Source organism: Luteimonas rhizosphaerae (assembly GCF_002849595.1).
GTDB classification, from domain to species: domain Bacteria; phylum Pseudomonadota; class Gammaproteobacteria; order Xanthomonadales; family Xanthomonadaceae; genus Luteimonas; species Luteimonas cellulosilyticus.
Map to the genome: position 1 here is coordinate 57,672 of NZ_NRQR01000005.1, position 56,679 is coordinate 114,350.

A 56,679-nucleotide genomic window follows, 5' to 3' on the forward strand; every position below is an offset into this window, starting at 1 on the left:
CGCCGGCGAGGCGATCATCTCCAACGCCTCGTGCACCACCAACTGCCTGGCGCCGATCGCGAAGGTCATGCACGACAAGTGGGGCATCAAGCGCGGCCTGATGACCACCGTGCATGCGGCGACCGCGACGCAGAAGACCGTCGACGGCCCGAGCAACAAGGACTGGCGCGGCGGCCGCGGCATCCTCGAGAACATCATTCCGTCGTCGACCGGTGCGGCCAAGGCGGTCGGCGTGGTGATTCCGGAACTCAACAAGAAGCTCACCGGCATGAGCTTCCGCGTGCCGACGTCCGACGTGTCGGTGGTCGCGAGACCTGCACCTCGGTATTCGACGCCGAAGCCGGCATCGCGCTGGACCCGACCTTCGTCAAGCTGGTCAGCTGGTACGACAACGAGTGGGGCTACTCCAACAAGTGTCTGGAGATGGTCCGCGTGGTCGCGGCGAAGTAAGCGGTCCGCTGCCGCCGAGTGAGACCGGAGCCCCGCGCAAGCGGGGCTTCTTTTTTGGCCCGGGCGACACCGGCGCCGGGGTTGCTGGCATCGCGTTGTCGGAGCGCGCGCCTGCAGACGTTTGCCTGCCTGCGGGCGCAGCGCGGACAATGGGCGACGGACGCACACGCGTTCTCCTTCCGACTCCAGCGAGCCCAGTGCCCATGACCATCGTCCGCATGACCGACCTCGACCTCTCCGGCAAGCGCGTGCTGATCCGGCAGGGCGAGCCGGTCTGAGCGGACTGCCGTCAGGCAGACCGCGCGGCGAGCGCCCGGCCATGGATGGCCGGGCAGGTGTCTGCGACTGCAGTCATGTCACGCCAGGGATGGCATGGCGCACATCATTCCGATCATTCAAGAGAGTCCAGAGCCCATGACTATTGTCCGCATGACCGATCTCGACCTGGCCGGCAAACGTGTGTTGATCCGGCAGGACCTCAACGTTCCCGTCGACGGCGGCAAGGTCACCTCCGACCAGCGCATCACCGCATCGCTGCCGACGTTGAAATACGCGCTGGAGAAGGGTGCGGCGGTCATGGTGACCTCGCACCTCGGCCGGCCGAAGGAAGGCAGCTGGAGCGAGGCCGATTCGCTCGCCCCCGTAGCCGCGCGGCTGTCCGAACTGCTCGGCATCGACGTGCCGCTGGTGCGCGACTGGGTCGACGGCGTCGAGGTCGCGCCGGGACAGCTGGTGCTGCTCGAGAACTGCCGCATGAACATCGGCGAGAAGGACGACGACGAGGCGTTGTCGAAGAAATACGCCGCCTTGTGCGACGTGTTCGTCATGGATGCCTTCGGCACCGCGCACCGCGCGCAGGCGTCGACGCATGGCGTGATCCGCCATGCTGCGACCGCCGCGGGCGGCCCGCTGCTGATGGCCGAACTCGATGCGCTGGCCAAGGCGCTCGACGCGCCGGCGCGGCCGTTGCTGGCGATCGTCGCGGGCAGCAAGGTGTCGACCAAGCTCGAACTGCTGTCGTCGCTGGTCGGCAAGGTCGACCAGCTGATCGTCGGCGGCGGCATCGCCAACACCTTCATCGCCGCGCTGGGCCACGGCGTCGGCAAGTCGCTGGTCGAGACCGACCTGCTCGATACCGCGACGCAGATCATGGCCGACGCCAGGGCACGCGGCGCCGAGATTCCGGTGCCGACCGACGTCGTCGTCGCATCTGCGTTCGCCGCCGATGCGCCGGCCACCGTCAAGGCAGTGGATGCGGTCGACGCCGACGACATGATCCTCGACATCGGCCCGGACACCGCCAGGCGCTACGCCGCGATGATCAAGGAGGCCGGCACCGTGGTCTGGAACGGTCCGGTCGGCGTGTTCGAGTTCGACGCGTTCGGCAAGGGCACGGAGGCGCTGGCGCGCGCGATCGCGTCGTCGAAGGCGTTCTCGATCGCCGGTGGCGGCGACACGCTGGCGGCCGTCGACAAGTACGGCATCGCCGATGACGTGTCCTACATCTCCACCGGCGGCGGCGCGTTCCTCGAATTCCTCGAAGGCAAGACGCTGCCGGCGGTCGCGGCGCTCGACGCCCGCGGCGCGTGACCCAGGCGCTGTTCTTCGATCTCGACGGCACGCTGATCGATTCGGAGCCGGGCATCCTCGGCGGTATCGCGTATACGCTCGAGGCGCTGGGGCATCCGCCGTTGCCCCGCGAGACGTTGCTGCCGTGGATCGGCCCGCCACTGCGCGACAGCTTCGATGCGCTGTTCGATGGCGATCGTGCCCGCGCCGAACGGGCGGTCGCGCTGTATCGCGAACGTTACGACGCGCGTGGCTGGCGCGAGCATTCGGTCTACACCGGCATGCCCGAGGCGATCGCCACGCTGCAGGCCGCCGGCCACCGGTTGGCGGTCGTCACGTCGAAGAACGAGGGCGCCGCGCGGCGCATCGTCGAGGCGCTGCCGTTCGGCGCGGCCTTCGAGACCGTGGTCGGCGCCAGCGACGACGGCACGCGCCGCTACAAGCGCGAACTGATCGCCGAGGCGCTGTCGCGGCTCGCGCTCGACGCGACGGGCGCGGTGATGATCGGCGACCGGCGTTACGACATGGAAGGCGCGCGCCAGCACGGCATGCGCGCCGTGGGCGTGCTTTGGGGCTTCGGCGCCGAAGCGGAGTTGCGCGAGGCGGGCGCCGCGGAAACCGTCGCGTCGCCAGCGGCGCTGGCGGCGGCGCTCGCCTGAACGCGGCAGGACGCTGTGCGCGCCTGAACGTCGCAGGCGTCGGGGTCGGCGGGCGCGCGTGTCGGTGCGATCGCTGACATGGAGCGCAATGCCGATGCCGCAAACCGGCGCGGCCTCTGCTTCCCGCACGCGGCATTGCTGCCGCGAATGCGCGTGCCGGCATCGACTCCTGGCCTCTGGTCGTGAGGGATGGCCGGCGATGCACTGCCGCCCGAGTCGCCCGGAGCATCGCTTCGCGTGCCTCGACCGCGCGTGGCCCGCGGCATTGCGCCGCGCGCGGAATTTCGCAGTAAGCTTCGGACACGGCGCGCCGGGGGATCGGGGCGCCGTTTCCATGTTGCCCTGCAACGTGCGCATGACTACCGGTGGACAATAAGATCTGGGGATGACCATGAACGAACTCACGACCGTTGCGCCGCATCGTCGCCGCACCCGCATTCTCGCCACGCTGGGCCCCGCGACCGACGCGCCCGGCGTGCTCGACGCCCTGATCGCCGCCGGCGTCAACGCGGTCCGCCTGAACTTTTCCCACGGCGACCCGGAATCGCAGCGCGTGCGCGCCGAGGCGGTCCGCGATGCCGCGCAGCGCGCGGGCGTCGAGGTCGGCATCCTCGCCGACCTGCCGGGCCCGAAGATCCGCATCGAGAAGTTCGCCGACGGCAAGGTCCAGCTGGCAGCCGGCGCGCGTTTCGACCTGCTGGCCGATCCAGCGGCGCCTCCGGGCACCGTGGACCAGGTCGGCGTCAGCTATCTCGGCCTGCCGCACGACGTGGCGCCCGGCGACGTGCTGCTGCTCGACGACGGCCTGGTGCAGCTGCAGGTGGCGGCGGTCGACGGCGCGCGCATCGTCACGACGGTGCTCAACGACGGAGTGCTGTCCAACCGCAAGGGCCTGAACAAACAGGGTGGCGGCCTGTCGCTGGGCGCGCTGACCGATCACGATCGCGACCTGATCAAGGTCGCGGCCGACATCGGCGTGGATTTCATCGCCGTGTCGTTCTGCCGCAACGCGGCCGACATGGAGGAGGCCCGCTCGATCGCCCGCGCGCACGGCTGCGACGCCGCGCTGGTGTCGAAGATCGAGCGCACCGAGGCGATTGACAACCTGGCCGAGATCATCGACGCCAGCGACGTGGTGATGGTCGCGCGTGGCGACCTGGGCGTGGAGATCGGCGATGCCGAGCTGCCGGGCCTGCAGAAGAAGATCATCCGCGAGTCGCTGGCGCGCAACAAAGTGGTCATCACCGCGACGCAGATGCTGCAGTCGATGGTCGAAAGCCCGATGCCGACGCGCGCCGAGGTGCTCGACGTCGCCAACTCGGTCATCGACGGCACCGACGCGGTGATGCTGTCGGCCGAGACCGCGGCCGGCGCCTACCCGGTGCGCGCCGTCGAGGCGATGGCGCGGATCTGCGTCGGCGCCGAGCGCCAGTTCGCCCACGACACCGATTTCAGCAAGGCCCAGCGCAACCTCGAGCGCGCCGACCAGGCGATCGCGATGGCGGCGATGTTCCTGTCCGAGCACATCGGCGTCGGCGCGATCGTGGCGATGACCGAATCCGGCGGTACCGCGCGCTATCTGTCGCGCTTCCGCGGCGGTGCGCTGATCTATGCGTTCTCGCGCCACGACGGCGCCCGCCGGCGCATGACGCTGATGCGCGACGTGTTCCCGTTCGACTACGACAGCCGCGGCCAGACCCCGCGCGAAGCGGCGCGCGGCAGCGTGCGTCTGCTGGTCGAGGGCGGCTTCCTCGGCTCCGGCGAGCGCGTGGTGTTCACCAGCGGCGAGCACATGGAAACCCACGGCGCGACCAATACCCTGCGCCTGCTGCAGGTCGGCGAAGACGGGCGCGCCGAAGGCCTCGGCGAGCTGTAAGCGGTTTCCCGCGGACGGGTCGTCCGCGCCGGGGCAGGGTGGGAGCGCGGGCTATAATCGCGCTCCTTTCCCGCAGCCGAATCCCCCGACATGAGCATCGAACAGCTTGCCGAAACCGCCCAGGCCCTGGTCGCCGCGGGCAAGGGCATCATCGCGATCGACGAATCGACGGGCACGCTCGCCAAGCGTTTCGAAGGCGTGGGAATCCCGAATAACGAAGAAAACCGTCGCGCCTATCGCGAGCTGCTGCTGACCACGCCGAACCTCTCGGACTACGTCAGCGGCGCGATCCTGTTCGACGAGACCATCCGCCAGTCGACGAAGGCCGGCAAGCCGTTCGCCAAGTACATGGCCGAGCAGGGCATCCTGCCGGGCATCAAGGTCGACAAGGGCGCGCAGGCGCTGGCCGGCTTCCCGGGCGAGACCGTGACCGAAGGCCTCGACGGCCTGCGCGCGCGCCTCGAGGAGTACTACAAGCTGGGCGCGCGTTTCGCCAAGTGGCGCGCGGTCATCCGCATCGGCGAGGACACCCCGTCGGGCACCTGCATCGAGACCAACGCGCACGCGCTCGCACGCTATGCCGCGCTGTGCCAGGAGCAGGGCCTGGTGCCGATCGTCGAGCCGGAAGTGCTGATGGACGGCAGCCACGACATCGAGACCTGCTACGAGGTCACCGAGGTCACGCTGCGGGCCGTGTTCGATGCGCTGTACAACCAGAACGTCGCGCTGGAAGGCACGATACTCAAGGCCTCGATGGTGCTGCCGGGCCAGGACAGCGGCGAATCGGCGGACATCGACGAGGTCGCCGAAGCCACGCTGATGTGCCTGAAGTCGGCCGTGCCGGCGATCCTGCCGGGCATCGTGTTCCTGTCGGGCGGCCAGAGCGATGAAGCCTCGACCGCGCATCTCGATGCGATGAACCGCATGGGGCCGAACCCCTGGCCGCTGTCGTTCTCCTACGGACGTGCGATGCAGTCGGCGGCGCTGAAGCTGTGGTCGCAGGACCTGGCCAACAACGTCGGCAAGGCGCAGGCGACGGTGTTCGCCCGCGCCCGCGACAACGGCCTCGCCGCGCAGGGCAAGTGGCAGAAGGGCGGCTGAGGTCCAGGCCCGCTGCGTGATCGGAACGCCGGCCCCGTGCCGGCGTTCTGCCGCGTGGAGCCGCGATCCGGCGCGTCCGGCCGTGCGTCAGTCGGTGGACAGCGCCTCGCGATAGCGCGCGAGCATCGCCGCGTCGTGGCAGCAGAACAGCACCGACGCCGGCGCATGCGGGAAGGCGCGGACTTCCGCGACCGCGATCGCCACGGCCTGGTCCGGCGGAAAGCCGTAGACGCCGCAGCTGATCGCCGGAAACGCGATCGACGCGATCCCGTGCGCGGCCGCCAGCGCCAGGCTGTGGCGATAGCACGCCGCCAGCAAGGCCGTTTCGCCTGCCTCGCCGCCCCGCCAGACGGGGCCGACGGTGTGGATCACGTGACGCGCGGGCAGGGCGAAGCCCGGCGTGATACGGGCCTCGCCGGTCGGGCAACGCACGCCGGCACGCACCGGCGGCAGCGCGCGGCAGGCGGCCAGCAGGGCCGGCCCGGCAGCGCGCTGGATCGCCCCGTCCACGCCCCCACCACCGGCCAGGGCCTCGTTCGCGGCATTGACGATGGCGTCGACGTCGCAACGGGTGATGTCCTGGAGGCGTGCGTCGATCAGCGTCATCGGCGCAGTCTGGCAGTGCATGCGTGAGCGGTGGATGCCGGGCGCGCTGACCGGTGCCTCACTCCGCGTCGCCTAGGCTGGTGGCCGTGTCCACGTCGAGGAACGCCGATGTCCACGCCGCCCGACCAACGCCTGCACGTGCCTTTACCGGTCCATGACGCCCTGCGCCGGGGGCAGCCGGTCGAGGCGATGCAGGCCCTGCGCGACGCCAATCCCGGGCTCGACGCACGTGCCGCGCGCGACGCGCTCGGCCACCTCGCGCGCCACTCCGCCGCCACGTTCGGTGACGACGACCGCTACGCGCGGTCCGACGCGGCGGCGCCGGTCGGCGACGCGACCCTGCCCAGCGCGGTCGCGGCAAAGATCGCGACCGGCAACACCGTCGATGCGGCAAGGCGTCTGCGCGAGACCCGGCCGGGGTTGAGCGAGGCGGAAGCCGAGGACGCGGTGCGGCGGCATGCCTCGCCGCTGCTGCAACAGGCGCGCACCGAAACCGTCGTCCATGGCGACAGTGGCCGCTACGGCTGGGTCGGCTGGGTGGCCGCGCTGCTCGTCGTGGCCGTCGGGTTCGGGCTCTGGCGGCTGGCCTGACGCCAGGCCTCCGCGTCGTCAGGCGCGGCAGAGGCCTGCGAAGGACGGGGCGCGATATTGCGCCGCGCCCACGCGGGCAGGCCGCCAGAACATGTGGATGCGAAGCGAGCAGATCCGCGCGGAACCGCTGCACGCCAGCGACGCTTCCGTGACGGGATCATGTGTCGAACGACGCGGGGAAAGAACGGACGCCCCACGCATCGCGCGGGGCGTCAGGCGGTTCACGGCAGGCCTGCGAGCCAGTCGTCGTCGGACCCTTCGTTGACGCCTTCGAACAGCGGCGTCGACAGATAGCGTTCGCCGGTATCGGGCAGCATCGTCAGGATCACCGCGCCGTCGGCGGCGGTCTTCGCGACCTCGAGTGCGGCGGCGAGGGTGCCACCGGCCGAGATGCCGACGAAGATGCCCTCTTCGCGTGCCAGCCGGCGCGCGGTCTCGATGGAATCCGCATCGTCGATCGACAGCACCCGGTGGGCGACGTCGCGGTTGAGCACGCCCGGCACGAAGTCCGGCGTCCAGCCCTGGACCTTGTGCGGCGCCCATTCCTTGCCCTGCAGCAGCGCGGCGCCGGAAGGTTCGCAGGTCACGATCTCGACCTCGGGCCGCGCGACCCGCAGCACTTCGCCGACGCCGGTCAGCGTGCCGCCGGTGCCCCAGCCGGTGACGAAATGGTCGAGCCGGCGCCCGGCGAAATCGCGCAGGATCTCGGCCGCGGTCGTCTGCCGGTGGTAGGCAGGATTGGCCGGATTCTCGAACTGGCTGGCCCAGAACCAGCCGTGCTGCTCGGCGAGTGCCTTCGCCTTGCGCACCATGCCGCTGCCGCGCTCGGCGGCCGGCGTCAGGATCACCTTGGCGCCGTAGGCGCGCATCAGCTTGCGGCGTTCGATCGAGAAGGTCTCGACCATCGTCGCGACGAACTTGTAGCCGCGCGCGGCGCAGACCATTGCCAGCGCCACGCCGGTGTTGCCGGAGGTCGCCTCGACCACGGTGTCGCCCGGCTTGAGCACGCCGCGCTGTTCGGCGTCGAGGATGATCGCCAGCGCCAGCCTGTCCTTGACCGAGCCACCGGGGTTGAAGGATTCGACCTTGGCGTACAGGGTGACGTTGGCCGGGGCGAGCCGGTGCAGGCGGACGACGGGCGTGCCGCCGATCGTGTCGAGAATGCTGTCGTACAGGGCCATGGGGGAACCCTTGCGAAGGCGCGGAGCGCGGGCCTCCACATTGGGGCAAAACGCGCGAGCGTGCCAGCGGTTGACACGCCGCGCGACGGATTGCGGCCAGCTGATGGCATGGGTCGGCGTCACAGGCCAACGGGTACTATCGGGCGGTTTTCCGACCCTGCCAGGCGCTCCTCGTTCATGCATTCGCTCCCCCGCGTTCCATCGTGTCTCCGTTTCGCCGTCCCCGTCCTGTCCTGTGTCCTGCTGCTCGCGGGCTGCGGCGGCGCCGCGCAACCCACGCCTGCGCCTGGCGCCGGTAGCACCGCCGTGCCGGTGACAACGGCCACGGTCCAGACGCGCGAGTGGAACGATTCGATCGCCGCGCTCGGCACCGTGAATGCGCGCGAGTCGGTGACCGTGACCGCGAAGGTCAGCGAGACCGTCGAGCGCGTGCATTTCGACAGCGGCGATCGCGTCGCGGCCGGCGACGTGCTGGTCACGCTGTCGGGCAACCAGCAGCAGGCCGCGCTGCGCGCGGCCGAAGCGGCCCTGACCGAGGCGGACCAGCAGTACGAGCGCGGCAACGAACTGGTCGGCCAGCAGCTGATCGCGCGCGCGTCGATCGACACGCTGCGCGCGACCCGCGACAGCGCTCGCGCCAACGTCGCCGAGATGCGCGCCGACATCGGCGACCGCACCATTCGCGCGCCGTTCGCCGGCGTGCTCGGCCTGCGCCAGGTCAGCCCGGGCGCGCTGGTGACGCCGGGCACGGCCATCGCCACGCTCGACGACCTCTCGACCGTCTACGTCGACTTTCCGGTGCCGGAAGTGCGCCTGGCGGCGATCGCCGCGGGCCAGCGGGTGTTCGGCAGCAGCGCGGCCTATCCGGGCGAGGACGTCGAAGGCGTCGTGCAGATCGTCGACTCGCGCGTCGATCCCGATACGCGCGCGGTCGCGGTGCGCGCCGCGTTCGAGAATCCGGACGCCCGCCTGCGCCCCGGCATGCTGATCCAGGTGCGTCTCGAGCAGCGCCAGCGCCAGGCGCTGATGGTGCCGGAGATCGCGGTGATCCAGGTCGGTCGCGACACCTTCGTCTACCGCGTGCTCGAGGACGAGACCGTCGAGCAGGCGCCGGTCACGCTCGGCGTCCGCGGCCAGGGCCTGGCCGAGATCGTCGAGGGCATCGAGCCGGGCACCCGCATCGTCATCGACGGCACCGGCAAGCTGCGCCCCGGCATGAAGATCGTCGAGGGCAGCGTGCAGGAAGCCAAGTCGCAGACGGCCGAAGATCCGGCCGCGGTCGAGGGTGACGCCCCATGAAGATGTCCGATGTCGCCATCAAGCGGCCGGTGTTTGCGGTCGTCATCAGCCTGCTGCTGGTGGTGCTCGGCATCATGTCCTTCAGCCGGCTGACCCTGCGCGAGCTGCCCAACATCGACCCGCCGATCGTCTCGGTCGACGTCGCCTATGCCGGCGCCTCGGCGGCGGTCGTGGAAACCCGCATCACCCAGATCCTCGAAGACGCGCTCGCCGGCATCGAGGGCATCCGCACGATCGAATCGCGCAGCCGCAACGGCCGCGCCGACGTGACCATCGAGTTCAACCTCACGCGCGACATCGAGGCCGCGGCCAACGACGTGCGCGATGCGATCAGCCGGGTGATGGACCGCCTGCCGATCGAGGCCGACGCACCGGAGATCTCCAAGGTCGAGGCCGACGCCGACGCGATCATGTGGCTCAACCTGCGCTCGAGCACGATGAACACGCTCGAGCTGACCGACTACACCGACCGCTACGTGCTCGACCGGCTGTCGTCGCTCGACGGCGTCGCGCGGGTGCAGCTCAGCGGCAGCCAGCGCTATGCGATGCGGATCTGGCTCGACCGCGACGCGATGACGGCGCGCGATGTCGCCGCGGCCGATGTCGAGGCGGCGTTGCGCAACGAGAACGTCGAGCTGCCGGCCGGCAACATCGAATCGGAGACCCGCGACTTCACCCTGCGCGTGGAGCGCGGTTACCGGGAGCCCTCGCAGTTCGCGCAGATCCCGATCCGCCGCGGCGACGACGGATACGTGGTGCGCATGGGCGACGTGGCCCGGATCGAGCTGGGTTCCGCCGAGCGCCGCTCCTACACGCGCAGCAACTCGGTGCCGAACGTCGGTCTCGGCATCGTCCGCACCTCGACCGCGAACGCGCTCGACGTCGCACGCGCGGCGCGCGAGGAAGCCGAGCGCATCCAGGAGACACTGCCCGACGGCACCGACTGGCTGTTCCTCGGCAGCCTGCGCGCCGCGATCATTCCCGCCGTCACCGCGCCGGTCTGTCTGATCGCCGCGTTCACCGCGCTGTACATGTTCGGCTTCTCCGTCAATCTGCTGACCCTGTTGGCGCTGGTGCTGTGCATCGGCCTGGTCGTCGACGACGCGATCATCGTGCTGGAGAACGTGCAGCGGCGTGCCGATCTCGGCGAGCCGCCCCTGGTCGCCGCGCGGCGCGGCACCGCGCAGGTCGCCTTCGCGGTCATCGCGACGACCGCGGTGCTGGTCGCGGTGTTCCTGCCGGTCGGTTTCATGGAAGGCAATTCGGGACGGCTGTTCCGCGAACTGTCGGTGACGCTGGCCGGTGCGGTCGCGCTGTCGGCCTTCATCGCGCTGACGCTGACGCCGATGATGTGTTCCAAGCTGGTGCGGCGCCACGAAAAACCGCGCGGGTTCAACAAGTGGATGACCCGGCAGCTGGACCGGCTGAGCAGCAGCTACGGCGGTCGCGTGTCGGCCCTGGTGGGCATGCGCAGCAGCCGGTTGATCCTGGCCATGGCGCTGGCGATGGGCGCCTGCGTCGTCGTGGCGCTGCTGCTGTTCTGGCGCGTGCCCAGCGAACTGTCGCCGGCCGAGGACCGCGGCCGCTTCTTCGTCTCGGTCGATGGCCCCGAAGGCGCCGGCTTCGACTACACCGTCGACCAGATGCAGCAGGTCGAGGCGATCTTCGCGCCGCTCGTCGGCGACGATCGACCGATCGAGCGCGCCAACTCGCGCGTGCCGCGCGGCTGGGGCGGTAGCGAGGAGATGCACAACGGCCAGGTCATCGTGTTCCTGCAGGACTGGCGCGACCGCGAGGTGGCGACGACGGAGATCGTCGAGGACCTGCGCGCGAAGTTCGCGGAGCTGACCGGCGTGCAGGTGCGCGCCAACGTGCCCGGCGGTCTGATCAGCAGCCGCGGCCAGCGCTACCAGCTGGTGCTCGGCGGACCCGACTACGCGGAGATCGCCATCTGGCGCGACCGCATGCTGGCGCGCATGCGCGACAACCCGGGCATCCAGGATCCGGACTCGGACTACAAGGAAACCCGTCCGCAGATGCGCGTCGACATCGACCGCCCGCGCGCCGCCGATCTCGGCGTCTCGGTGCAGGAAATCGGCCGCACGCTCGAAACCATGATGGGCTCGCGCCAGGTCACGACCTTCGTCGACAACGGCGAGGAGTACGACGTGCTGCTGCAGGCCGACCGCGAACGGCGCATGACGCCGTCCGATCTGACGGACACGTTCGTGCGCGGCCGCGATGGCGCGCTGGTGCCACTGTCGAACCTGGTCACGCTCAGCGAGGTGGCCGAGCCCGGCAGCTTCAACCGCTTCAACCGCCTGCGCGCGATCACCATCAGCGCCGGTCTCGCGCCTGGCTACACGATGGGCGAGGCGATCGAGTGGACCCGCCAGGTCGCGTCCGAGGAGCTGCCCGATTACGCGCAGGTCGACTGGAAGGGCGAGAGCCGCGAATTCCAGGAGGCTGGCGGCGCGGTGCTGCTGACCTTCGCGATGGCGCTGCTCATCGTCTACCTGGTGCTGGCCGCGCAGTTCGAGAGCTTCGTGCATCCGCTGTCGATCATGTTGACGGTGCCGCTGGCGGTGCTCGGCGCGCTGATCGGATTGTGGGCGACGGGCGGCACGCTGAATCTCTTCAGCCAGATCGGCATCGTCATGCTGATCGGTCTCGCGGCGAAGAACGGCATCCTGATCGTCGAGTTCGCCAACCAGTTGCGCGACGACGGCCGCAGCGTCCGTGACGCGATCACCGAAGCCGCGGCGGTGCGCCTGCGCCCGATCCTGATGACCGCGGCGGCGACGATGGTCGGTGCGGTGCCGCTGGTGGTGGCCGGTGGGCCGGGCTCGGCGAGCCGCGCGACGATCGGTGTCGTCATCATCTTCGGCGTCGGCTTCTCGACCCTGCTGTCGCTGTTCGTCGTGCCGGCGTTCTACGCGCTGCTGGCGCCGTTCACGCGTTCGCCGGAAGCGCTGGCGCACGAGCTGGAACGCCTCGAATCCGAGACGCCGGCGGTCAGCGGCCATGCCTGACGCCGCGCGCTGGGATGCGGTGCGCCTGGACGGCGACGGCTTCGTGCTGCGTCGCTGGCGCACCGGCGATCTCGACGCGCTGCTGCGGCATGCCAACGATCCAGCCGTCGTCCGTGGCCTGAGCCACCGCTTCCCGACGCCGTACACGCGCGCGGACGGCGAGGCGTTCCTCACCGGGCACGTCGTGGATTTCGGCGATCCGTTGTTCGCGATCGAGATCGACGGCGCCGCCTGCGGCGGCATCGGCGCGCGTTCGGGCGTCGGCGAGCGCGCGCAATCGGCCGAACTCGGGTACTGGCTCGGACAGGTTTACTGGGGGCGCGGTCTGATGACGCGCGCGGTCCGGCTGTATGCGGACTGGGTCCTCGACGCGCTGCGGCTGCACCGATTGCAGGCGACGGTGCTGGCCTTCAACACCGGCTCGGCCCGCGTGCTGCAGAAGACCGGGTTCATCGAAGAGGGCTGCATGCGCCACGCCGTCGTCAAGGACGGCCAGGTGCACGATCTGCGTCTGTTCGCCCGCACGCGGGCCACGATCGACTGAGTCGGCGTTTCGCGTTTGCGCGCGATTGATGGAGAATCGGGACGCCCCGCCGTCGCGCGGGCCGTCTTCAATCCGGGGAGCGCCGCGTGGAACAGATCGTCAACTCACTCAATGGCCTCATCTGGAGTCCGCCGCTGATCTGGCTGTGCCTGGGCGCCGGCCTGTACTTCACCGTGCGCACGCGTTTCGTGCAGGTCCGCCAGGTCGGCGAGATGCTGCGGCTGATGCTGGCCGGCGACAAATCGGACGCCGGCGTGTCCTCGTTCCAGGCGCTGGCGATGTCGCTGTCGGGACGCGTGGGCATCGGCAACATCGCCGGCGTCGCGACGGCGATCGCATTCGGCGGTCCGGGCGCGGTGTTCTGGATGTGGGTGATGGCCTTCCTCGGCGCGTCCACCTCGTACATCGAATCGACGCTCGCGCAAATCTACAAGGAAAAGGACGACAACGGCCGTTACCGCGGCGGCCCGGCCTATTACATCGAGAAAGCAATGGGCCAGCGCTGGTATGCCTGGCTGTTCGCGATCGTCACCATCGTCGCGGCCGGGTTCCTGCTGCCGGGCGTGCAGGCCAACGGCATCGCCTCGGCGGCGCAGAACGCCTGGGGCATGGCGCCCGCGGTGACCGCGGCGATCGTCGTGGTCGGCCTCGGCTTCATCATCTTCGGCGGTGTCAAGCGCATCGCGCGCTTCGCCGAGATCGTCGTGCCGTTCATGGCGCTGGCCTACATGCTGGTCGCGCTGGTCATCATGTTCCTCAACGCATCCGCGGTGCCGGAGATGTTCGGCCTGATCTTCCGCAGTGCGTTCGGGCTCGAAGCGGGTCTCGGTGCGGTGCTGGGCCTGGCGATCGAATGGGGCGTCAAGCGCGGCATCTACTCCAACGAGGCCGGCCAGGGCACCGGGCCGCACCACGCCGCCGCGGCGGAGGTCTCGCACCCGTCGAAGCAGGGTCTGGTGCAGGCCTTCTCGGTCTATGTCGACACGCTGCTGGTGTGTTCGGCGACGGCCTTCATGATCCTGTCGACCGGCATGTACAACGTCATCGCACCGGCGGGCGAGCTGCTCTACGAAGCGCTGCCCGGCATCGCGGTCGGACCGGGCTATGCGCAGGCGGCGGTGGAGTCGGTGCTGCCCGGTTACGGCGCGAGCTTCGTGGCCCTGGCGCTGTTCTTCTTCGCGTTCACCACGATCATCGCCTACTACTACATGGCGGAAACCAACATCGCCTATCTCAACCGGCGCATGCACCGGCCGTGGATGACCTTCGCCCTGCGCATCGCCATCCTCGCGGCGGTGACCTTCGGCTGCATGCGGACCGCCGAGATGGCGTGGACGCTGGGCGACATCGGCGTCGGCCTCATGGCCTGGCTCAACATCGTCGCGATCCTGATCCTGCAGAAGCCGGCGCTGCTGGCGCTGCGCGATTACGAGGCGCAGCAGAAGCTGGGACTCGATCCCGTGTTCGACCCCGACAAACTCGGCATCCGCAACGCCGACCTGTGGCGCAAGGAGCCCTGAGATGACCAAACCCCGTTGGCCTGGTGGCAGCCAGGACACGCCGCGTCCGCCCGCGCCGGGTCGCGAGAGCCCGTGGGGCGCGCGTGCGCGTCCGTCCACGCCGGCGCCCGAGCCGCGCGCCTCGGCGCCGCGGCCCGATGTCCGTATCGACGCGCCGGACGCCGGTGACACGGAGGACCGGCGCGAGATGCGCCTGTACGGCCGCAACGCGATCGAGGCCGTGTTCGCCCGGCGCCCCGAGGCGATCCGCAAGGTCTATCTGCTCGAGGCGCGCATCCCGCAGCTGCAGCCCCTGCTGAAGTGGTGCGCGGCGAACCGGGTGGGCTATCGCGTCGTCGCCGAAGAGGACCTGCGCAAGCTCGCCGCCAGTTCGCATCACGAGGGCGTGGTCGCCGACGTGCTGCGGGAGATGCCACTGTCGCTGGGCGCCTGGCTGCAGGCGCTGCCGGCAGGGCCGCAGTGCGCCTTGTGGCTCGACGGCGTGGGCAATCCGCACAATCTCGGCGCGATCCTGCGCTCCGCTGCGCACTTCGGCGCCGGCGCGGTGCTGCTGCCCAAGACTTCGCCGCTGGCGCTGTCCGGCGCGGCGGCGCGTGTGGCCGAAGGCGGCGCCGAAGCGCTGCCGTTCGTGCGCCTGGGGCGCGAGGACAATGCGCTGGCGCAGCTGCGCAGCGCCGGTTTCCAGCTCGCGGCGACCGTCGTGAGCGGCGGCGACAGCGTGTTCGCCACGGCGCTGCCCGACCGCCTGGTGTTCGTCATCGGGTCCGAAGGCGAGGGCATGGATCCCGCCCTCGCCAAGGCCTGCGACCTGCGCCTCGGCATTCCCGGCAGCGGCAAGGTCGAGAGCCTCAACGTCGCGTCGGCGACCGCGGTGCTGCTCGCGCAGTGGACGGCGACGCGCGCCGGTCTCTGACGGACGCCACCACCCTGCGCCGTCCCTTGCTTCGCTCGGGACGGCGGCGACATCGAGCGGGGTTCGTCTCCGCCAGGATCAGTCGGCGGTAGCGGCCTTCGGCGCGCTGCCGAAATGCTCGGTCGATTCGGCCGCCAGCCAGGCGAACACCGCGTAGGCCGCCGTGTTCTGCGCGACCGCGTCCGGGTCGACCTTGTCGAGCGTGTCATCGACGTTGTGGTGCAGGTCGAAGTAGCCGGTGCCGTCCTGGCCCAGCCACGCCCAGGCGCCGCCCTTGGCCGCCAGCGGCGAGATGTCGGGGCCGGGGCCGCCCTTGTCCGGAATCAGGTCGATGCTCAGCGGGCGCAGCGTTTCGGCGATCGCTTCGGTCGTCGCGCGCATGCCGGCCGGCGCGCTGGTGTTGAAGCCGTAGATGCGACCGGCGCCGAAATCGCTCTCCGCGCCGATGACGTGGCGGGCGATGACGTCGGCGCCGCCGTGCGCATCGGCATAGGCGCGCGCACCGAGCAGGCCCTGTTCCTCGTTGGCGAACGCGACCACGCGGATCGTGCGGCGCGGCCGCTGCGGCTGCTGGGCGATCAGGTGGCCGGCGGCCATGGTAATGCCGACGCCGGACGCGTCGTCGACGGCCCCGGTGCCCAGATCCCAGGAATCGAGATGGCCGGCGATCAGCACGATCTCCTCCGGCGCGTCGCGCCCGGTCAGTTCGGCGATGACGTTCTGCGAGGTGTAGTCGCCGTTCCAGCCGACGTCCAGCGCCAGTCGCACCTCGACCGGCCCGAGCCGCAGCAGGCGCGCCAGCTGGTCGGCATCGGGCAGCGACAGCGCGGCGGCGGGAATCGGCGTGACGTCGGCATCGAAGCGGGTGATGCCGATATTGGCAACCCGGTGCGGGCTGGTGCCGATCGAGCGCATCAGGAAGCCGCTGGCGCCCTTGCGCGCGGCCAGCGACGGGCCGCGACTGCGGACCGGGCCTGCGGCGCCGTAGGCGCTGCCGTCACGCGACCGCGCCATCGGCACGTCGACGAAGGCGATCCTGCCGGCCAGCGTCGCCGGGTCGGCCGCTTCCAGCGCCGCGATGCTGTCGAAGCGCACGAGCGCCGCGCTGACGTCGCCGGCCGGGCTGCCGCCGAGCGCGGTGATCACCAGCGGCTGCGCATTCGCACCGAGGACGGCGGCGTGTTCGCTGCGGCGCTCCCACTTGGGAAACGTCACCGGCTCGGTCCAGACCTTGTCGTAGCCCAGCGCCTCGAAGCGCGCCTTGGCCCAGGCGACGGCGCGTGCATCGGCTTCGCTGCCGGGCAGGCGAGGCCCGACTTCGGTCGTCAGCGATTCGATCAGCGTGTAGGCGGTGGTGTCGGCCAGCGCCTGTTCGCGCAGCCGCTGCGCGGTCGCGAGCGCGGCGTCCGTCAGCGGCGCGATGTGCGCCGGCGCCGCACGCGTCGACGGCGACTGCGCGAAGGCGGGGGGCGCGACCAGCAGCGCCGCCGACAGCAGGGCGGCGGACAGGGGCTTGAGCTTCGACGGGGCAACGCGCATGCAACTCTCCAGGCGGTGAACGGAAACGGGGCCGCGGCATTGTCGCCTGCGGCCCCGTGGGATGCGATGTGCAGGAGGTCCGGCCTGCAACGCCGGTGCGGGACTTACTTCTGCAGCGAATCGCGGATCTCGCGCAGCAGCTTCACTTCCTCGCTCGGCTCGACCGGCTTCTGCGCGACCGGCGCTTCGGCCTGCTTGCGCTTGAGGCGGTTGATGACGCGCACCGCGAGGAAGATCGCGAACGCGACGATGGTGAACTGGATGAGGGTGTTGATGAAGATGCCGTATCCGATCGTGACCGCGGGAATCTCCTCGCCGGTGGCGGCATCGAGCGTCGCCGCGCGCAAGGTGATCGCGAGTTCGGTGAAATCGACGTTGCCGATCAGCATTCCGATCGGCGGCATGATGATCTGGTCGACCAGCGCGGTGACGATCTTGCCGAACGACGCGCCGATGATCACGCCCACGGCGAGATCGATGACGTTGCCTCGGACCGCGAATTCGCGGAATTCTGCGAGCATGCCCATGGTCGGAGCCTCCTGCTGGATGAAAGACGCGGCGGACTATAGCGACGGGTGAGTGATGTCGCAGTGCAGTTCGAGCACGTCGTCGAGTCGCGCGACGCAGCGGTCGCCGGGCTGCAGTGCGGCGACGCCGGCCGGCGTGCCCATGAACACCAGATCGCCCGCACGCAGGGCGTAGAGACGCGAGAGTTCGTGCAGGATCTCGGGCACGTCCCAGATCAGCTGGTCGAGCGTCGAGGTCTGACGAACCGTGCCGTTGACCTCGAGCGACAGCGTGCGCGGCGCGAGCGTGCCGATGTCGGCGGCGGGCACGAGTTCGCTGATCGGCGCCGACGCATCGAAGCCCTTGGCGGTGTCCCACGGCAGGCCCTTGGCCTTGGCCGCGGCCTGCAGGTCGCGGCGGGTCAGATCGAGGCCGACGCCGTAGCCGAACACCAGTGCGCCGGCCTGCTCGACGGGCAGGGGACCGGCCGGTGCATCGCGGCCGAGTGCAACGACCAGCTCCACTTCGTGATGCAGGTCGGCGGTCGCCAGCGCATACGGCACGTGGTCGCCGGTGACGATCGCATCGGCCGGCTTCATGAAGAACACCGGCGTGCCGCGATCGGCTTTCGAAGCCGGCGCGGTCGCGCCCATCTCGCGCGCGTGATCGGCGAAGTTGCGGCCGACGCAGTAGATCCGACGCACCGGGAAGGTGCCGCCGCCGCGGACGGGCACGCGCGGCATCGGAGACGGGGCGACGACGTCGCGGATCGGATCGGTCATGGCAGCTCCCACCGGCGCCGGCGGCGCACGGCTTGCAGTGAGGAGGACACGCGGGCGCACGACCGCGCCACGCGGATGCGGATCAGCGCAGCAGCGGATCGCGGTCGCGGACGACGCGGTATTCCGCGTCGACGACGCGTGCATCGCGCACCGGCGTCGCACGCGGACGCAGCACCAGGCGGCGGGCGACACCGAGCAGTATCATCGCCGCGCCGACGAACAGACCGACCACCAGCAACACACCCAGCACCGCGACGCCGATCAGGCCGAGCGCGACGCGCAGCAGCGGATGCCGCGGCTTGCGCGGCGCGAACATCGCGCGGACGCCGGACGCATCGAAACGGGCATGGAGATCGCGGAAATAGGGGTTCGGCATGGGCGGATCAGGGCTCGTGACACAATGATGACCTCGCGGTCGATGCCGCCAGTATCGGCCGACGGGCCTGCGGAGATGTAATGCAGTCGTTAAATCCACGTGATGGCGCCAGTCCGCTGCTAGCCCTCGAGGCGCTCCCCGACGGCGGTTTCAGCGAGGTCGAAGTCGATCTGGACGGCGATGTCGAATCGCTGCTGCTCTACCGCGATGGCGATACGGTGCGCGGCTGGCTCAACATCTGCCCGCATGCCGGGCGGCGGCTGGACTGGTCGCCGGGCCAGTTCCTGCGCTCCAGGGACGGGCACCTGGTGTGCGCCGCCCATGGCGCCAGTTTCTCGCTCGCCGACGGGGTCTGCGTCGCCGGCCCCTGCAAGGGCGAATCGCTGCGCGCGGTGCCGCTGGCGGTCCGCGACGGCCACGTGCTGCTGGCGGCGTGACCGGGCGGGTGGTCAGAACAGCAGGTTGACCATCAGCACGACGATCGCGGTGTAGAGCAGCGAGATCGGCAGCCCGATCCGCCACAGGTCGCGCGCCTTGTAACCCGCCGGGCCGATGATCATCGACATCACCGGGTTCGACTGGGTCATGAAGTTGTTCGACGCCGACAGCGCGACGATGAGCGCGAAGGCGGTCGGATTGCCGCCGACCGCGAGTGCGAGGTTGATCGCCAGCGGCACCACGACGATCGTCGCGCCGACATGGCTGATGACCAGCGAGAACGCCGCGGTCAGCAGGGCGACCGCGAATTCCAGCAGCCAGATGGGTACCCCCGCGGGCATGCGCTCGATCGTGTGACCGGCGACCCAGGCCGCCGCACCGCTGGAATCCATCGCCCAGCCCAGCGGAATCAGGCAGGCCATCAGGAACACGGTCTTCCAGTTGATCGCGCCGTAGGCCTCGTCCATCTTCAGCACGCCGAACACCAGCATGCCGGCGACGCCGGCCATCAGCGCGACCGAGGTCGGGATGCGCGACGACAGCGCGATCATCATCGTCACCGCGAAGATCGCCATCGCGATCTTGAACTTGTGCGGCCGCTGCTCGCCCTTGGGGTAGTCGGTGACGATGACGAAGTCGAGCGACTTCGCGGTGCGCGCCAGGTCCTGCCAGATGCTGTGCACGACCAGCATGTCGCCCGCCCGCAGCGGCGTGGTGCGGATGTCGTCGCGCAGCACCGTCTTGTCGCGGTTGATCGCCAGCAGGCGCACGCCGTATTTCTTGCGCAGTTCGAGTTCGGACGGCGTCTTGCCGATGAACTTCGACGTCGGCGGCACCACGGCCTCGGCGATGCCGGCGCGGCTGGGATTGAACAGGTCGCCGAAGTTGCGCAGGCGCGTGCTCATGCGCAGGAACTGGTTCTGGGCGAAGTCGGCGACCTGCTGGCGCGGGCCCATCGCGCCGAGCACGCTGCCCACCCAGATGCGCGCGTCCGCCGGCGGCGCCAGTCGCGAATCGTTCTCCGACTTCAGCGCCAGCAGCACCGGCGCGTCGTGGATCGCTTCCGCCTCGCCGAAGGTCATGCCCACCAGCGGGCTGTCGGCGCCGACGACCAGCTCGAACACCTCGCCTTCGATGCCGTAGGCGCTGGCGAAATAACTCTGGGTGCGCGCGGGCGTGACGTTGGTTTCGCTGGCGCCCGCCTCGTCGTCGCGCAGCAGGCGGCTGCCGCGGAAGTGGAAATAGGCCAGGCTGGCACCGAGCAGGGCGAGGCCGATCGGCATCGGCGCGAACATGTTCAGCGATTCCAGCGTCGCCGAACCGGAAGGCAGATTGGCGTTGGCCGCGGTCAACAGGTCGTTGAGCAGGATCAGCGGCGAGCTGCCGACCATCGTCAGCGTGCCGCCCATGACGATCGCGACGCCGATCGGCAGGAACAGCTGCGCGAGCTTCATGCCCGAGCGCGACGCCAGCCGCGCCGCGACCGGCATGTACAGCGCCATCACCGAGGGGTTCTGCATCACCGAGGAGTTGAGGCCGGCGATCGCCGAGGTCAGCAGCAGCATCCGGTCCTCGGCGCCCTTCGAGCGCCGCAGCAGCCACGCGGCGAGCCGGTTCAGCGCGCCGGTGCGGTCGAGGCCGGCGCCCAGGATCATCGTCGCGATGACGCTGATCGTCGCGTTCGACGAGAAGCCGTTGAAGACGTCTTCCGGCGCGACCAGGCCGGTCAGGCCCAGCATTACCAGCACCACCAGGGCCACGAGGTCGGCGCGCACGCGCTGGAACAGGAACAGGACCATCGTCAGGAAGACGAGGCCCAGCACGATCTGCATGTCGGTGGTGAGGGCGAGACCGGTGTCCATCAGGCAGCGGATCCGGTGCGCGGCGCGCGCGACGGGATACGCAGCACGGTGCGCTCACGCGGGCGGCGCACCCGACTCATCCGCAGGGCCCGCGCTGCACGCAGCTCGACGACGACGGGCCGGACGGTCGGGCGCACGGGCGCGGGCGTCGCGCATCGTCCGGGCAGGTCACTCAGGCCGTCCTGTCGTAGAGCAGATCCCAGACGCCATGGCCGAGCTTCTGGCCACGCGTCTCGAAATGGGTCTGCGGTCGCCACGCCGGACGTGCGACATGGCCGCGCGTACCGGCTCGGTTGGTCAGGCCATCGGTGGCGTCGAGCACGTCCCACATCTGCTCGGCATAGTCCTGCCAATCGGTCGCCAGGTGCAAGCGGCCGTCGGCGGCGAGCTTGCGCACCAGCAGCGCGGCGAACGCCGGTTGCACGAGGCGGCGCTTGTTGTGGCGCTTCTTGTGCCAGGGATCGGGGAAATAGATCCGGATCTCGTCGAGCGCGCCGTCGGCGATCTCGTGTTCCAGCACTTCCACCGCGTCGTGGTGGTAGACGCGGACATTGCCGTTGCCGTCGTCGGCCAGCGCGTTGAGCACGCGGCCGACGCCCGGCGCATGGACTTCGATGCCGATGTGGTCGCGCGCGGCGTCCATCCGCACCGAGTGGCGCAGTGCGTCGCCATTGCCGAATCCGATCTCGACGATGCGCGGGGCGCGTCGGCCGAAGGTGGCGTCGAGGTCGCGCGGCGTGCCGGTGTAGTCGAGCCCGAAGCGCGGCCACTGCGCATCGAAGGCGCGCTGCTGGGCCGGCGTGAAACGGCCCTGGCGCAGCACGAAGCTGCGGATCTCGCGCCGGCCTTCGGTCATCGTGAACGGCTTCGGCGGCGCCTTCGCGCCGTCGCTGGAAAACGGATCGGTCATGCGCGGTCCCGCTGGTGGCGCGCCAGCGTCAGCCTGGCCGTGGTCGGGATCACGGCGGGCCGGTCATCCGTCCGTCCGCCGATGCGCGCGGCCGTGCCGCGTGACGCACGCGGGCTCACCCGATCAGACCATCGACCGGCGACGAGGCGCTGGCGTAGCGCTTGCGCGGAATGCGGCCGGCCAGGAAGGCCTCGCGGCCGGCCTCGACCGCCTTGCGCATCGCGCTGGCCATCAGCACCGGATCGCGTGCGCCGGCGATCGCGGTGTTCATCAGCACGCCGTCGCAGCCCAGCTCCATCGCGATCGCGGCATCGGACGCCGTGCCGACGCCGGCGTCGACGATGATCGGCACCCTGGCGTTCTCGATGATCTCGAGCAGGTTGTACTTGTTCTGGATGCCGAGGCCGGAGCCGATCGGTGCGGCCAGCGGCATCACCGCGGCGCAGCCGATTTCCTCGAGGCGCTTGGCCAGGATCGGATCGTCGCTGGTGTAGACCATGACGTCGAAGCCGTCCTTGACCAGCTGTTCGGCGGCTTTCAGCGTCTGCACCACGTCGGGAAACAGCGTGCGCTTGTCGCCCAGCACCTCCAGCTTGGTCAGCGTGTGGCCGTCGAGCAGCTCACGCGCGAGCCGGCAGGTGCGCACCGCGTCCTCGGCCGTGTAGCAGCCGGCGGTGTTGGGCAGGATCGTGTAGCGGTCCGGCGGCAGCACGTCGAGCAGGTTGGGCTCGCCCGGGTTCTGGCCGATGTTGGTCCGGCGGATCGCGACGGTGACGATGCGGGCGCCGGCGGCCTCGGTCGCGGCGCGGGTCTCGTCGAGGTCCTTGAACTTGCCGGTGCCGGTCAGCAGGCGGGAGTCGTAGGTCGTGCCGGCGATGGTCAGGCCGGTGTCTGCGGTCGGGGAAGTCGTCATGCGCCGATTATCCCCCATGCGCGCGGGCGCGTCCGTCGTGAGGCGCGTCGCGTGCTCAGTCGTCGATCAGCTCGCCGCCGGCGAGGAAGTTCCAGGTGCGCGTCACGTGCAGCACGTCGACGTTCTCGCCGGTCGCCGGCAGCGGCGGGTAGGGCTCGGCGAGGCGGGCGATGCGCAGCGCCGCGTCGTCGAGCAGGCGCGTGCCGCTGCTGCGGATGATGTCGGCGCGCTCGACCGAGCCGTCGCGGCGGATCGCCACGCTGATCACCAGCTCGCCGGCCAGCTGGCGGCGGCGGGCCTCGTCGGGATAGTTGAGGTTGCCGACGCGCTCGACCCGGTCCACCCAGCTGCGCAGATAGGTGGCGTAGGCGTATTCCTGCGTGCTGGCGGACACGAACTTGCGCTTGGGCCGGCGTGCGTAGCGCTCGGATTGCAGATGGATCTCGGCGGCCAGCCGCGCCATCGCCAGATCGCGTTCGATCTTCTCCGGCCCCGGCGGCAGCGTCGAGGCGTCGGTCGGGACCGTGGGATCCGGCGCAGGCATTGCGGTCTCGCCGCGGCGGCTGGCGACGACGCGGTCCTGCGGCGGCGGCTGGGCGGTCGGCGACTGGGCGCGCAGTTCCATCGGCGCGACGCCGGTCTCGGCCTGCGGCAGCTGGCCGATCTGGGCTTCGCGCGGACGGTTGGCGCGGTCGTGTTCGCCGCCGCCCTGGTTGCTGGCCTGGGCGAGGAAATCGGCCTGGGCCTGGGTCAGCGGGCTGGTGGTCTCGGTCAGGATCACGTCGAGCGTCGGCATCACCGGCGCCGCGTCCTCGACCGCGAAGCCAACGCCCAGCACCAGCATGCCGTGGACCAGCAGCGACAGCACGATCGTCGCGGACAGCCGCGCGTTGTCGTCGATCTGCGGGGGCGCGGGAACGCTCACGCGTGGACACCGGGCCGGTCACGGCGCGGCGCGGCGGCACACGGGATCGACCGGGCGTGCGCGCGGGCGTCCCGGACCGGGCCGCGTCCGCAGACGTCCGCACCCGTGCGCACAGCGGCCTGGCCGATCACCGGCATGCGCGCCCGCCCGTGTCCATCCCTGGCCGAACCCGCCTCAACGCCCGCCTTCGATCGCGTCGAAGAGGGTGCCGGCGATGTTGAGGCCGAACTCGGCGTCGAGTTCGCGGATGCAGGTCGGGCTGGTGACGTTGACCTCGGTCAGCCAGTCGCCGATGACGTCCAGGCCCACGAACCGCATGCCGCGGGCGGCCAGCGACGGCCCGACCTCGGCGGCGATCCAGCGGTCGCGCACGCTGAGCGGCCGGCCTTCGCCGCGGCCGCCGGCGGCAAGGTTGCCGCGGAACTCGTCGCCCTGCGGAATCCGCGCCAGGCAATAGTCGACCGGGACGCCGTCGATCAGCAGGATGCGCTTGTCGCCGTCGACGATCTCGGGCAGATAGCGCTGCGCCATCGCCAGGTGGCGGCCCTGGGTGAGCGTCTCGAGGATCACGTTGAGGTTCGCCTCGCCGGCCTTGGCGCGGAAGATCGAGCGGCCGCCCATGCCGTCGAGCGGCTTGAGCACCGCCTCGCCGTGTTCGGCGACGAAGGCCTTGAGCAGCGCCGGATCGCGGCTGACGAGGGTCGGCGGGCAGCACTGCGGGAAGGCGAGCGCGGCCAGCTTCTCGTTCATGTCGCGCAGGCCCTGCGGATCGTTGACGATCGTCGCGCCCTGGCGCTGCGCGTAGCCGAGGATCTGGGTGTCGTGGATGAAGTCCGCGTCGACCGGCGGATCCTTGCGCATCAGCACCACGTCGTCGCGGCCGAAGGTGCGCACGGCCGCCGCGCCGAGGGTGAACCAGTCCGCGGGATCCTCGCGCACGGCCAGCGGGGCCACCGTCGCGACCGCTTCGCCGCCGGCCATCGCCAGCGCGCCGGGCACCACGTAATGCAGGCGATGCCCGCGGCGCTGCGCCTCGAGCAGCATCGCGAACGTCGAGTCCTTGGCGATCTTGATCGACGCGATCGGGTCCATCACCACCACGACATCGAGCGTCATGCGAACGGCCATCGGTAAAGAGGTGGCCGATCTTATCAGCAGCGCCGCGCCCGCTGGCCGGCCGCGATTCCGTGGTCTCGCGCACAAAGCGCACGAACAACTTGACACTCCGATGGTCGACTGGGATATAACACCGGCTTGCAGCGACGCCGGGGTCAGGCGCGTCGCGCCAGGGGAGAAACATGACGGCAGAACAGAACGCTACCTCGGGCAGCCTGGAAGGGCTGCGCGTGATGGTGATCGACGACTCGAAAACCATCCGCCGCACCGCCGAGACGCTGCTCAAGCGCGAGGGGGCGGAAGTGGTGACGGCGGTCGACGGATTCGAGGCGCTGGCCAAGATCGCCGACCAGCGTCCGCAGATCATCTTCGTCGACATCATGATGCCGCGGCTGGACGGGTATCAGACCTGCGCGCTGATCAAGAACAACCAGGTGTTCCGCAACACGCCGGTGATCATGCTGTCGTCGAAGGACGGGCTCTTCGACAAGGCGCGCGGCCGCATCGTCGGCTCCGAGCAGTACGTCACCAAACCTTTCACGCGCGAGGAACTCCTCGACGCGATCCGCACGCACGTCAACGCCTGAGCGAGGGAGCCCGCATGGCACGCATCCTGCTGATCGAGGATTCGCCGACCGATACCGCCGTGCTCACCCAGTGGCTGGAGCGCGCCGGGCATGAAGTCATGGCATCGACCAGCGCCGAGGACGGCATCGCCGCGTGCAAGCGCGAGCGGCCCGACCTGGTGCTGATGGACGTCGTCCTGCCCGGCATGAGTGGCTTCCAGGCCACCCGCGCGCTGGCCAAGGACGCCGAAACCGGTGGCATCCCCGTGGTCATCATCAGCACCAAGGGCATGGAGACCGACCGCATGTGGGGCATGCGACAGGGCGCCAAGGGCTACATCGTCAAGCCGCCGCGCGAGGACGCGCTGATCGCGCAGATCAACGAGGTGCTCGGCGGGTGAGCGGCGCGTCCGACACCGAGGGCCAGCCGGGCGGCGCGTTCGGCATCCTGGCCGGGTTCGAGCGCCGCAGCCTCGCGCATCTGGTCGGCCTGCCCGAGCAGCTCGACGCGCCGGGCCTGTGGCGCGGCGTCGGTTACCGCATCGGTCGTCGCCGGCTCGCGTCGGCGTTCGACGAAGTGCTCGAAATCCTGCCGATTCCGCCGATCACGCCGGTGCCCGGCGCGCAGTCGTGGATGCTCGGCGTGGCCAACGTCCGCGGCAGCCTGCTGCCGATCGTCGACCTCAAGCAGTTCCTCGAAGGCGAGCGCACCGTGCTGCAGGAAAGCCAGCGCGTGCTGATCGTGCGCCAGCCAGGCGGCGACGTCGCGGTGACGATCGACGAACTGTTCGGCCAGCGCAGCTTCCTCGAGGAAGACGAAGTCTCGGCCGAGCGCATTTCCGACGGGCGCTACGCGCACTTCATCGACCGCGCCTACCAGAACGCCGATGCGACCTGGGGCGTTTTCAGCCTGGACCGGCTCGGCCGGACCCCGGAATTCCGACAAGCCGCGGCCTGACGCCGCACTCCCGAATCGCGCCACAGCAGGATCGAGACCAGCATGAGCACAGCCGTAGACACCCTCGCAGGCAGGACACGCAGCCTGGGCACCAACTTCTGGGTGGTGGTCCTGATCGTCGCCGGCATCGTGCTGGTCCTCAACACGGGCTACGGCACGTGGAAGGCCTCCGAACTCGGCGGCGCCAGCACGGCGGCCTCGAACCTGCGCGTGGACTCGCAGCGCCTCGCCAACCAGGGCACCGAAGCGGTTCGCGGCAACACCGCGGCGTTCGAGTCCTTCAAGGCGACGCGCGCGCAGATCGACAGCGACATCCAGCAGCTCAACAGCCGCTTCGGCAGCACCACGGGCGTCGCCGGTCCGATCCAGAAAGTGACCGAGACCTGGGAGCCGATGTCGGCCAGCGCCGGGCGCCTCGCCGACAGCGAAGCCGCGGTGCTCGCGTTCGCCGGCCACGCCGAGCGCTTCAGCCAGGGCGTGCCGCAGCTGCAGGCGCTGCTCGACGAACTGGTGCGCGCGATGTCGAGCAGCGGTTCGCCGTCGTCGCAGGTCTACATGGCGCTGCGCCAGGTCGTGGTCGCCGGCGACATGGCGCGCCGCGTCACCGAAGTGCAGGCCGGCGGCCCGGGCGCGGTGATCGCAGGCCAGGGCCTGCGTCGCAACGCGGAAGATTTCCAGCAGGTCATGACCGGCCTGCGCGAAGGCGACCCGGCGCGCGAGCTGCAGGCGCTGACCAACGGCAACGCGCTCGCCGCACTGACCCAGGCCGATGCGACCTGGGCGACGATGCGCGAGGAACTCGAGTCGATCCTGTCCAGCTCCGAGCAGCTGTTCCAGGCGCAGACCGCGGCCGCGGCGCTGACCACCGGTTCCGATCAGCTGCTGACCGACAGCGAATCGCTGTTCAACGCGTTCACCGCCTTCGGTTCGCTGAAGGACACCAGCCTGCTGGGCAACATCTGGATCAGCATCGTCGCCGGCGTCATCGCCCTGGTCGCGATCGCGGGCCTGCTGATCTCGTTGAACCGCGCGCAGCGCGAGCGGTACGAGACCACGATGGAGCTCAACAACCGCAACCAGGAGGCGATCATGCGCCTGCTGGACGAAATGGGATCGCTCGCCGAAGGCGACCTGACGGTCAAGGCGACGGTCACCGAAGACATGACCGGCGCGATCGCCGACTCGATCAACTTCGCGATCGAGCAGCTGCGCACCCTGGTGCAGACCATCAACGACACCTCGGTGCAGGTCGCCTCCAGCGCGCAGGAAACCCAGGCCACCGCGATGCACCTCGCCGAAGCCGCCGAGCACCAGGCGCACGAGATCAACGCCGCCTCCGACCGGATCAACGAGATCGCGGTCAGCATCGACCAGGTCTCCAAGAATTCCGCCGAGTCGGCCGACGTGGCGCAGCGCTCGGTGCGCATCGCGACCAAGGGTGCGGGCGTGGTGCGCGAAACGATCGCCGGCATGGACTCGATCCGCGACCAGATCCAGGAAACCTCGAAGCGCATCAAGCGCCTGGGCGAGAGCTCGCAGGAGATCGGCTCGATCGTCGAACTGATCAACGACATCTCCGAGCAGACCAACATCCTGGCGCTGAACGCCGCGATCCAGGCGGCCTCCGCCGGTGAAGCCGGCCGCGGCTTCGCGGTCGTCGCCGACGAAGTGCAGCGCCTCGCGGAACGCGCGACCAACGCGACACGCCGTATCGAAACGCTGGTCCAGACGATCCAGTCCGACACCAACGAAGCCGTGACCTCGATGGAGCAGACGACGTCCGAGGTGGTCGCCGGTGCGCGCCTGGCCGAGGACGCCGGCACCGCGCTGGGCGAGATCGAAAGCGTGTCGACCAACCTCGCCGACCTCATCCAGGGCATCTCGTCCGCCGCGCACCAGCAGTCGTCGGCCGCGACCAACATTACCGAGGCGATGCACACGATCCAGTCGATCACCGCGCAGACCTCGCAGGGCGCCAACCAGACCGCCGCATCGATCGGCAACCTGGCGCAGATGGCGGCCGACCTGCGTCGATCGGTCGCCGACTTCAAGCTGCCGGCCTGAGCCTCGGAACGGACCATCGCATGATCGTGAGTTCCGCCGGCGTCACCGTGTCCCGCGTTTCTCCTCCGGGAGTCGCCGCATGACCGGTCTGCGCGATGCCATCGACCACACGATGCTGGGCTGGATCAAGCCCGAGCTCGACGAAGTGCTGCGCCAGGCGCGGCTCGAACTCGAGGGCTTCGTCGACGATCCCGCCGACAGCAGCCGCATGCGGCTGTGCGCGGGCTATCTGCATCAGGCGCAGGGCACCCTGCGCATGGTCGAGCTGTATGCGCCGGCGATGGTGGTCGAGGAGATGGAGCGGCTGTCGGACGCGCTGCGCGACGACACCACCCGCGATCGCGACACCGCTTCGGCCGCGCTGCTGCGCGGCATGCTGCTGCTGCCCGATTACCTAGAGCGCCTGCAGGGCGGCCACCGCGACATTCCGATCGTGCTGCTGCCGCTGCTCAACGACCTGCGCGCCGCGCGCGGCGAGGCCGGGCTGAGCGAAAGCATCCTGTTCGCCCCCGATCTCGCGCGCGAGGTGCCTGCCGCGGACGTGCCGGTCGCATCGCACGAAGCGGGCGTCGCACTGCGCCAGCTCCGCATCGCCATGGATGCCTGGCCGAGCGCCGGCAACATCGCGCCGGCCGATGCCAATGCCCTGGCCGCCGCCCTGCGCACGCTGTCCGCGAGCCAGGCGCCGGATGCCGTGCGCCGCATGGTCTGGGTCGCCACCCACGTCGCCGAAGCGCTGGCCGACGGCGCGCTCGACGACGCCGCGGCGCTGCGACCGGTGTTCGCCAGCGTCGAACGCGAAGCCAAGCAGCAGCTCGATCCCGCCGGCTTCGCGCCGGTGTCGGCCGAGTCGGCCCAGGAGCCGACCCGCCAGTTGCTCTACCACGCGGCGCATGCGCAGGCCGCGCATCCGTCGCTCGATGCGCTGCGGACGACCTTCGAGCTGCAGGCGCAGGTGCCGACCGCCTCCGAGATCGACCACGCGCGCAGCAGCCTCAGCGGCCGCAACCGCGCGCTGCTCGATACGGTGTCCGGTGCGGTCAAGGAAGACCTCCTCCGCGTCAAGGACGCGCTCGACCTGCACCTGCGCACGAATGCCTTCGATGTCGCGGCCCTGCGGCCGCAGATCGACGTGCTCGCCGGTGTCGCCGACACCCTGGGCATGCTCGGCCTGGGCGCCGCGCGCTCGGTCGTGCAGCAGCAGCGCGAGACGATGACCGCGATCGTCGACGGCTCGACACCGGCCAACGAGGACACGCTGCTCGACGTCGCCGGCGCGCTGCTCTACGTCGACGCCAGCCTCGACGACCAGGTCTCGCGTCTCGGCGCGGGCAATGCCGACGACGGTTCCGGCGCCGAGGACGCGCTCGCCGTCGAAGCGCAGCAGACGGTGTCGGTGCTGGTCCGCGAGGCCGTCGCCAATTTCTCCGACGCCCGCCAGTCGCTGGTCGCGTTCGTCGAAACCAGCTGGGACCACAACGAGCTCCAGGAGCTGCCGCGCCTGCTGCAGGAAGTCGGCGGCGCGCTGACGATGCTGGACATGCCGCTCGCGGCCGATTACCTGACCGGCATCCGTCTGTACGCCGAACGCGAACTGATCGGGCGTCGCCGGGTGCCCAATGGACGCCAGCTCGACACCTTCGCCGATGCCCTGGCGAGCCTCGAGTACTACCTCGAATCGCTGCGCGACCAGCGCGGCGAACGCCGCGACATCCTCGACATCGCGCGCGCCAGCCTGGAAGCGCTGGGCTACTGGCCGCTGTCGGTCGCCGCGGCCGCCGCGGCGCCGGACGCCGCGTCCACCGGCAGCCAGGCGAAGGTACCGCCGGTCGATCCCTTCGACATCGATCTGGGCCAGCTGGCACGCGGCGGCGATCCGTTCGCCCCCCCCGCCAGCACCGCGCCCGAAGCGACGCCGGTGACCGGCGCGGCCAGCGCTGCCGCGCCGTCCGCCGCGATCGGGTCCACGTCCGCGCCGGCCACGTCGACGGGTGCGCCGGTCGCTGGCGTCGGCACCGCGGTCGGTGGCTTCGAGCAGACCGGCGACGAGATCGACGACGAGATCCGCGAAGTCTTCCTCGAGGAGTTCGCGGGCGAGATCGAGAATCTCGACCGGATGCTGCCGCCGTGGCGCGCGCAGCCCGACAACCTCGAACTGCTGCGGCCGATCCGTCGCGTGTTCCACACGCTCAAGGGCAGTGGCCGCCTGGTCGGCGCGCGCACGCTCGGCGAGTTCGCCTGGGCGGTCGAAAGCATGCTCAACCGGGTGCTCGACGGCACCCGCGCGGCGAGCCCCGCCGTGGTCGCGATGGTCGACCAGGCGTTCTACACGCTGCCCGAACTGCAGGCGGTACTGCGCGGCGACGCCGTGCTGGGGGCCGATCTCGAGACGATGCAGGCATCCGCGTCGCGGATCGCGGCCGGCGACGACGCGATGCCGGCCACGCCGGGCGCATCCGTCGCTCGGGTCGATATCGACATCGACGACCGCGTCGCCACCGTGCCGGATCCGGTCGACGCCGGCATCGCGACGCCGGTCGCGGAAGCGCCGGTACCTGTCGAAGCGCCGACGGACCTCGGCGCCGACGTCGACACCGTGCCCGCATCGGTCGATGCGCTGCTGCTCGAAATCCTCGACACCGAGGTCAAGGGGCACCTGGAAACCGTCGACGCCTGGCTCGCCAGTGGCGGCGATGCGTCCGCGGTCGACGGCGAGCGCCTGCTGCGCGCCCTGCACACGATGAACGGCGCGTTCGCGATGGCCGAAGTGCCCGCGATCGGGCTGCTGCTGGCGCCCGCCGAGGAATACGTGCGCCGCATGGTCGCTGCCGACGCCACGCCGGCGGCGGACGCGATGGCGACCGTCGGCGACATCGCCGCCCATGTGCGCGACACGCTGGCGCGCCTGCACGGCGACGATCCCCGCATCGCGGTCCTGCCTGCATTGGCGGCGCGGATCGTCGACGCGCGCGATCAGCTGCCGGAAGTGTCGACCGACCGGTTCCTCGCGAGCTTCGACCTGCACGAGCACGACGACGAGGCCGGGCAGGACGACGCGCAGGAAGCCGAACGCATCGAGGCCGAGCGGATCGAAGCCGAGCGTGTCGAAGCCGAGCGGATCGAGGCCGAGCGCATCGAAGCCGAGCGCATCGAAGCCGAGCGTGTCGAAGCCGAGCGGATCGAAGCCGAGCGGATCGAGGCCGAGCGGATCGAAGCCGAGCGGGTCGAGGCCGAGCGGATCGAAGCCGAGCGGGTCGAAGCCGAGCGGATCGAAGCCGAGCGGGTCGAGGCCGAGCGGATCGAAGCCGAGCGGATCGAAGCCGAGCGGGTCGAGGCCGAGCGGATCGAAGCAGAGCGGGTCGAGGCCGAGCGGATCGAAGCAGAGCGGGTCGAGGCCGAGCGGATCGAAGCCGACAGGATAGAAGCCGAACGCATCGAAGCCGAACGCATCGAAGCGGAACGGCTCGAAGCCGAACGCGTCGAGGCTGAGCGGGTCGAGGCTGAGCGGGTCGAGGCTGAGCGTGTCGAAGCGGAACGGCTCGAGGCCGAACGCATTGAGGCCGAACGCGTCGAAGCCGAGCGCGTCGAGGCCGAACGGCTCGATGCCGAGCGGATCGAAGCAGAACGTGTCGAGGCCGAGCGCATCGAAGCCGAGACAACGTCGTCGGACACCGATGGCGTGGCGCAGGCCATGGCGGTGCCCGAGTCGGACGCGGCGGAATCTGCGAATGCCGTCAGTGACGTGCCGGTGCCCGATACCTCGGCCGAAGCGACGGACAGCACTGCCGAACCCGAACAAGACGCCGACATCGCTGCGGCCCGGATCGCGCTGGCCCAGCTGGAATCCGACGTGCTCGCCGGCGAGCGCACGCGGTTCGAGGCCTGGGCGCGCGAAGACGCCCGTCGCGCCCAGCTGGAGCAGGCCGCCATCGCAGGCCTTGCAACCACGGCCGCAGACGGTGCGGCCGAGACGGGCGACGACGTCGACGGGCTCGCCGTCGTGTCCGGTGATCTGGCGAGCGAAGCCGACGATGCGACGTCGCTGCCGGTTGCGGGACGGGACATTGCGGACGTCGTGAACGCGAACGCGACCGAAGCGCTGCAGCCCGAATCCGACAACAACGACGGAGACGCCGACGCCGACGACGGCATGCCGGCAGCGCCGGTCGACGCGTTCGAAAGCGACACCGACAGCATCCGCGCGGAAGCCACGGTGACGCCGCAGCCCGACGACACCGGAACAACCGCCGCCACCAAGACCGTGGACCTCGCGTCCGAGCCCGGCGCCGCGAGCGAAGCCGGAAGCACGGCGCGCGTCGAAGTGGACGAGGCTGCCGACGTGAGCGAGCCGGCACCCCAGCCGGCGCCCGAACCAGAACCCGAACCGCAACCAGAACCCGAGCCCGAACCGCTCCCGGACCTGCAGCTGGCGATCGAGGAAGACCCTGACGCGCCGCTCGATATGGAAGGCCTGGACGCCGAACTCGTCGACATCTTCGTCGAGGAAGGCATCGACCTGCTCGACCACGCCGATGCGTTGCTCGCGCAGCTGCGCGAGGCGCACGACGCGCGCGAGCCCGTCGTCGGCCTGCAGCGCGATCTGCACACGCTCAAGGGCGGCGCGCGCATGGCCGGCCTGATGGAGATCGGCGAGCTCGGCCATGCGATGGAAACGCTGCTCGAGGCGGTCGCCGAACAGCGCACCAACCTCAAGCGCCGCGACATCGCGCTGCTCGAGCGCGGCTTCGACCGCCTGCATGCGATGGTCACGCGTGCCAGCGAGCGCCGTGCGGTCGGCCCGTCGCCGGCCCTGATCGCGGCCTTCAACGGCGACGCGCCGAGCGTCGTCGACGCCGGCGACGGTGCAACGCCGGTCGTCGAGGCCAAGGTCGAGCTGCCTGCATTGTCGGCGCCGCTGCCCGACGCCGGCAGCCTGGACGACGAAGAGGGCGCGCTGCGCGGCTCGCAGGAGCAGGTGCGCATCCGCGCCGATCTCCTCGACCGCCTGGTGACCTACGCCGGCGAAGTCGCGATCTACCGCGCCCGCCTGGAACAGCAGCTCGGCGCGTTCCGCGGCGCGATGACCGAAATGGCGCAGACCAATACGCGTCTGCGCGACCAGCTGCGGCGTCTCGACATCGAGACCGAAGCCCAGATCATCGCGCGCTACCAGCGCGAGGGCGAGACGACCGACGCGACCTTCGACCCGCTCGAGCTCGACCGCTTCTCGACGCTGCAGCAGCTGTCGCGTGCGCTCGGCGAGTCGGCCGCGGACATGACCAGCCTGCAGATGACGCTGGATGACCTGACCCGACAATACGAAACGCTGCTGCTGCAGCAGTCGCGGGTCAGCTCCGATCTGCAGGAAGGCCTCATGCGCACGCGCATGGTGCCCTTCGACGGCCTGGTGCCGCGCCTGCGGCGCGTGGTCCGCCAGGCCGCGCAGGAAACCGGCAAGCAGGTCCAGCTGCGGCTCGACGGCACCCAGGGCGAACTCGATCGCAACGTGCTCGAGCGCATGACCTCGCCGCTGGAGCACATGCTGCGCAACGCGGTCGCCCACGGCCTGGAATCGCCGGCCGGACGTCGCGACGCGGGCAAGGCGGCAGAGGGCGTGGTCTACATCGCCGTGCGTCGCGAAGGCTCGGAAGTCGTGCTCGAAGTCGGCGACGATGGCGCCGGTCTCGACCGCGCCGCGATCCGTCGCCGCGCCGAAGAACGCGGTCTGCTGCGCGCCGACGCGGTGCTGGGCGACAGCGATCTCGACGCGCTGATCCTCGAGCCGGGCTTCTCGACGGCAGCCGAAGTCAGCCGTCTGGCCGGGCGCGGCGTCGGCATGGACGTCGTCGCCAGCGAGGTCCGCCAGCTCGGCGGCAGCTTCGACATCCATTCGCGCGACGGCGCCGGCACCCGCTTCACCCTGCGCCTGCCGCAGACCCTCGCGGTCACGCAGTCGGCGTTCGTGCGCATCGGCGAGACCAGCTTCGCGGTGCCGATCGCGTCGGTCCGCGGCGTCGGTCGTATCGCCCGCGAGGCGATGGGTCCGGACGCGGTCTACCGCTACGGCGGCGAGGACTACCAGCTGCACGACCTGGGCCGACTGGTCGGCCAGGCGCCGGCGCGCGCCGAGAACCAGCTGCAGGTGCCGGTGCTGCTGATCCGCGCGGGCGACCTGCGCGCGGCGGTGGCGGTCGACGAGATCATCGGCAACCGCGAGATCGTGGTGAAGCCGGTCGGTCCGCAGGTCGCGTCGATCCCCGGCATCTTCGGCGCCACGATCATGGGCGACGGCCGCGTCGTCGTGATCCTCGACGTGGCACCGCTCGTGCGCCGGCAGATCGTGCTGGCCGCCGAAGCCGGCCCCGACGCCCCGGTGCACGAGGCGCCGGTGGTCGAACAACGCCCGGTGCCGCTGGTCATGGTGGTCGACGATTCGGTCACGATGCGCAAGGTCACCGGCCGCGTGCTGGAGCGCCACAACTTCGAGGTCATCTCCGCGCGCGACGGCATCGACGCGCTCGAGCGCATGGAAGAACGCGTGCCCGATCTGATGCTGCTCGACATCGAGATGCCGCGCATGGACGGCTACGAGCTGGCGACCCAGATGAAGGCCGATCCGCGACTGCGCGACGTGACGATCATGATGATCACCTCGCGGACCGGCGAGAAACATCGCCAGCGTGCGTTCGAGATCGGCGTCGACCGCTATCTCGGCAAGCCGTACCAGGAAAACGACCTGTTGCGCCACGTCTACGAACTGCTCGGGATGACCCGCGACGATGAATGACGAGCGCATCCGTACCGCGGTCCTCGCCCGGGAAGGCGAGGCCCGCGATCGCATCGTCGAAGGTCTCGGCGGCGCCGGGGCGGATGTCGTCGGCGTCGTCGATCCGGCGATCGCCGAGCCGCACCATCTGCAGGCGCTCGATCCGGGCGCGATCGTCGTCGCGCTGGAACCGGCGATCGAAGACGCGCTGGAACGCTATGCGGGCGTGCTGTCCGATCCGGCGATCATCGTGATCTTCGAAGAAGCCGCCGTCGTTCTCGATCGCACCGGTTGGGACGCCGCACGCTGGGTCCGCCATCTGGCGGCGAAGCTGCGGCGCGACATCGACGTGCTGCCGCCCAGCCTGCAGGCGACCGACGACGACGCCGGCGACTCGGACGACATGGCCAGCGCGTCGGGCGTGGAGGACGGCACGGACGCCGGGCCCGCGGCCGAAGGCCTGACGCTCGACCTCGACCTCGACCTCGAAGACGACGCGATCACACTTGCCGCGACCGGCGGCGACGGTGCGACGGCCGGTTACGCATTCGACCCGGTCTCGTTCGAGCACGACGACAGTGGTGTCGCGCCGACGATCGAGCTCGACCCCGAGCTCGGCGCCGGCCTGCACCTGGTCGAAGCGTCCGACGACGACGCCATGCCGGGCGTGCTGGAACTGCGCGACGACGACGCGCCTGCACGCGACACCGGAGACGTGCCGACGACCTGGTCGCTCGACCTGGTGACCGACGACCTGGCGCTGATCGAGGTCAGTGCCGACGACGGTCCGGTTCCGGCGGCCGAGGTCCTTCCGGCTGCGACGCTGGACGACGACCTCGCGAATCCCGCGTCCGGCCTGTCCTTCGACACCGGGGCGGAGGCCGGGCCGATCGACGAGAGCGCCGATGCCGACGCGCTGCCGTCGTTCGCTTCGGTCGAGCCGTCGTCGGAGGCCGCGGACGAGGTGGCGCCGAACGCCGCGGTGCATCGCGATCTCGACGCGTTGGAAGCGCGCATCTCCGGGCTGCAGCTGGCCGATACCGACAGCTACGGAACGGGTCCGGTGCGTGGCGCCGTCCTCATCGAAGGTGGGCTCGGCGGCCCCGACGCGGTGCGGCAGTTGCTGGCCGCGATTCCCGAAGGATTCCCGCGCCCGATCCTGGTGCGCCTGCAACTCGACGGCGGTCGTTACGATCGCCTGGTGCGGCAGATGGAGCGCGTGACCGTGTTGCCGGTGGTGCTGGCCGAAGCGGGCAGCGAGATCACCGACGGCGAGATCCATTTCGTCACTCCCGACCTCGGTATCGTCCGCAGCGGCGGCCGCCTGCGTTTCGCCGAGACCGGCGACGGCCCGTCGCTGCCCGACGTGCTGCCGGCGGACGACAGCGCGGTGCTGTTCCTCAGCGGCGCGGATGCCGCGCTCGTCGATGCCGCAATGGCGCCCGCGTGGCACGGCGCGCTGGTCGCCGGACAGGCGCCCGAAGGCTGTTACGACCCGCTGGCCGCCGATACCGCGATCGCACGCGGCAGTGCATCCGGCACGCCCGTCGAGCTGGCCGGCATCCTCGTCGCGCGCTGGATGCCGGCGCACGCCCCCTCGTCGAGTCCCGGAGGACTGTCGCTGTGAGTGCCACGATCGAAGACATCCGCGGCGCGCTGATCCGGATCCAGGGCGGGCAGCTGCTGTTGCCCAACGCCACGATTTCCGAAGTGCTGTCCTATTCCGCCCCCGAGCCCGTGGCTGATGCGCCGGACTGGCTGCTCGGCCGCCTGCGCTGGCGCGGGTGGCGGCTGCCGCTCGTCGCGTTCTCGCCGCTGTCGGCGCAGGGCACGGAGACGGCCGGCCTCGGCAGCAAGATCGTCGTGCTCAAGGCGCTCGGTGGCGATCCGCGCCTGCCGTTCTTCGCCCTGCTGACGCATGGCTTCCCGCGCCTGGTGACGATCGCCGCCGACGCGCTGCTCGACACCGCCGGCGACGAGAACGACGACGCCACCGCCTTGCCGTTCGGCGTGCGTGCCCGGGTGCGTCTCAACGACGAGGACGCGCTGATCCCCGACATCGACGCGATCGAAGCCGCCGTGCGCGACGCCCTGGCCCACTGATCGCGGGTGGCCGTGGCCGCGGGTGCCGCCGCGCCACGACCGGGAAACGAGCGAGGGGCCGGCCTCAGCCGCCCAGATCCCCGAACCGCATCTGCAGCGCCGCGATCGCCGCCATGCCGGCGGTTTCGGTGCGCAGGATGCGCGGCCCGAGCCGCAATCCGTCGAAGCCCGCGGCGATCAACGCAGCCCGGTCGTTCGCGGACCAGCCACCTTCCGGGCCGATGGCGAGCACGATGCCGCCTGACGGCGCCGCCATCGTCGCGCTACCCGATACCGCATCGGGATCGAGCAGCCAGCGTGAGGCATCGGCAGGCAGATCGGCGAGCGCAGCCGCGAGCGAACGCGGCGGCGCGACATCCGGAATCCTCGAGCGCCAGCTCTGTTCGCAGGCCGCGACCACGACACTGCGCCAGTGCGCATGCCGCTTGCCGGCGCGCTCGGCATCGAGCTTCACTTCGCTGCGATCGCTCGATACCGGCACGAATGCGGCGACGCCGAGTTCGGTCGCCTTTTGCAGGATCCAGTCCATCTTGTCGCCGCGGGCGATGCCCTGTACCAGGGTGATCGACAGCGGCGATTCGAGGTTCACGGTGCGCGACGCGAGAATCTCGGCGCTGGCGCCGCGCTTGCCCACTGCGGTCAGACGCGCGTCGTGATCGACCCCATCGCCGTTGAACAGCACGCAGGCATCGCCTTCGCGCAGGCGCAGCACGCGGACCAGATGCGCGGCCGCGTCTCCGGGCAACTCGACTGTCCCGCCGATGGCCAGCGGACGATCGACGAAGGCGCGGATCACGCGCATGCGGTGCCCGCCTCGATGGCCTCGGCAGTGACCTCGGCCAGCAGCTGCAACTGCGCATCGTCGATGCAGTAGGGCGGCATCCAGTAGAGGATGTCCCCGAGCGGACGCAGCAGCACGCCGCGTTCCACCGCGTGCCGATACGCACGCAGGCCGACGCGCAACGCCGGATCGAACGGGGTGGCCCTGTCGCCATCGCGGGTGAGTTCGAACGCGACGATCATGCCGGTCTGGCGCGTGTCGGCGACATGCCGGTGCGCGCCGATCTGCGCCGCGAGCGTCGCCATCTTCGCGGCCGTGTCGCGGTTGCGGGCGAGCACGTCGTCTTCGCCGAAGATGTCGAGCGAGGCCAGCGCCGCGGCGCAGGCCAGCGGGTTGCCGGTGTAGCTGTGCGAATGCAGGAAGGCGCGTTCGCGCGAGGCGTCGAGGAAGCCGTTGTACAGCGCCTGCGTCGCCAGCACCGTGGACAGCGGCAGGAAGCCGCCGGTCAGGCCTTTCGACAGACACAGCAGGTCCGGTTGCACGCCCGCCTGTTCGAAGGCGAACAGCGTGCCGGTGCGACCGAAGCCGACCGCGATCTCGTCGGCGATCAGGAACACGCCGTGCACGTCGCACAGCTCGCGCACGCGCTTGAGATACACCGGGTCGTGCATGCGCATGCCGCCTGCGCACTGCACCAGCGGTTCGAGGATCAGCGCGCAGATCTCGCCGGCATGCGCGTCGAGCAGATGCGCCAGCGCATCGGCCGCGTCCTCGGCATGGCCGGCGGCGCTTTGACCCGGGCGCGCGGTGTAGGCGTCAGGCGAGGGCGCGAACACCGCCTCGCACAGCAGCGGCGCATAGACGCGGCGGTACAGCGGAATGTCGCCGACCGCGAGCGCGCCGAGCGTCTCGCCGTGATAGCCGTTCTGCAGGGCGACGAACTTGGTCCGCCGCGGTTCGTCGCCGCGGTTCTGGAACCACTGGAACGCCATCTTCAGCGCGACCTCGACGCCGGCCGAGCCGTTGTCGGCGAAGAACACCTTGGTCAGCGGCGGGCGGCCGGGCTCGCGCGGGGCGACGGCGAGCAGGCGCTCGGCGAGTTCGACCGCCGCCGGATGCGTGCAGCCGGCCAGGATTACCTGTTCCAGCGTACGCGCCTGGGTGGCGATGGCCTTGGCGATGCGCGGCTCGGCGTGGCCGTGCAGGTTGGTCCACCAGCTGCTGCCCGAATCGAGGATCTTCCGGCCGCCGGCCTCGATCAGCCACGCGCCGTCGCCGCGCACGATCGGCAGCATCGGCTGGATGTCGGGGTGCTCGCGCATCTGGGTGCAGGGGTGCCAGACCGCTGCGAGGTCGCGGGTCCGCCAGTCGTTGCCGTCGGCTAGAATGGCCGCATCGTGAATCTGTCCAGTCATCCCGCCATTATCGCTCCGCAGTGCGGCCACCGTGCAGACGGGCGCGCGCCCGCATGAGCAAGACGCTGCCGATCATCCACGAGGTGACCGAACACGATGCCGCGCTGTACCGCATGGAGCGCCTCGATCTGGAGTTCTCCAACGGCGAGCGGCGCCTGTACGAGCGCCTGCACGGGCGCGGCCACGGCGCGGTCATCGTCGTGCCGATGCGGGATGCGGAGACGGTGCTGCTGGTACGCGAGTACGCCGCCGGCTTCCATCGCTACGAGCTGGGCCTGGTCAAGGGCCGCATCGATGTCGGCGAAACCCCGCTGGAAGCCGCGGGCCGCGAGCTGAAGGAAGAGATCGGCCACGGCGCGCACCGGCTGGAGGCCCTTCGCTCGATCTCGCTGGCGCCGCAGTACATGAGCCACCAGGCGACGCTGGTGCTGGCCCGCGATCTGTATCCCGAGCGCCTGGCCGGGGACGAGCCCGAAGAGCTCGACGTCGTGCCGTGGAAGCTCGATGCGTTGCACGAGCTGATCCTGCGCGAGGATTTCTCGGAAGGCCGTTCGATCGCCGCGCTGTTCATCGTCCGCGACTGGCTGCGACATCACGGTGGCTGACGCCGCCGGGCCCGTGACCGCCGCGGTGCGCGAAGGTGTTATCGCGCTCGCCCACGCGGCCGCCGATGCGATCCTCGCCGTGTATGCGGAGGCCTTCGATGTCGAGCGCAAGGCCGACGCCAGTCCGGTCACCGCCGCCGATGTCGCGGCGCACCGGGTCATCGAAACCGGCCTGCGCCGGCTGACGCCCGACATCCCCGTGCTGTCCGAGGAATCCACCGTCGTCGTGTCGACCGCGACGCGCCGCGCCTGGCCGCGGATGTGGCTGGTCGATCCGCTCGACGGTACGCGCGAGTTCGTCAAACGCAATGGCGAGTTCACGGTCAACATCGCGTTGATCGAGGATGGGGTCGCAGTGTTCGGCGTGATCCAGGCGCCGGTGACCGGGACGCTGTGGCATGGCGCGCCGGGCCACGGTGCGTTCCGTCGCGATGGCGGTTCCGAAACGGCGATCCGGGTCCGCCGGCGCGCGGATGCGCCCGCGGACGCCTTGCGGGTCGCGGCCAGCCGGTCACACCGCGATCCCAGGACCACCGCATTGCTGGCGCGCATCGGCGATGCCGAGCCGATGCCGCTGGGCTCGTCGCTGAAGTTCTGCCGGCTCGCCGAGGGCGGCCTGGACGTGTATCCGCGTTTCGGCCCGACCAGCGAGTGGGACACCGCGGCCGGCCAGGCGATCCTGGAAGGCGCCGGCGGCGCGGTGCTCGATCCGCAGGGCCGGCCCTTCCGTTACAACCAGCGCGACACGATCCTCAACGGCGATTTCATCGCGCTCGGCGATCCGTCGTTGCCGTGGCGCGACTGGCTCGATCCGCGCGACTGAGCGCCGCGTCGACGTCGCTCGGCGACGCCTTCCGACACACGCGTGCAGGCGCAGACATACCCGGCGCTGGCTAGACTGGTGCACGCCGCGTCCCACGTCAGTCCATAGGGTTTCCCATGTCGCATGCCCCCGGCGATATCCATCGCATCCTCGACATCATGGCGCGCCTGCGCGATCCGCAGGGCGGCTGTCCCTGGGACGTCAAGCAGGATTTCGCGTCCATCGCCGCCTACACGATCGAGGAGGCCTACGAGGTCGCCGACGCGATCGATCGCGACGATCTGCCCGGTCTGTGCGACGAACTCGGCGATCTGCTGCTGCAGGTCGTCTTCCATGCGCAGATGGCGCAGGAGCAGGGCGCGTTCGCGTTCGGCGATGTCGTCGATGCGATCAGCGACAAGATGATCCGCCGGCACCCGCACATCTTCGGCGACGTGTCCGCTGACGACGCCGAGACCGTGCTGCGCAACTGGGAGGCGATCAAGCGCGAGGAACGCGCCGCGGCGGGCGAGACCGATACCTCCGCACTGGCCGGCATCGCGCGCGGCCTGCCGGAGTGGCAGCGCGCAGTGAAATTGCAGCAGCGCGCCGCACGTGTGGGCTTCGACTGGCCGGGTCCGCAGCCGGTGATCGCCAAGCTGCACGAGGAGATCGACGAGGTCCGCGTGGAGTTCGACGCAGTCGCTGCCGACCCCGATGACGCCGCCGCGCAGGACCGGCTGGAAGAAGAGCTCGGCGATCTGCTGTTCGTCGCGGCCAACCTCGCGCGGCATGCGAAGGTCGACGTCGGCGCCGCGATGCGGCGGGCCAACCACAAGTTCGAACGCCGCTTCCGCGCGATGGAAGCGCTGGCCGCCGCCGACGGCACCGCGCTCGCGCAGCAGCCGCTGGACGCGCAGGACGCGTACTGGCGGCGCGCCAAGCAGGCCGAGCGCGACACGTGAAAACGCTGCTGCTGTTCGTGCTCACGGCGGTTGCCGAGATCGTCGGCTGCTATCTGCCGTGGCTGTGGCTGCGCAAGGCGGGCAGTGCCTGGCTGCTGCTGCCCGCCGCGCTCGCGCTGGCGGCGTTCGTCTGGCTGCTGAGCCTGCATCCGAACGCGACGGGGCGGGTCTATGCGGCCTACGGCGGTGTCTACGTGGCCGTCGCCCTGGTCTGGCTGTGGCGCGTGGATGGGCTGGTGCCGACACGCTGGGATCTGCTCGGCGCCGCGTTGTGCCTGTGCGGCATGGCGGTCATCATGTTCGGGCCGCGGCCGGCCTGAACCGGCGCGCGCCGCCGGTTTCCGGAGGACACATGCGCCGCTTCGCCAGCTTCCGCGAGTTCTATCCGTTCTATCTCAGCGAACACGCCCACCCGGTGTCGCGTCGTCTGCATTTCGTCGGCAGTTGCGGCGTGCTGGTGCTGCTCGGCATCGCGGCCTGGCAACGCGAGCCATGGTGGCTGCTGGCGGCGCTGGTCTGCGGTTACGCTTTCGCGTGGGTCGGGCATTTCTTCTTCGAAAAGAACCGCCCGGCGACCTTCCAGCATCCGCTGTATTCGTTCGTCGGCGACTGGGTGATGTTCGGCGACATCCTGCGGGGCCGCATCCGGTTCTGATCGCCGCGACGGCGCGCTATTCGAGGAAGATCAGCCAGGCCGCGACGACGATCAGCGCAAAGCCGGCCCAATGGTTCCATTTCAGCGGCTGGTCCAGGTACCAGGTCGAGAATCCGGCGAACACCAGCAGGGTGATGACCTCCTGCATGCCCTTGAGCTGCGGCGCCGAATAGAACGCCGCGCCGATGCGGTTGGCCGGTACCGCCATCGTGTATTCGAAGAACGCGATGCCCCAGCTGACGACGATCACCATCAGGATCGGCGCGCTGCGGTATTTCAGATGTCCGTACCAGGCGAACGTCATGAAGATGTTCGAGCCGATCAGCAACAGCACGGGCAGGAAGCGTTCGAGATGGGGGGGCATGGCGAGGGTCCTCGTTCGAACGCGCAGGGTAGCGGCGGATAACGATTCCGTCACCGCGGCTGCGCATGGCCTTCACGGTTTCTCCACTGCCCGCGTGCGAAATTCACAAACCTTAATATCACCACTTGGCTTTGGAGTCAGCATGCGCGCAGGGCAGGAACCGGGAGGGCTCGTCCTCATCGTCGAGGACAACCGCAATATCTCGGAAATGGTGGGTGAATACCTCGAAGGGCGCGGTTTCGAGGTCGATTACGCCGCCGATGGCCTCGACGGCTACCGGCTCGCGACCGAGAACAGCTACGACGTGATCGTGCTCGACCTGATGCTGCCGCGCCTGGACGGCATCGAAGTGTGCAAGCGTCTGCGCGAGGATGCGCGCAAGTCGACGCCGGTGCTGATGCTGACCGCGCGCGACACGCTGGACGAGAAACTGACGGGCTTGAGTTCGGGCGCCGACGACTATCTGACCAAGCCGTTCGCGATCCAGGAATTGGAAGCCCGCCTGCGGGCATTGATCCGTCGCGAGCGTCGCCAGGTCGGCTCGGAAGTGCTCAAGGTCGCCGACCTCGTGCTCGATCCGGCCAGCATGCGCGCCACCCGTGGCGGCACAGAGCTGCAGCTGTCGCCGATCGGCATGAAGCTGCTGACGATCCTGATGCGCGAATCGCCGCGCGTCGTGAATCGCCAGGAGATCGAGCGCGAGATCTGGGGCAACAGCCTGCCGGACTCGGACACGCTGCGCAGCCATCTGTACAACCTGCGCAAGATCATCGACAAGCCGTACGACAAGCAGCTGCTGCATACGGTCCAGAGCGCCGGTTACCGGATCGCCGACATCGAACAGTCGCCCGCGTAACCCGCGCGACAAGGGAGTCGACAATCCGATGCCGCAGGGCCTGCCCAACAGGATTCGCGACGCCTTCACGTTGCAGGCGGTCGTTGCGGGGATGACGTTGATCGTCTGCGTGATGGCCGCCGCGCTGGTCGGTCGCGAGGTCGTCAGCCGGGAATGGCTGGAGGCCGAAGCGGATGCCTACTGGCGGGCACGCGGCACGGACGCAGCGTATCCACCGCCGTTCGGCGTCAATCTGCAGGGCTATTTCCTGCCGGACGACGCCGACGGCGCGTTCGACAGCGTCATCGGCGGGGATCGGGCGGTGGCGAACCTGATCTGGTTCAAGGACGCCGAACCCGGCTTCTCGCGCCGCCGCGACACCGAAGGCATGCTGCTCGTGGACCGTCGCCCCGGCGGCACGCTGTATCTGGCGGCCTCGTTGTCCCTGTTCGATCGGCTGCTGGCATTGGCCGCCGGCGGCCTCGCGTTGATGACGGTGCTGACGATCTTCGCGGTCTCGTGGATGACCTACCGCACCTCCAAGCGCATGGTGCTGCCGATCCATCTGCTGGCGGCGGAAGTCAGCCGCTGGAATCCGTCCGACGACGACGAGGGCATGCCGGTCGCGGCCGAGTCGCGCGAGGATGCCGGGCGCGAGGCGCGCGCGCTGTCGAGTGCGCTCCGTGGACTCGGTGAGCGGGTCGCCGCCTTCGTCCGCCGCGAGCGGGAATTCACCCGCGACGCCAGCCACGAGCTGCGCACCCCGCTGACCGTCATCCGTGTCGCCAGCGACATGATCGCCGCCGATCCGTCGACGCCGGCCCACCAGCAGCGTCCGCTGCTGCGGATCCGTCGCGCGACCCAGGACATGGAGGCCGTCATCGATGCCTTGCTGGTGCTGGCGCGCGAACGCGGCGTGGTGCCGCAGACCGAAGTCTTCCAGGTCGTCGACATCGTCGAAGACGAGGTCGACAAGGTCCGCGCGCTGTTCGACGCCAAACAGGTCGCACTGCGCGTCGACATCCGTGCGCGCCCCAGCCTGGATGCGCCCCCGCGCGTGCTCGGCGTCATGCTCGGCCATCTGTTGCGCAACGCCTGGGCGTTCACCGAACAGGGCGAGGTCGACGTCATCGTCGACAACGACCGCATCGTCGTCCGCGACACCGGCATCGGCATGTCCGCCGAAGTGCTGCATCGCGTCTACGACCCGTTCTATCGCGCCGATCCCTTCGGCCAGCCCGGCAAGGGCATCGGCCTGTCGATCGTCCGGCGTCTCGGCACCCGGTTCGGCTGGCCGGTCACGCTCGAGAGCGTGCCGGGCGAAGGCACGACGGTCACGATCGCGCTGCAGTCATCGGACAGCTGAACCGGAACGATCGCGGCGCCGTGCGTCGACGCGGAAATCGATCCCGGGCGGTCAACTCGCACGCAAGTCATGCGTTAGCGTGACCAGTTGCCCCGACAAGACCTTCTTCATGACGATCCGCCCGACCCCGAAACCACGCCGCGGTGCCCCGCGCCTCCTGATCGCTGCCGTCGTCGTCGTGCTGCTCGGCGCGGGCGCCTGGCTCTGGCTGCAGCGCGACGCGGCCGGCGCCGAACAAGCCTGGCGGACGACGCCGGTCGAACGTGGCGACATCCGCGTCGTGATCTCGGCCACGGGCACGCTCAGCGCGACGTCGACCGTCGTCGTCGGCAGCCAGGTCTCCGGCCAGATCACCGAGGTGCTGGTCGACTTCAACGATCCGGTCGAGGAAGGGCAGGTGCTGGCGCGGATCGACCCGAGCACCTACCGCGCGCAGATCGAACAGGGCTCGGCGCAGATCGACAGTGCCCGCGCCGCGCTCGTGCAGGCCGAGGCGGCGCTGCGCAACGCCGAGCTGGACTACCGGCGCAAGGCCGACCTCGGCAGCCAGCAGCTGGTGGCCCGCAGCGACATCGACCTCGCCCAGGCGACGCTCGACCAGGCGCGTGCCCAGGCGAATTCCGCGCGCGCGCAGATCGTGCAGCAGACCGCGTCGACCCAGACCACGCGCATCAATCTCGAGCGCACCGTGATCCGCTCGCCGGTCGACGGCACGATCCTGACGCGCTCGATCGAACCGGGCCAGACGGTTGCGGCGAGCCTGCAGGCGCCGGAGCTGTTCACCATCGCCGAGGACCTGCGCAAGATGCGCATCGAACTCGCGGTCGACGAGGCCGACATCGGCCAGGTGCAGGTCGGCCAGACGGTCTCGTTCACCGCCGATGCGTTCAACGACCGTCGCTTCAACGGCACCGTCGAGCAGGTGCGGCTGGCGGCGACGACGACCAACAACGTGGTGACGTATCCGGTCGTCGTGGCCGTCGACAATGCCGACGGCACCCTGCTGCCCGGCCTGACGGTCAATGCCGAGATCGAGGTCAGCAACCGCGAGGACGTGCTGAAGATCGCCAACGCGGCGCTGCGCTACCGGCCCGCCGATGCGGCCGACATCGCGGCGGCTGCCCGGCCCGGGGGCGGCGATGCGCCGCGCGGCGGCGGACTGGCCGACGATCTCGTCGCGGCGGCGGCCGCGATGCAGCTCACCGCGCCCCAGCAGGCGGCCTTCGACAGCGCGCTCGCCACGATGCGGGAGCGGCAGCAGGCGCCGCGCGCCGGCGGCGCCACCGGTGGCCCGCGGGGCAACGGCGGTGGGCCGCCGCCCGGCATGGCGACGGGCGGCGGCGATCCCGCGGTCCAGGCGCAGATCCGGCAGCGGATGATGGACCGCTTCCAGCAGACCTTCGCCGCGTTCACGGCGACGCTCGACGCGGACCAGCGCGCGCGTTGGAACCGCACGCTGGCCTCGACCGTCGGCGCGACCCGCGTCACCGTGTACCGCCTCGTCGACGGACAGCGCGAAGCCGTGCCGGTGCGTCTGGGCGCCAGCGACGGCAGCATGACCGAGGCCTCCGGCGGCATCGCGGAAGGCGATCTGATCGTCACCGGCGAACGCGCGGCGACGCGATGAGCAGCGCCGCTTCCGACCAGGCCGCGCGGCCGCCGGTCATCGAGACCCGCGCGTTGGAGAAGGTCTACGCCGCCGGCACCGAGGCCGAAGTCGTCGCGCTCAAGGCGGTGTCGCTGTCGATCGCGCACGGCGAGTTCGTCGCGATCATGGGTCCGTCGGGGTCGGGCAAGTCGACGCTGATGAACCTGGTCGGCTGCCTCGACACGCCGACGGCGGGCCAGTACCTGTGCGACGGCATCGACGTCGCCACGCTCGACCGCGAAGCGCTGGCGGAACTGCGCCGCGACAAGATCGGCTTCGTGTTCCAGGGCTTCAACCTGCTGCCGCGCATGAGCGCGCTGGAGAACGTGGCGATGCCGCTTGGCTATGCGCGCGTGCCGAACGAGGAACGCGCCGAGCGCGCACGCGAGGCGCTGGCCGCGGTCGGGCTGGAGAACCGCGGCACGCACCGGCCGAGCGAACTGTCGGGCGGCCAGCAGCAGCGCGTGGCGATCGCGCGTGCGCTGATCAACCGGCCGCCGGTGCTGCTGGCCGACGAGCCGACCGGCGCGCTCGACACCAGGACCGGCGAAGAAATCCTCGCGCTGTTCAAGCGCCTGCGCGACGACGGGCATACGGTGGTGCTGATCACCCACGATCCTGACGTCGCCGCGCATGCCGACCGCACCTTCGTCATGCGCGATGGCGAGCTGCACGAGGAGGGCCCCTTCGACACCCGCGCCACGCACGCGCCTCCCGGAGCGTTGTCATGACCTTGCTCGACGTGCTCCGCACCGCGATCTTCGCGCTACGCGGCAACTGGATGCGCAGTGCGCTGACCTCGCTCGGCGTGATCATCGGCATCGCCGCGGTCATCGTCATGGTGTCCGTCGGCCAGGGCACGCAGGCCGAGATCGACCGCATGGTGTCGGGCCTCGGTTCGCAGCGGCTCGACATCTCGCCCGGCTCGCGGCGCACGCCCGGCGGTGCGCGTCAGGCGGGCAGCAGCTTCTTCACCTTGAACGAAGGTGACGCCGACGCGATCCGCGGCGAGATTCCCGAAGTGCAGCTGGTCTCCGGCTCGCTGCGCGGCAGCAGCCAGATCGTGTTCGCCGAGAAGAACTGGGCCAGCAGCTGGCAGGGCGTGCAGCCGGACTATTTCGAAATCAACGGCTGGACGATCGTCGACGGCTCGGGTTTCGAGCCGCAGGACTACAGCGGCGCCGGCAAGAACGTGATCATCGGCGAGACCGTGCGGCGCGAGCTGTTCGGCGAGGACAGCGGCGTCGGCCAGACGGTGCGCATCGGGCGCACGCCCTTCGTCGTGGTCGGCGTCTTGAATTCGAAGGGGCAGGGCGGTTTCGGCCAGGACCAGGACGACGTGATGATGGTGCCGCTCGAAACCGGGCGTCGCCGCCTGCTCGGCGCGATGGGCATGCCGGCGGGCGCGGTGATGCAGATCGCGCTGACGGTCGCCAACGCCGACGACCTGCCCTACGTGCAGGGCGAGGTGGAAGCGCTGCTGCGGCAGCGTCACCGCATCGCACCCGGCGCCGAAGACGACTTCAGCGTGCGCAACATCTCCGAGATCGTCGCCACGCGCACCGCGACGACGCGGCTGATGTCGCTGCTACTCGGCGCGGTCGCGACGATCTCGCTGATCGTCGGCGGCATCGGCATCATGAACATCATGCTGGTGTCGGTGACCGAGCGGATCCGCGAGATCGGCCTGCGCATGGCCGTCGGCGCCGGGCCTCGGGACGTGCGTCGCCAGTTCCTCGCCGAGGCGATGCTGCTGTCGCTCGGCGGCGGCGTGCTGGGCATCGCGATCGGGGTCGGCGGCGCCTTGCTCGTCGGTCGCTTCAGCGATCTGCCGACCGCGCTCAACAGCCAGATCGTGCTGCTGGCAGCAGGCTTCTCGATCGCCACCGGCCTGTTCTTCGGCTACTACCCGGCGCGCAAAGCGTCGCAGCTCGATCCGATCGACGCGCTGCGGCAGCAGTAGAGGACCGGCAGAAGGGGGGCGAATGCCCCCTCCTCCTGCCGACTCAGGGCAACAGGACCGGCGCGTGTCCGGCAAGCGGCCCGGCCAGCGGCCTTGGTGCCCAGAGGCATGGCCCCGGAGGCAAGTCCGCGGATGCCGGATTGTCCAGCATGCAGCCAGGCGGCCGGAATGCAGCCACAGGCTAAGCTTGCGGGCCCGCCGGCGTTCGCCGCGTTTTCCAGGTTTCCGCATGAGCCACGATCTTCCCGCTGCCCGCACCGTGCTGGTGGTCCATGGCGGCGCCGGCGTCATCGAGCGCGATGCGCTCGACGGTGCGGCCGAGCAGGCGATCCACGACGCGCTGCAGACGGCGCTCGATGCCGGAAAAGCGGTGCTGGCCGCAGGCGGCAGTGCGGTCGATGCGGTCGAGGCCGCGGTCACGGCGCTCGAGGAGTCGCCGCAGTTCAACGCGGGCAAGGGCGCGGTCTACAACGATGCCGGCCAGCACGAGCTCGACGCATCGATCATGGACGGCGTCGGCCAGCGCGCCGGCGCGGTCGCGGCGGTGACGACCGTGCGCAATCCGGTGCGGCTGGCGCGGCGGGTCATGGACCGGTCGCCGCACGTGCTGCTGATGGGCGCCGGCGCCGAAGCGTTCGCGGATGCGCACGGTGACATCGATCGCGTCGCCAACGTCTGGTTCGACACGCCGCACCGGCATGCGCAGCTGGTGCAGGCGCAGGCGCGCGAGGCCGCGGAACGGGCGGATCCCGATGCCGTGGCCGACAACCTGCGCGGCAAGTACTTCGGCACCGTCGGTGCGGTCGCGCTCGATGCGCAGGGGCGCCTGGCCGCGGCGACCTCGACCGGTGGCATGACGAACAAGAAGTGGGGCCGGGTCGGCGACTCGCCGGTCATCGGTGCCGGCACCTGGGCCGATGCGCGCTGCGCGGTGTCGGGCACGGGTTGGGGGGAGTTCTTCCTGCGCGCCGCGGTCGCGCACGACATCGCCGCGCGCATCGCCTACGGCGGGCAGTCGCTGCAGGCGGCGGCCGACGCGGTGATCGTCGACGTGGTGCCGGGTCTCGGCGGCGACGGCGGTGCGATCGCCGTCGACCGCGACGGCAACATCGCGATGCCGTTCAACACTTCGGGCATGTACCGCGGCTGGGTGCATGGCGATGGCCGTCGTGGGACCGCGATCTTCCGCGACGCCTGACGGCCACCCTCCGTGACCGGCCTCGATGCTGCCGCCCGCCGCGCCTTGCTGGTCCAGGCGCGGCGGGTGACGCGCGATCGCGCCGATGCCGAGGATCTGGTGCAGACGGTGCTGCTGGTCGCCTGGCAGGCCGGACGCAGCGAGCCCGCCTGGCTGGCCGGCGTGCTGCGTCGCCAGGCCGCGCTGGCGGTGCGCGGGACGGTGCGCCGCCGACAGCGCGAGCAGGTCGCCGGCGCCTGCGACATCGGATCGTTTCCGGTTGAAGCGGCGGACGCGTCCTCCGGGCGGATCGGTGTCGACTGGCTCCCGCCGTTGCCGCCCGCCGCGCGGCGCGTCGCCGTGCTGGTGCTGCACGGACTCGACGCGGCGGAAATCCGCTGGATCCTGCGCATCGCGCCGACCGCGCTGCGGCAGCGCATGACGTCCATCCGGAAGGCGATCGAGGCGTTGCCGCCGCCGGACCGCCGGGCGCTGCACGAGCACGTGGCGGCCCACCGCCCCGCCCGCGACGCGCGCGTGCCGGCCGGGCGCCTGCGGCCGCTGCTGCGCGCGTCGATGCGCATCGCGCCGATGCTCGGCAGCCACGATCCCGACGGACATCCGCTGCTGTTGCGCGGATCTGCTCACACGTCTGCGCCGCGCGGCAACGACAGCAGGTAACGCCCCCTTCTTCCGGAGACCGCCATGCTCACGTCCAGCAAGCTCGAGACCCTCGTCTTCTTCGTCCGCGACCTCGACCGCAGCATCGCGTTCTATCGCGATGTCCTCGGTCTGGAGGTGACCCGTCTCGATGGCCACGACGGCCCGTTCGCGACCGCCCAGGCCGGGCCGGTGATGCTGGTGTTCTTCGAGCGCGAGGTCCGGATCGGCGAAAGCCCGATCCCGGTCTTCAGTCTGGACGGCGGCATCGACGACTGCGCCGACGCGCTGGCGGCGCAGGGCGTGGAGATCGTCGTGCCGACCAGCGCCGCGCCCGATGGCGGCTGGACGCTGGACTTCCGCGATCCGGACGGCAACGTGCTGAGCCTCTACCAGCCGGGCGATGCACCGAGGCGCGCCGTCTGACCGCATGCCGGAGGGCCGGCGACTGAATGGGCGACGCGTCCCGACTAGGGTCACTCCCAGATTGAGCCGCGTGCCTGCAGGCGCGAAGGTGGGGCATCGGTCCCGGGCGCCTGCCGCGATGGACCACATGGCCCGAACCGGAGACGACACGATGACCGCAGTCGGCGGCGCGACCCACCACATCGCCTGGGGCGAGACGCTATCCGGGCTGGCGGCCCGCTATGGCACGTCGGTCGACGCCCTGATGGCAGCCAACAGCCAGATCCGCGATGCCGATCTGATCTACGCCGGATCCACGCTCGTCGTGCCCGGCGCGGCCGGTGGCTCGGCCGGCGCGGACTCCGGAGGTGGCGTCGCGGGGCCGGATGTCGTGACGGGTCCCGGCAGCGTCGGCGGCGGGCGGAACGCGGCCGCGATCGCCGAGCAGTTCATCGGCCGCAATGCCGGGGAGCTGAAATACAGCGACGAGCTGCCCATGCAGTCCTGGGTGCCGAACAACGTCAACTGCGCCAACTTCGTGTCCGCGGTGCTGCAGAACGCGGGCCTGATCGACGCCGGCCAGGCCAGCGCGTCGGTGGACCAGCTCGCGTCGAACCTCAAGGGCGACGGCTGGCGGACGACGTCGCTGCAGGCCGCGCAAGCCGGCGACGTGGTGCTGATGCAGCGCGACGGCCAGTCGCACGTGGTGTTCTTCGCCGGCTTCGAGAACGGCCGGCCGACCTTCATCGGCTCCAACAACGTCAATGCCGACGGCTCGCAGCGCATCAGCTGGGGCGGCGCGTCGGGCGATTACGAGATCATCACGCCACCGCGCTGATGGCTCAGGCGTGGGACCGCACGGGCCGACATCGCGTCGGCCCGTTTCGTTTGCGGTGCGATGCGGTCGTCAGAAGCCGAAGAGCTGGCGGGGCGCTGCGTGGCGCTCCGGCCAGGTCAGCCAGCTGACATCGGACGGACCGATCGCGTGATCAACCAGCGTCCACGCACCAGCGTCGCCGTGTTTCGCCGAAGGCGCATCCGCGCCGGGCGAAGCCGCGTGCGGTGCGGCCTGCGCCGCAGCGGCCCCGGCATCCGCATGGCCGGCAGCGCGCCCGTCCACTGGCACCTGCAGCAGGGCCACGTAGACCTCCGACATGCCGCCCTGCGCCGCGCGTTCGGCGAACGGCGTCCCCGCGTAGTCGGGCCGACCACCGTCGGCGCCGCGCAGGCTGCCCTGCAGGAACGCCCAGCGGCCGAGCCGGTCCAGCCGCTCGACCTCGACCCGCACCGTGTCGCCGAAGGCGTCGCGCACCGGCGCGGTCGCGGCCTGCAGGAGTTCGACATAACCGGCGTCGCCGGGCTGTTGCGGCGACACGGTGGACTGGGCGAATACGGCAGGCATGGCGGCTCCGAGCATCAACGCAGCGAGCGCTGCAGGGCGGGCAGGGCGCATGGGAACCTCGCGGGGGCGGCAGGTCGGGCCAGTGTCGAATGCCGCGGATTCGACCGGAGTGAACGTTCGCCTCAGCGCACCAGATACGGCTCGACGATGCCACGCCACAGCGCGTATCCCGCCGGGTTCATGTGCAGACGGTCGCCGATGAACAGGTCCTCGCGCGGCACGCCGTCGGCATCGAGCATCGGCGTGAATACGTCGATGAAGGCGACGTTGCGCTGGGTCGCGGCCCAGGTCCGGACCAGGTCGTTGGTCGCGCGCTGGGCGGCGAGCAGTTCCACGCGCGAGGGACTGGGCTTGATCGCCAGCAGTGCGATCGGCGTCGCCGGCAGATCGCGACGGACGCGTGCGATGAAGGCCTGCGTATCGGCGAGCACCTGCTGCGGCGTGCGGCCTTCGGCGACATCGTTGTCGCCGGCGTAGAGCACGATCTGGCGCGGCTGGTAGCGCACCGCGACCTCGTCGGCGTACCAGACCGCATCGCGGACCTGCGAGCCGCCGAAGCCACGGTTGAGGACCGGAATGCCCGGGAAGTCCGTCGCCAGCGTCGTCCACATCCGCACCGACGAGCTGCCGGTGAACACGATCGGCCGCGCGGGCGGCGGGGACGCGGCGTCTTCGGCCGCGAAGCGCGCCATGTCCGTCGCCCAGACGTCGGACGACACCGGATCCAGGGCGGGCGTCACGCCTTCGTCCATCGCGGACGGCAGACCCGCGCATCCGCCGAGCAGCAGCGCAACGACCAGCAGCAACGGGACGCGGGCACGCAGGATGCGGATCGACATGCGAAGTCTCCGGGAAAAGCCGGCGGCCAGTGAAACAGCCGGCCGGATGCTTTGCAAACCAGGCCGGGAACGCACTCCGCCCGGACGCCTGTGGCAAAATCGCGCCTTCGCGGCGCTTGCCGATCCTGTCCGGTCCTCCATGTCACCGATCGCCCCGCGGGCCCGCCCGGCGCGCTCCGTTCCCCGCGATGCCGCCATGCCGGTCTTGCGGGACGCGGCCGGTGACGCCTGATGGCCGACGAGACCGGGCACCTGCCGCGCAGCCCCGCGCGGATGCTCAAGGCCACGGTCTGGTCGCTGCAGGGATTGCGTGCGGCCTGGCTGCACGAGTCCTCGTTCCGGCTCGAGGTCTACGCGCTGGCCGTGATGGGGCCGTTGGCGATCTGGCTCGGCGACACCGGCATCGAACGGGCGCTGCTCCTGGGCAGCTGCCTGCTGGTGCTGGCGGCGGAGCTGCTGAATTCGGCGATCGAGGCGGTGATCGAGCGTTACGGGCCCGAGCACCACGCGCTCGCGGGCCGGGCCAAGGACATGGGCTCGGCCGCCGTGTTCGTGCTGATGCTCAACGTGCTGCTGGTCTGGGGCCTGGTGCTGGGGCCGCGCTGGACATGACGGCGCCGGGACATCCGTTCCGTACCATCGCCGCGACAAGAACACTTCACTCTAGGAATCACGTCCCATGATGGAACTGCTGACCGACCCGCAGGTCTGGATCCTGCTGATCACGTTGAGTGCGATCGAGATCGTGCTGGGCATCGACAATCTCGTCTTCATCTCGATCGCGGTCGCCAAGCTGCCGGTCGAGAAGCGCGAGTTCGCGCGCAAGTTCGGTATCGCCGTGGCGTGCATCACGCGCATCGGCCTGCTGCTGACGCTCGCCTGGCTGGCGCGCCTGACCGATCCGCTGTTCGAGCTGTTCGGACGCGGCATCTCGGTGCGCGACCTGATCCTGATCCTCGGCGGCCTGTTCCTGGTCGTGAAGGGTGCGATGGAGATCCGCGAGCAGGTCAAGGGCGAGGATCCCGAAGCCCACGGTTCGACCGGCAAGGCAGTGGCCTCGTTCGGGACCGTGATCGCGCAGATCGCGGTCATCGACATCGTGTTCTCGCTCGACTCGGTGATCGCCGCGGTCGGCATGGCCGGCGACTACATCCCGGTGATGGTCGCCGCGATCCTGATCGCGGTCACGGTGATGCTGCTGGCGGCCCAGCCGCTGGGCAAGTTCATCGACGCCAATCCGACGGTGAAGATGCTGGCGCTGGCCTTCATCGTGCTGATCGGTCTGTATCTGGTGCTCGACGGCTTCGGTATCCACATCCCGCGTGGCTACATCTACGGGTCGATGGGCTTCTCGGCCGCGGTCGAACTGTTGAACCTGTGGGCCAAGCGCAACGCGATGCGCGTCCGCGGCGAGCCGACGCCGCCGGTCGACGAGCCGACCCACCCCCTGCCGCGTTGACCCGATGACGATCCTCCACCAGATCGATCCGATCGCCGTCCACCTGCCGCAGGTGGGCCCGTTCCAGCCTTCGATCCACTGGTACGGGCTGATGTACCTGCTGGCGTTCGGCGTCGCCTACCTGCTGGGCCGCAGCCGGATCCGCGCCGGGCGCCTGCCCGGCGTCAACGTCGAGCAGTTCGGCGACCTGCTGTTCTACGGCATCGTCGGCGTGGTGCTCGGCGGACGCATCGGCTACGTGCTGTTCTACGCGTTCGGTGACCTGCTGCAGAACCCGCTGATGCTGTTCAAGGTCTGGGACGGCGGCATGAGCTTCCATGGCGGCCTGCTTGGCGTGCTGGTGGCGGCGTGGTGGTGGACGCGCCGGCAGGGCCTGCACTTCTTCGACGTCATGGACTTCGTCGCGCCGTGGGTGCCGCCGGGGCTCGGCTTCGGCCGCCTCGGCAACTACATCGGGGCCGAGCTGTGGGGCAAGTACACGCAGGCCGGCTGGGGCGTGGTGTTCCCGACCGATCCCGCCTTCCGCGGCTGGTCGGCCGAACGCCTGCAAAGCGAATTCGCGACCGGCGCGCTGGACCAGTTCGCGCGGCATCCCTCGCAGCTCTACCAGGCCTTCCTCGAGGGCCTGGTGATGTTCACGGTGCTGTGGTGGTTCTCGCGCAAGCCGCGGCCGCGCTACGCGGTGTCGGGCCTGTTTGCGCTGCTGTACGGCGTGTTCCGCTTCGTCGTCGAGTTCGTGCGTGTTCCCGATGCCGAGCTCGGCTATCTGGCGTTCGGCTGGCTGACGATGGGCCAGGTGCTGTCGCTGCCGCTGATCGCGCTCGGCCTGTTCCTGCTGTGGAAGTCGCGCAGTGCGCCCACGCTGCAGCCGGTGCCGCCCGCGGCGGCCGTCGACACAAAATAAGCGATGCATGCATCGCCCCGATTGATCCGGAGATCGCGATGAAGCAGTACCTCGATCTGCTGCAGCACGTGCTCGAGCACGGCGCCGAGAAGTCCGACCGCACCGGGACCGGCACGCGCAGCGTGTTCGGCTGGCAGATGCGCTACGACCTCAACGCCGGCTTCCCGCTGTTGACGACGAAGAAGCTGCATCTGCGTTCGATCATCCACGAGTTGCTGTGGTTCCTGCAGGGCGATACGAACGTCGCCTATCTGCGCGACCACAAGGTCAGCATCTGGGACGAATGGGCCGACGCCGACGGCGAACTGGGGCCGGTCTACGGCAAGCAGTGGCGTCGCTGGGCGACGGCCGACGGCCGCACGATCGACCAGATGCAGTGGCTGGTCGACGAGATCCGCCGCAATCCGGATTCGCGTCGTCTGGTGGTCAGCGCCTGGAACGTCGGCGAGCTGTCGGAGATGGCGCTGATGCCGTGCCATGCGCTGTTCCAGTTCTACGTCGTCGACGGCAAGCTCAGCTGCCAGCTCTACCAGCGCAGCGGCGACATCTTCCTCGGCGTGCCGTTCAACATCGCCAGCTACGCGTTGCTGACCCACATGGTCGCGCAGGTGTGCGGGCTTGGCGTCGGCGATTTCGTGCACACGCTGGGCGATGCGCACCTGTATTCGAACCACTTTGATCAGGCGCGCGAGCAGCTGACGCGCACGCCGCGCGCGCTGCCGACGCTGCGGCTCAATCCGGACGTCACCGATCTGTTCGGGTTCCGTTTCGACGACATCGCGATCGAAGGCTACGACCCGGCGCCGGCGATCAAGGCACCGATCGCGGTATGAGCGATGCGCGCGCCGTCGGTGCGTTCGTCGCGACGCTGGTCGTCGCGGGCTGTCAGCAGATGCCCGTGCGAGGTGACGTCGAATCGGCAGCCGCTTGCGCCGGGGCGTCGCCGGTCGATGCCGCCGCGACGTTCTACCGGCAGGTCGTCGCCCTGGATCCCCGTGGGCTGCCATCGGCCGACGCGATGCGCACGCTCGGCCCGCTGCTGACGTCCGGCATGCGGGCCTCGATCGCAGGCGCGCGTCTGCGGCAGCAGAGCGACATCGCCGCATCGCCGGACGACAAGCCGTCCTTCATCGAAGGCAGCCTGTTCACCAGCCTGTTCGAAGGCCCGACCGCCGTGCTGTCGGCGGCGGCGGATCCCGCTGCGCCGACGCGCGTGGCCGTCGAGCTGGCCCATGCCGGGCAGGGCGATGCGCGCTGGCGCGACCATG

52 protein-coding genes and 3 pseudogenes (2 of these 55 running past the window's edge) are annotated in these 56,679 nt (G+C 70.2%); 39 read left to right on the forward strand and 16 right to left on the reverse strand.

Going from position 1 to position 56,679, the window contains the following annotated elements:
* From CJ022_RS02565 to CJ022_RS02585, 5 genes and pseudogenes are all read left to right on the forward strand, one after another.
* Positions 1-450 (forward strand): annotated as a pseudogene (locus tag CJ022_RS02565) (type I glyceraldehyde-3-phosphate dehydrogenase) (it extends 422 nt beyond the left edge of the window).
* A gap of 414 nt (positions 451-864) precedes the next feature.
* Positions 865-2,040 carry a phosphoglycerate kinase gene (locus CJ022_RS02570; RefSeq protein ID WP_101925135.1) on the forward strand — a complete coding sequence of 392 codons (1,176 nt, stop codon included), beginning with the start codon at positions 865-867 and terminating at the stop codon, positions 2,038-2,040.
* Positions 2,037-2,678 (forward strand): HAD-IA family hydrolase, encoded by a 642-nt coding sequence (locus CJ022_RS02575; RefSeq protein WP_101925136.1) that lies wholly within the window; start codon positions 2,037-2,039, stop codon positions 2,676-2,678. Before CJ022_RS02570 ends, CJ022_RS02575 begins: the two co-directional genes overlap by 4 nt.
* A gap of 391 nt (positions 2,679-3,069) precedes the next feature.
* Positions 3,070-4,554, forward strand: coding sequence for a pyruvate kinase (gene pyk, locus CJ022_RS02580; protein WP_101925251.1), 1,485 nt, complete (start codon positions 3,070-3,072; stop codon positions 4,552-4,554).
* Between the two features lie 90 nt (positions 4,555-4,644).
* Complete coding sequence (locus tag CJ022_RS02585) at positions 4,645-5,655, forward strand: class I fructose-bisphosphate aldolase (protein WP_101925137.1); 1,011 nt, start codon at positions 4,645-4,647, stop codon at positions 5,653-5,655.
* Between the two features lie 87 nt (positions 5,656-5,742).
* Here the strand turns inward: CJ022_RS02585 and CJ022_RS02590 are convergent, their stop codons facing one another.
* Entirely contained in the window at positions 5,743-6,261 is a 519-nt protein-coding gene (locus CJ022_RS02590) for an O-acetyl-ADP-ribose deacetylase (RefSeq protein ID WP_101925138.1), read from the reverse strand.
* Positions 6,262-6,369: 108 nt separating this feature from the next.
* On the opposite strand from CJ022_RS02590, the gene CJ022_RS02595 reads away from it, so the two are divergent.
* On the forward strand, positions 6,370-6,852 hold the full coding sequence (locus CJ022_RS02595; protein WP_101925139.1) for a hypothetical protein: 483 nt from the start codon (positions 6,370-6,372) through the stop codon (positions 6,850-6,852).
* Positions 6,853-7,073: 221 nt separating this feature from the next.
* Here CJ022_RS02595 and cysK read toward each other — a convergent pair whose 3' ends face one another.
* Positions 7,074-8,033, reverse strand: coding sequence for a cysteine synthase A (cysK, locus tag CJ022_RS02600; RefSeq protein ID WP_101925140.1), 960 nt, complete (start codon positions 8,031-8,033; stop codon positions 7,074-7,076).
* Between the two features lie 177 nt (positions 8,034-8,210).
* On the opposite strand from cysK, the gene CJ022_RS02605 reads away from it, so the two are divergent.
* The 5 genes from CJ022_RS02605 (at position 8,211) to CJ022_RS02625 (ending at position 15,341) form a co-directional block, all read left to right on the forward strand.
* The gene (locus tag CJ022_RS02605) at positions 8,211-9,332 is read left to right on the forward strand and encodes an efflux RND transporter periplasmic adaptor subunit (protein ID WP_101925141.1); all 1,122 of its coding nucleotides are present in this window, start codon (positions 8,211-8,213) and stop codon (positions 9,330-9,332) included.
* Positions 9,329-12,364 (forward strand): efflux RND transporter permease subunit, encoded by a 3,036-nt coding sequence (locus CJ022_RS02610; protein ID WP_101925142.1) that lies wholly within the window; start codon positions 9,329-9,331, stop codon positions 12,362-12,364. The genes CJ022_RS02605 and CJ022_RS02610 overlap by 4 nt, the downstream gene beginning before the upstream one ends.
* Positions 12,357-12,908 (forward strand): GNAT family N-acetyltransferase, encoded by a 552-nt coding sequence (locus CJ022_RS02615; protein ID WP_101925143.1) that lies wholly within the window; start codon positions 12,357-12,359, stop codon positions 12,906-12,908. The genes CJ022_RS02610 and CJ022_RS02615 overlap by 8 nt, the downstream gene beginning before the upstream one ends.
* 86 nt (positions 12,909-12,994) lie before the next feature.
* Positions 12,995-14,428 (forward strand): alanine/glycine:cation symporter family protein, encoded by a 1,434-nt coding sequence (locus CJ022_RS02620; RefSeq protein ID WP_101925144.1) that lies wholly within the window; start codon positions 12,995-12,997, stop codon positions 14,426-14,428.
* 1 nt (position 14,429) lies between these two features.
* Entirely contained in the window at positions 14,430-15,341 is a 912-nt protein-coding gene (locus CJ022_RS02625) for a TrmH family RNA methyltransferase (protein ID WP_101925145.1), read from the forward strand.
* Positions 15,342-15,419: 78 nt separating this feature from the next.
* Here the strand turns inward: CJ022_RS02625 and CJ022_RS02630 are convergent, their stop codons facing one another.
* From CJ022_RS02630 to CJ022_RS02645, 4 genes are all read right to left on the reverse strand, one after another.
* Positions 15,420-16,880, reverse strand: coding sequence for a M20/M25/M40 family metallo-hydrolase (locus tag CJ022_RS02630; RefSeq protein WP_101925146.1), 1,461 nt, complete (start codon positions 16,878-16,880; stop codon positions 15,420-15,422).
* Between the two features lie 104 nt (positions 16,881-16,984).
* On the reverse strand, positions 16,985-17,407 hold the full coding sequence (gene mscL, locus CJ022_RS02635; RefSeq protein WP_101925147.1) for a large-conductance mechanosensitive channel protein MscL: 423 nt from the start codon (positions 17,405-17,407) through the stop codon (positions 16,985-16,987).
* A 36-nt stretch (positions 17,408-17,443) separates the two neighbouring features.
* Entirely contained in the window at positions 17,444-18,169 is a 726-nt protein-coding gene (locus CJ022_RS02640; RefSeq protein WP_101925148.1) for a fumarylacetoacetate hydrolase family protein, read from the reverse strand.
* Between the two features lie 82 nt (positions 18,170-18,251).
* Complete coding sequence (locus CJ022_RS02645; RefSeq protein ID WP_101925149.1) at positions 18,252-18,545, reverse strand: hypothetical protein; 294 nt, start codon at positions 18,543-18,545, stop codon at positions 18,252-18,254.
* A gap of 80 nt (positions 18,546-18,625) precedes the next feature.
* Between CJ022_RS02645 and CJ022_RS02650 the strand changes: the two genes are divergently transcribed.
* On the forward strand, positions 18,626-18,982 hold the full coding sequence (locus tag CJ022_RS02650; RefSeq protein ID WP_101925150.1) for a Rieske (2Fe-2S) protein: 357 nt from the start codon (positions 18,626-18,628) through the stop codon (positions 18,980-18,982).
* A 12-nt stretch (positions 18,983-18,994) separates the two neighbouring features.
* Here CJ022_RS02650 and CJ022_RS02655 read toward each other — a convergent pair whose 3' ends face one another.
* From CJ022_RS02655 to gshB, 5 genes are all read right to left on the reverse strand, one after another.
* A complete protein-coding gene (locus tag CJ022_RS02655) occupies positions 18,995-20,845 on the reverse strand; it encodes an SLC13 family permease (protein ID WP_101925151.1) in 1,851 nt (616 codons plus the stop codon).
* A 172-nt stretch (positions 20,846-21,017) separates the two neighbouring features.
* Entirely contained in the window at positions 21,018-21,755 is a 738-nt protein-coding gene (gene trmB, locus CJ022_RS02660) for a tRNA (guanosine(46)-N7)-methyltransferase TrmB (protein ID WP_101925152.1), read from the reverse strand.
* A gap of 115 nt (positions 21,756-21,870) precedes the next feature.
* Positions 21,871-22,668, reverse strand: a complete 798-nt coding sequence (locus CJ022_RS02665; RefSeq protein ID WP_101925153.1) for a thiazole synthase — start codon at positions 22,666-22,668, stop codon at positions 21,871-21,873.
* Between the two features lie 55 nt (positions 22,669-22,723).
* On the reverse strand, positions 22,724-23,593 hold the full coding sequence (locus CJ022_RS02670; protein ID WP_233198569.1) for an energy transducer TonB: 870 nt from the start codon (positions 23,591-23,593) through the stop codon (positions 22,724-22,726).
* 174 nt (positions 23,594-23,767) lie between these two features.
* On the reverse strand, positions 23,768-24,709 hold the full coding sequence (gene gshB, locus CJ022_RS02675; protein ID WP_101925154.1) for a glutathione synthase: 942 nt from the start codon (positions 24,707-24,709) through the stop codon (positions 23,768-23,770).
* A 182-nt stretch (positions 24,710-24,891) separates the two neighbouring features.
* On the opposite strand from gshB, the gene pilG reads away from it, so the two are divergent.
* From pilG to CJ022_RS02710, 8 genes and pseudogenes are all read left to right on the forward strand, one after another.
* The gene (pilG, locus tag CJ022_RS02680; RefSeq protein ID WP_101925155.1) at positions 24,892-25,296 is read left to right on the forward strand and encodes a twitching motility response regulator PilG; all 405 of its coding nucleotides are present in this window, start codon (positions 24,892-24,894) and stop codon (positions 25,294-25,296) included.
* Positions 25,297-25,310: 14 nt separating this feature from the next.
* Positions 25,311-25,676 (forward strand): response regulator, encoded by a 366-nt coding sequence (locus CJ022_RS02685; RefSeq protein ID WP_101925156.1) that lies wholly within the window; start codon positions 25,311-25,313, stop codon positions 25,674-25,676.
* Positions 25,673-26,233, forward strand: a complete 561-nt coding sequence (locus CJ022_RS02690) for a chemotaxis protein CheW (RefSeq protein ID WP_101925157.1) — start codon at positions 25,673-25,675, stop codon at positions 26,231-26,233. Before CJ022_RS02685 ends, CJ022_RS02690 begins: the two co-directional genes overlap by 4 nt.
* Before the next feature lie 42 nt (positions 26,234-26,275).
* Positions 26,276-28,297, forward strand: coding sequence for a methyl-accepting chemotaxis protein (locus tag CJ022_RS02695; protein ID WP_101925158.1), 2,022 nt, complete (start codon positions 26,276-26,278; stop codon positions 28,295-28,297).
* Between the two features lie 79 nt (positions 28,298-28,376).
* A pseudogene (locus CJ022_RS02700) lies at positions 28,377-33,123 on the forward strand (Hpt domain-containing protein); the annotation flags it as partial.
* Positions 33,124-33,188: 65 nt separating this feature from the next.
* A pseudogene (locus tag CJ022_RS17745) lies at positions 33,189-35,084 on the forward strand (response regulator); the annotation flags it as partial.
* On the forward strand, positions 35,077-36,690 hold the full coding sequence (locus tag CJ022_RS02705; protein ID WP_101925160.1) for a chemotaxis protein CheB: 1,614 nt from the start codon (positions 35,077-35,079) through the stop codon (positions 36,688-36,690). The pseudogene CJ022_RS17745 and the gene CJ022_RS02705, both read left to right, overlap by 8 nt.
* On the forward strand, positions 36,687-37,166 hold the full coding sequence (locus CJ022_RS02710) for a chemotaxis protein CheW (protein ID WP_101925161.1): 480 nt from the start codon (positions 36,687-36,689) through the stop codon (positions 37,164-37,166). Before CJ022_RS02705 ends, CJ022_RS02710 begins: the two co-directional genes overlap by 4 nt.
* Before the next feature lie 64 nt (positions 37,167-37,230).
* Here CJ022_RS02710 and CJ022_RS02715 read toward each other — a convergent pair whose 3' ends face one another.
* Together CJ022_RS02715 and bioA are read right to left on the reverse strand one after the other, a co-directional pair.
* Entirely contained in the window at positions 37,231-37,968 is a 738-nt protein-coding gene (locus CJ022_RS02715; protein WP_101925162.1) for a 16S rRNA (uracil(1498)-N(3))-methyltransferase, read from the reverse strand.
* On the reverse strand, positions 37,959-39,362 hold the full coding sequence (gene bioA, locus CJ022_RS02720; protein ID WP_101925163.1) for an adenosylmethionine--8-amino-7-oxononanoate transaminase: 1,404 nt from the start codon (positions 39,360-39,362) through the stop codon (positions 37,959-37,961). Before bioA ends, CJ022_RS02715 begins: the two co-directional genes overlap by 10 nt.
* A 53-nt stretch (positions 39,363-39,415) precedes the next feature.
* Here bioA and nudE point away from each other — a divergent pair, with 53 nt between their 5' ends.
* The 5 genes from nudE (at position 39,416) to CJ022_RS02745 (ending at position 42,389) form a co-directional block, all read left to right on the forward strand.
* Positions 39,416-39,967, forward strand: a complete 552-nt coding sequence (nudE, locus tag CJ022_RS02725) for an ADP compounds hydrolase NudE (protein ID WP_101925164.1) — start codon at positions 39,416-39,418, stop codon at positions 39,965-39,967.
* On the forward strand, positions 39,960-40,790 hold the full coding sequence (cysQ, locus tag CJ022_RS02730) for a 3'(2'),5'-bisphosphate nucleotidase CysQ (protein ID WP_233198570.1): 831 nt from the start codon (positions 39,960-39,962) through the stop codon (positions 40,788-40,790). The genes nudE and cysQ overlap by 8 nt, the downstream gene beginning before the upstream one ends.
* A gap of 116 nt (positions 40,791-40,906) precedes the next feature.
* Positions 40,907-41,734 (forward strand): nucleoside triphosphate pyrophosphohydrolase, encoded by an 828-nt coding sequence (mazG, locus tag CJ022_RS02735; protein WP_101925166.1) that lies wholly within the window; start codon positions 40,907-40,909, stop codon positions 41,732-41,734.
* Positions 41,731-42,054 carry a YnfA family protein gene (locus tag CJ022_RS02740; protein WP_101925167.1) on the forward strand — a complete coding sequence of 108 codons (324 nt, stop codon included), beginning with the start codon at positions 41,731-41,733 and terminating at the stop codon, positions 42,052-42,054. The genes mazG and CJ022_RS02740 overlap by 4 nt, the downstream gene beginning before the upstream one ends.
* Before the next feature lie 32 nt (positions 42,055-42,086).
* A complete protein-coding gene (locus tag CJ022_RS02745) occupies positions 42,087-42,389 on the forward strand; it encodes a DUF962 domain-containing protein (RefSeq protein WP_101925168.1) in 303 nt (100 codons plus the stop codon).
* A 16-nt stretch (positions 42,390-42,405) separates the two neighbouring features.
* Here the strand turns inward: CJ022_RS02745 and CJ022_RS02750 are convergent, their stop codons facing one another.
* Positions 42,406-42,753 carry a DMT family protein gene (locus CJ022_RS02750; protein ID WP_101925169.1) on the reverse strand — a complete coding sequence of 116 codons (348 nt, stop codon included), beginning with the start codon at positions 42,751-42,753 and terminating at the stop codon, positions 42,406-42,408.
* 142 nt (positions 42,754-42,895) lie between these two features.
* On the opposite strand from CJ022_RS02750, the gene CJ022_RS02755 reads away from it, so the two are divergent.
* From CJ022_RS02755 to CJ022_RS02795, 9 genes are all read left to right on the forward strand, one after another.
* Positions 42,896-43,609 (forward strand): response regulator transcription factor, encoded by a 714-nt coding sequence (locus tag CJ022_RS02755; protein WP_047137337.1) that lies wholly within the window; start codon positions 42,896-42,898, stop codon positions 43,607-43,609.
* Positions 43,610-43,700: 91 nt separating this feature from the next.
* A complete protein-coding gene (locus tag CJ022_RS02760) occupies positions 43,701-44,954 on the forward strand; it encodes a sensor histidine kinase (protein ID WP_158238331.1) in 1,254 nt (417 codons plus the stop codon).
* A 109-nt stretch (positions 44,955-45,063) separates the two neighbouring features.
* Positions 45,064-46,581 carry an efflux RND transporter periplasmic adaptor subunit gene (locus CJ022_RS02765; RefSeq protein WP_101925171.1) on the forward strand — a complete coding sequence of 506 codons (1,518 nt, stop codon included), beginning with the start codon at positions 45,064-45,066 and terminating at the stop codon, positions 46,579-46,581.
* Positions 46,578-47,333, forward strand: coding sequence for an ABC transporter ATP-binding protein (locus CJ022_RS02770; protein ID WP_101925172.1), 756 nt, complete (start codon positions 46,578-46,580; stop codon positions 47,331-47,333). Before CJ022_RS02765 ends, CJ022_RS02770 begins: the two co-directional genes overlap by 4 nt.
* Positions 47,330-48,565, forward strand: coding sequence for an ABC transporter permease (locus CJ022_RS02775; protein WP_101925173.1), 1,236 nt, complete (start codon positions 47,330-47,332; stop codon positions 48,563-48,565). The genes CJ022_RS02770 and CJ022_RS02775 overlap by 4 nt, the downstream gene beginning before the upstream one ends.
* A gap of 229 nt (positions 48,566-48,794) precedes the next feature.
* Positions 48,795-49,763 (forward strand): isoaspartyl peptidase/L-asparaginase family protein, encoded by a 969-nt coding sequence (locus tag CJ022_RS02780; protein ID WP_101925174.1) that lies wholly within the window; start codon positions 48,795-48,797, stop codon positions 49,761-49,763.
* A 12-nt stretch (positions 49,764-49,775) separates the two neighbouring features.
* Positions 49,776-50,423 (forward strand): RNA polymerase sigma factor, encoded by a 648-nt coding sequence (locus CJ022_RS02785; protein WP_101925175.1) that lies wholly within the window; start codon positions 49,776-49,778, stop codon positions 50,421-50,423.
* Positions 50,424-50,447: 24 nt separating this feature from the next.
* Positions 50,448-50,828: a VOC family protein gene (locus tag CJ022_RS02790; RefSeq protein ID WP_101925176.1), complete on the forward strand. Its 381-nt coding sequence runs from the start codon at positions 50,448-50,450 to the stop codon at positions 50,826-50,828.
* 151 nt (positions 50,829-50,979) lie between these two features.
* Complete coding sequence (locus CJ022_RS02795) at positions 50,980-51,645, forward strand: LysM peptidoglycan-binding domain-containing protein (protein ID WP_199171420.1); 666 nt, start codon at positions 50,980-50,982, stop codon at positions 51,643-51,645.
* Positions 51,646-51,714: 69 nt separating this feature from the next.
* On the opposite strand, the gene CJ022_RS02800 is transcribed toward CJ022_RS02795, so the two are convergent.
* Together CJ022_RS02800 and CJ022_RS02805 are read right to left on the reverse strand one after the other, a co-directional pair.
* The gene (locus CJ022_RS02800; protein WP_143703861.1) at positions 51,715-52,209 is read right to left on the reverse strand and encodes a hypothetical protein; all 495 of its coding nucleotides are present in this window, start codon (positions 52,207-52,209) and stop codon (positions 51,715-51,717) included.
* Between the two features lie 122 nt (positions 52,210-52,331).
* Positions 52,332-53,048, reverse strand: a complete 717-nt coding sequence (locus tag CJ022_RS02805; RefSeq protein WP_101925179.1) for an SGNH/GDSL hydrolase family protein — start codon at positions 53,046-53,048, stop codon at positions 52,332-52,334.
* A 231-nt stretch (positions 53,049-53,279) separates the two neighbouring features.
* On the opposite strand from CJ022_RS02805, the gene CJ022_RS02810 reads away from it, so the two are divergent.
* From CJ022_RS02810 to CJ022_RS02830, 5 genes are all read left to right on the forward strand, one after another.
* Positions 53,280-53,660, forward strand: a complete 381-nt coding sequence (locus CJ022_RS02810; protein ID WP_101925180.1) for a diacylglycerol kinase — start codon at positions 53,280-53,282, stop codon at positions 53,658-53,660.
* Positions 53,661-53,727: 67 nt separating this feature from the next.
* Positions 53,728-54,507, forward strand: a complete 780-nt coding sequence (locus tag CJ022_RS02815) for a TerC family protein (protein ID WP_101925181.1) — start codon at positions 53,728-53,730, stop codon at positions 54,505-54,507.
* Between the two features lie 4 nt (positions 54,508-54,511).
* On the forward strand, positions 54,512-55,411 hold the full coding sequence (lgt, locus tag CJ022_RS02820) for a prolipoprotein diacylglyceryl transferase (protein ID WP_101925182.1): 900 nt from the start codon (positions 54,512-54,514) through the stop codon (positions 55,409-55,411).
* A gap of 38 nt (positions 55,412-55,449) precedes the next feature.
* Entirely contained in the window at positions 55,450-56,244 is a 795-nt protein-coding gene (locus tag CJ022_RS02825; protein ID WP_101925183.1) for a thymidylate synthase, read from the forward strand.
* Positions 56,241-56,679, forward strand: partial view of a YqhG/Tai3 family protein gene (locus tag CJ022_RS02830; RefSeq protein WP_101925184.1) — the 5' portion only. 110 nt of this gene lie beyond the right edge of the window; 439 of the gene's 549 nt are visible here — the first part of the coding sequence; it begins with the start codon at positions 56,241-56,243; its stop codon lies beyond the right edge, outside the window. The genes CJ022_RS02825 and CJ022_RS02830 overlap by 4 nt, the downstream gene beginning before the upstream one ends.

Bases quoted from the DNA above. Each gene is read 5' to 3' on its own strand.
- CJ022_RS02570 (WP_101925135.1), top strand. From the start codon at position 865: ATGACTATTGTCCGCATGACCGATCTCGACCTGGCCGGCAAACGTGTG.
- pyk (WP_101925251.1), top strand. From the start codon at position 3,070: ATGAACGAACTCACGACCGTTGCGCCGCATCGTCGCCGCACCCGCATT.
- CJ022_RS02585 (WP_101925137.1), top strand. From the start codon at position 4,645: ATGAGCATCGAACAGCTTGCCGAAACCGCCCAGGCCCTGGTCGCCGCG.
- CJ022_RS02590 (WP_101925138.1), bottom strand. From the start codon at position 6,261: ATGACGCTGATCGACGCACGCCTCCAGGACATCACCCGTTGCGACGTC.
- CJ022_RS02595 (WP_101925139.1), top strand. From the start codon at position 6,370: ATGTCCACGCCGCCCGACCAACGCCTGCACGTGCCTTTACCGGTCCAT.
- cysK (WP_101925140.1), bottom strand. From the start codon at position 8,033: ATGGCCCTGTACGACAGCATTCTCGACACGATCGGCGGCACGCCCGTC.
- CJ022_RS02605 (WP_101925141.1), top strand. From the start codon at position 8,211: ATGCATTCGCTCCCCCGCGTTCCATCGTGTCTCCGTTTCGCCGTCCCC.
- CJ022_RS02610 (WP_101925142.1), top strand. From the start codon at position 9,329: ATGAAGATGTCCGATGTCGCCATCAAGCGGCCGGTGTTTGCGGTCGTC.
- CJ022_RS02615 (WP_101925143.1), top strand. From the start codon at position 12,357: ATGCCTGACGCCGCGCGCTGGGATGCGGTGCGCCTGGACGGCGACGGC.
- CJ022_RS02625 (WP_101925145.1), top strand. From the start codon at position 14,430: ATGACCAAACCCCGTTGGCCTGGTGGCAGCCAGGACACGCCGCGTCCG.
- CJ022_RS02630 (WP_101925146.1), bottom strand. From the start codon at position 16,880: ATGCGCGTTGCCCCGTCGAAGCTCAAGCCCCTGTCCGCCGCCCTGCTG.
- mscL (WP_101925147.1), bottom strand. From the start codon at position 17,407: ATGGGCATGCTCGCAGAATTCCGCGAATTCGCGGTCCGAGGCAACGTC.
- CJ022_RS02640 (WP_101925148.1), bottom strand. From the start codon at position 18,169: ATGACCGATCCGATCCGCGACGTCGTCGCCCCGTCTCCGATGCCGCGC.
- CJ022_RS02645 (WP_101925149.1), bottom strand. From the start codon at position 18,545: ATGCCGAACCCCTATTTCCGCGATCTCCATGCCCGTTTCGATGCGTCC.
- CJ022_RS02650 (WP_101925150.1), top strand. From the start codon at position 18,626: ATGCAGTCGTTAAATCCACGTGATGGCGCCAGTCCGCTGCTAGCCCTC.
- CJ022_RS02655 (WP_101925151.1), bottom strand. From the start codon at position 20,845: ATGGACACCGGTCTCGCCCTCACCACCGACATGCAGATCGTGCTGGGC.
- trmB (WP_101925152.1), bottom strand. From the start codon at position 21,755: ATGACCGATCCGTTTTCCAGCGACGGCGCGAAGGCGCCGCCGAAGCCG.
- CJ022_RS02665 (WP_101925153.1), bottom strand. From the start codon at position 22,668: ATGACGACTTCCCCGACCGCAGACACCGGCCTGACCATCGCCGGCACG.
- gshB (WP_101925154.1), bottom strand. From the start codon at position 24,709: ATGACGCTCGATGTCGTGGTGGTGATGGACCCGATCGCGTCGATCAAG.
- pilG (WP_101925155.1), top strand. From the start codon at position 24,892: ATGACGGCAGAACAGAACGCTACCTCGGGCAGCCTGGAAGGGCTGCGC.
- CJ022_RS02685 (WP_101925156.1), top strand. From the start codon at position 25,311: ATGGCACGCATCCTGCTGATCGAGGATTCGCCGACCGATACCGCCGTG.
- CJ022_RS02695 (WP_101925158.1), top strand. From the start codon at position 26,276: ATGAGCACAGCCGTAGACACCCTCGCAGGCAGGACACGCAGCCTGGGC.
- CJ022_RS02705 (WP_101925160.1), top strand. From the start codon at position 35,077: ATGAATGACGAGCGCATCCGTACCGCGGTCCTCGCCCGGGAAGGCGAG.
- CJ022_RS02715 (WP_101925162.1), bottom strand. From the start codon at position 37,968: ATGCGCGTGATCCGCGCCTTCGTCGATCGTCCGCTGGCCATCGGCGGG.
- bioA (WP_101925163.1), bottom strand. From the start codon at position 39,362: ATGACTGGACAGATTCACGATGCGGCCATTCTAGCCGACGGCAACGAC.
- nudE (WP_101925164.1), top strand. From the start codon at position 39,416: ATGAGCAAGACGCTGCCGATCATCCACGAGGTGACCGAACACGATGCC.
- mazG (WP_101925166.1), top strand. From the start codon at position 40,907: ATGTCGCATGCCCCCGGCGATATCCATCGCATCCTCGACATCATGGCG.
- CJ022_RS02745 (WP_101925168.1), top strand. From the start codon at position 42,087: ATGCGCCGCTTCGCCAGCTTCCGCGAGTTCTATCCGTTCTATCTCAGC.
- CJ022_RS02750 (WP_101925169.1), bottom strand. From the start codon at position 42,753: ATGCCCCCCCATCTCGAACGCTTCCTGCCCGTGCTGTTGCTGATCGGC.
- CJ022_RS02755 (WP_047137337.1), top strand. From the start codon at position 42,896: ATGCGCGCAGGGCAGGAACCGGGAGGGCTCGTCCTCATCGTCGAGGAC.
- CJ022_RS02760 (WP_158238331.1), top strand. From the start codon at position 43,701: ATGACGTTGATCGTCTGCGTGATGGCCGCCGCGCTGGTCGGTCGCGAG.
- CJ022_RS02765 (WP_101925171.1), top strand. From the start codon at position 45,064: ATGACGATCCGCCCGACCCCGAAACCACGCCGCGGTGCCCCGCGCCTC.
- CJ022_RS02770 (WP_101925172.1), top strand. From the start codon at position 46,578: ATGAGCAGCGCCGCTTCCGACCAGGCCGCGCGGCCGCCGGTCATCGAG.
- CJ022_RS02775 (WP_101925173.1), top strand. From the start codon at position 47,330: ATGACCTTGCTCGACGTGCTCCGCACCGCGATCTTCGCGCTACGCGGC.
- CJ022_RS02780 (WP_101925174.1), top strand. From the start codon at position 48,795: ATGAGCCACGATCTTCCCGCTGCCCGCACCGTGCTGGTGGTCCATGGC.
- CJ022_RS02790 (WP_101925176.1), top strand. From the start codon at position 50,448: ATGCTCACGTCCAGCAAGCTCGAGACCCTCGTCTTCTTCGTCCGCGAC.
- CJ022_RS02795 (WP_199171420.1), top strand. From the start codon at position 50,980: ATGACCGCAGTCGGCGGCGCGACCCACCACATCGCCTGGGGCGAGACG.
- CJ022_RS02800 (WP_143703861.1), bottom strand. From the start codon at position 52,209: ATGCCTGCCGTATTCGCCCAGTCCACCGTGTCGCCGCAACAGCCCGGC.
- CJ022_RS02805 (WP_101925179.1), bottom strand. From the start codon at position 53,048: ATGTCGATCCGCATCCTGCGTGCCCGCGTCCCGTTGCTGCTGGTCGTT.
- CJ022_RS02810 (WP_101925180.1), top strand. From the start codon at position 53,280: ATGGCCGACGAGACCGGGCACCTGCCGCGCAGCCCCGCGCGGATGCTC.
- CJ022_RS02815 (WP_101925181.1), top strand. From the start codon at position 53,728: ATGATGGAACTGCTGACCGACCCGCAGGTCTGGATCCTGCTGATCACG.
- lgt (WP_101925182.1), top strand. From the start codon at position 54,512: ATGACGATCCTCCACCAGATCGATCCGATCGCCGTCCACCTGCCGCAG.
- CJ022_RS02825 (WP_101925183.1), top strand. From the start codon at position 55,450: ATGAAGCAGTACCTCGATCTGCTGCAGCACGTGCTCGAGCACGGCGCC.